At 61.6% G+C, this 57671-nt stretch carries 27 protein-coding genes (1 of these 27 running past the window's edge); 13 read left to right on the forward strand and 14 right to left on the reverse strand.

Annotation, left to right across the window (positions count from 1 at the left end; translation table 11 throughout):
* Positions 1–10: 10 nt before the first annotated feature.
* The 4 genes from J3U87_RS04855 to J3U87_RS04870 all read right to left on the reverse strand — a co-directional run bounded on the left by J3U87_RS04855 (position 11) and on the right by J3U87_RS04870 (position 3790).
* Positions 11–1666: a M1 family metallopeptidase gene (locus J3U87_RS04855; protein ID WP_237381905.1), complete on the reverse strand. Its 1656-nt coding sequence runs from the start codon at positions 1664–1666 to the stop codon at positions 11–13.
* Between the two features lie 17 nt (positions 1667–1683).
* Positions 1684–2022 (reverse strand): STAS domain-containing protein, encoded by a 339-nt coding sequence (locus J3U87_RS04860; protein ID WP_237381906.1) that lies wholly within the window; start codon positions 2020–2022, stop codon positions 1684–1686.
* Complete coding sequence (locus J3U87_RS04865; RefSeq protein ID WP_237381907.1) at positions 2019–2474, reverse strand: ATP-binding protein; 456 nt, start codon at positions 2472–2474, stop codon at positions 2019–2021. Before J3U87_RS04865 ends, J3U87_RS04860 begins: the two co-directional genes overlap by 4 nt.
* Positions 2475–2800: 326 nt before the next feature.
* Complete coding sequence (locus tag J3U87_RS04870; protein WP_237381908.1) at positions 2801–3790, reverse strand: beta-ketoacyl-ACP synthase III; 990 nt, start codon at positions 3788–3790, stop codon at positions 2801–2803.
* A gap of 413 nt (positions 3791–4203) precedes the next feature.
* Here J3U87_RS04870 and J3U87_RS04875 point away from each other — a divergent pair, with 413 nt between their 5' ends.
* A complete protein-coding gene (locus J3U87_RS04875) occupies positions 4204–17385 on the forward strand; it encodes an Ig-like domain-containing protein (RefSeq protein WP_237381909.1) in 13182 nt (4393 codons plus the stop codon).
* An 816-nt stretch (positions 17386–18201) separates the two neighbouring features.
* Here J3U87_RS04875 and J3U87_RS04880 read toward each other — a convergent pair.
* From J3U87_RS04880 to J3U87_RS04910, 7 genes are all read right to left on the reverse strand, one after another.
* Positions 18202–21411, reverse strand: coding sequence for a tubulin-like doman-containing protein (locus tag J3U87_RS04880; protein ID WP_237381910.1), 3210 nt, complete (start codon positions 21409–21411; stop codon positions 18202–18204).
* Between the two features lie 119 nt (positions 21412–21530).
* A complete protein-coding gene (locus J3U87_RS04885; RefSeq protein ID WP_237381911.1) occupies positions 21531–22403 on the reverse strand; it encodes a metallophosphoesterase family protein in 873 nt (290 codons plus the stop codon).
* Positions 22396–25989, reverse strand: a complete 3594-nt coding sequence (locus J3U87_RS04890) for a coiled-coil domain-containing protein (protein WP_237381912.1) — start codon at positions 25987–25989, stop codon at positions 22396–22398. The genes J3U87_RS04885 and J3U87_RS04890 overlap by 8 nt, the downstream gene beginning before the upstream one ends.
* A gap of 12 nt (positions 25990–26001) precedes the next feature.
* Positions 26002–26922: a bZIP transcription factor gene (locus J3U87_RS04895; RefSeq protein ID WP_237381913.1), complete on the reverse strand. Its 921-nt coding sequence runs from the start codon at positions 26920–26922 to the stop codon at positions 26002–26004.
* A 4-nt stretch (positions 26923–26926) separates the two neighbouring features.
* Complete coding sequence (locus J3U87_RS04900; RefSeq protein WP_237381914.1) at positions 26927–31327, reverse strand: serine/threonine-protein kinase; 4401 nt, start codon at positions 31325–31327, stop codon at positions 26927–26929.
* Positions 31328–31329: 2 nt separating this feature from the next.
* Positions 31330–34629, reverse strand: coding sequence for a tubulin-like doman-containing protein (locus tag J3U87_RS04905; protein ID WP_237381915.1), 3300 nt, complete (start codon positions 34627–34629; stop codon positions 31330–31332).
* A 92-nt stretch (positions 34630–34721) separates the two neighbouring features.
* Positions 34722–36815 carry a vWA domain-containing protein gene (locus J3U87_RS04910; RefSeq protein ID WP_237381916.1) on the reverse strand — a complete coding sequence of 698 codons (2094 nt, stop codon included), beginning with the start codon at positions 36813–36815 and terminating at the stop codon, positions 34722–34724.
* 500 nt (positions 36816–37315) lie between these two features.
* Here J3U87_RS04910 and J3U87_RS04915 point away from each other — a divergent pair, with 500 nt between their 5' ends.
* From J3U87_RS04915 to J3U87_RS04935, 5 genes are all read left to right on the forward strand, one after another.
* Positions 37316–37951 carry an RNA polymerase sigma factor gene (locus J3U87_RS04915; RefSeq protein WP_237381917.1) on the forward strand — a complete coding sequence of 212 codons (636 nt, stop codon included), beginning with the start codon at positions 37316–37318 and terminating at the stop codon, positions 37949–37951.
* A 17-nt stretch (positions 37952–37968) separates the two neighbouring features.
* Positions 37969–38727, forward strand: a complete 759-nt coding sequence (locus tag J3U87_RS04920; protein WP_237381918.1) for a zf-HC2 domain-containing protein — start codon at positions 37969–37971, stop codon at positions 38725–38727.
* Between the two features lie 115 nt (positions 38728–38842).
* Positions 38843–41941 (forward strand): CHAT domain-containing protein, encoded by a 3099-nt coding sequence (locus J3U87_RS04925; RefSeq protein WP_237381919.1) that lies wholly within the window; start codon positions 38843–38845, stop codon positions 41939–41941.
* 706 nt (positions 41942–42647) lie between these two features.
* Positions 42648–42803, forward strand: a complete 156-nt coding sequence (locus J3U87_RS04930) for a hypothetical protein (RefSeq protein ID WP_237381920.1) — start codon at positions 42648–42650, stop codon at positions 42801–42803.
* A 126-nt stretch (positions 42804–42929) separates the two neighbouring features.
* Positions 42930–43934, forward strand: coding sequence for a hypothetical protein (locus tag J3U87_RS04935; protein ID WP_237381921.1), 1005 nt, complete (start codon positions 42930–42932; stop codon positions 43932–43934).
* A gap of 173 nt (positions 43935–44107) precedes the next feature.
* Here the strand turns inward: J3U87_RS04935 and J3U87_RS04940 are convergent, their stop codons facing one another.
* Positions 44108–45517, reverse strand: a complete 1410-nt coding sequence (locus tag J3U87_RS04940; protein WP_237381922.1) for a C25 family cysteine peptidase — start codon at positions 45515–45517, stop codon at positions 44108–44110.
* Between the two features lie 199 nt (positions 45518–45716).
* Between J3U87_RS04940 and J3U87_RS04945 the strand changes: the two genes are divergently transcribed.
* The 3 genes from J3U87_RS04945 (at position 45717) to J3U87_RS04955 (ending at position 51004) form a co-directional block, all read left to right on the forward strand.
* The gene (locus tag J3U87_RS04945; RefSeq protein WP_237381923.1) at positions 45717–47006 is read left to right on the forward strand and encodes a CHAT domain-containing protein; all 1290 of its coding nucleotides are present in this window, start codon (positions 45717–45719) and stop codon (positions 47004–47006) included.
* Positions 47007–47038: 32 nt separating this feature from the next.
* Positions 47039–48319 carry a hypothetical protein gene (locus J3U87_RS04950; RefSeq protein ID WP_237381924.1) on the forward strand — a complete coding sequence of 427 codons (1281 nt, stop codon included), beginning with the start codon at positions 47039–47041 and terminating at the stop codon, positions 48317–48319.
* A 258-nt stretch (positions 48320–48577) separates the two neighbouring features.
* Positions 48578–51004 carry a hypothetical protein gene (locus J3U87_RS04955; RefSeq protein WP_237381925.1) on the forward strand — a complete coding sequence of 809 codons (2427 nt, stop codon included), beginning with the start codon at positions 48578–48580 and terminating at the stop codon, positions 51002–51004.
* 16 nt (positions 51005–51020) lie between these two features.
* Here the strand turns inward: J3U87_RS04955 and J3U87_RS04960 are convergent, their stop codons facing one another.
* Together J3U87_RS04960 and J3U87_RS04965 are read right to left on the reverse strand one after the other, a co-directional pair.
* Complete coding sequence (locus J3U87_RS04960) at positions 51021–51809, reverse strand: nucleotidyltransferase domain-containing protein (protein ID WP_237381926.1); 789 nt, start codon at positions 51807–51809, stop codon at positions 51021–51023.
* A gap of 11 nt (positions 51810–51820) precedes the next feature.
* A complete protein-coding gene (locus J3U87_RS04965; protein ID WP_237381927.1) occupies positions 51821–54031 on the reverse strand; it encodes a lanthionine synthetase LanC family protein in 2211 nt (736 codons plus the stop codon).
* Between the two features lie 293 nt (positions 54032–54324).
* Here J3U87_RS04965 and J3U87_RS04970 point away from each other — a divergent pair, with 293 nt between their 5' ends.
* The 4 genes from J3U87_RS04970 to J3U87_RS04985 all read left to right on the forward strand — a co-directional run.
* Positions 54325–55818 carry a radical SAM/SPASM domain-containing protein gene (locus tag J3U87_RS04970; RefSeq protein WP_237381928.1) on the forward strand — a complete coding sequence of 498 codons (1494 nt, stop codon included), beginning with the start codon at positions 54325–54327 and terminating at the stop codon, positions 55816–55818.
* 344 nt (positions 55819–56162) lie between these two features.
* Entirely contained in the window at positions 56163–56405 is a 243-nt protein-coding gene (locus J3U87_RS04975) for a hypothetical protein (RefSeq protein ID WP_237381929.1), read from the forward strand.
* A 438-nt stretch (positions 56406–56843) separates the two neighbouring features.
* Entirely contained in the window at positions 56844–57083 is a 240-nt protein-coding gene (locus J3U87_RS04980) for a hypothetical protein (RefSeq protein WP_237381930.1), read from the forward strand.
* A gap of 106 nt (positions 57084–57189) precedes the next feature.
* Positions 57190–57671, forward strand: partial view of a prenyltransferase/squalene oxidase repeat-containing protein gene (locus tag J3U87_RS04985; RefSeq protein ID WP_237381931.1) — the 5' end (the start) only. It continues 1603 nt past the right edge of the window; the window shows 482 of its 2085 coding nt (coding positions 1–482); its start codon is at positions 57190–57192; the stop codon falls past the right edge of the window.

Raw genomic sequence — 57671 nt, forward strand, 5'->3', positions numbered from 1 at the left:
TGGGGATCGGCTACCGCTGCCGGTGATCCACCGTTTTTTTCAGGACCCATTGGCGTGGATCTACCGAGGCGTGTTTGCGATCGGTCAGGGACAGGCCTTCACCGCCGGGAACCACCTGCGCCCATTGGGTGCCTCGATCCGGCGTTTCCCAGGAGATCTCCACCGGCATGGGAAAGTCCGGCCGCGACCAGCGCAACTCCAGTTGGTTCCCGGTTTCCTGGATCTCCAAGCGGGGCAGTTCGCTGGTGCGCAAATAGGCGTCGAAATACCAGCCCAGGTCGCGGCCCGCGACTTCCTGCACCAGGATTTCGAAATCGCAGGTCGTGGCGCCGCTTTGGCGATCGCTTCCGTGTTCCGTGGCGAACCGGTAGAGCACGTGGTCCAGGTTCGGCTTGCCGATCAGGAAGCGCAGGCCGTGGAGCATCAGTGCGCCCTTGCCGTAGAGGTCGGACTGGTAGGCCTCGGCGGCGATGGTGGGATGGTTGGGGATCAAGGGTTTCACATTGGTGAGACGCCCACGCAGGTCGGTGAAAAAGCGCTGCGCCGCGGCCATGCCCTGGCTCTCCTCGAGAAAGACTCCCGTGGCATAGGTGCAGATTCCCTCGTGAAGCCACAACTCGTTCCAGTTCAGGGCCGTGACGTGGTTGCCCCACCATTCGTGACCCAGTTCGTGGAGCAACAGCCAATCGTAGCCTTCGACCATGTGGAAGCGATTGCCGTAGGCGTTGATGGTCTGGTGCTCCATGCCCAGGTACGGGGTGTGGGCGACACCCACTTTGGCGTGATCGAAGGGGAAAGGACCGAAGTGCTGGCTGTAGAAATCCAGGTAGCGGTGCAGTTCGCCCATGAGATCGGCGCGCTGGCGGTCGTAACTGCGGTCGTCGGCGATGCGTGCATGGTCCGGGGGATGGCGCAGGGTGTAGACCGAGACGGGAATGTCCCGTACGCCCGGGTAACTGGCGTGGTCCTGCCGGTAATCGGCCACGTTGATGGAGACGTTGTAGGCGCCGATGGGACCCTGGTGGACCCATTGAAAGGTGCGGCGCTCGGCGTCGGGCTCCGTGACTTGGCGCAGCAGGCCGTTGGCGGCGCAAAACAGCGGTTTGGGGATGGTGACGTTCAGGACCAGGTGATCGATTTTGTCGGACGGATAATCGTGGGCGGGGAACCAGATGTTTGCGCCCGCCACCTGGCAGGAAAGGGAAATCCAAGGTTGCTGCTCGCCATCGGTGGACCATACGAAGCCGTCGTCCCAGGGGGGGCGCTTGGCGACTTGGGGTTGCCCGCCGTAGCGCACCTCGAACCGTGCGGGCAGTGCGTGACCTGGAGCGGCGAGAATGCGCAGATGGCCGTTCTCGTGGTGGAAGACCAGATCACGGCCCTCGGCCCGTACCGTTTCGACGTGCATTTCCGCCGCCAGATCCAGTTCCAGAAACCTGGCCTCGGGATCCAGGGGCACCACTTCCAGCGTCGCCACCGCGGCGATGGCCTTGCGGTCGGGAAACAACTCGACGTCCAGCTCCATGCGCCGTACGTCCAGGTGACGGAAACCCGTGTCGTGCGCATGGCCCCGCTTCGGGACATCCGCGGCCCATCCCGTCGCGACCAACACGCACAGGAGGACCAACGCGAGGGTTGGCGACAGGTAGCCTCGTTTCAGGCACATGGCAGGGCAGGAATCCTTCAGTTGAAGGACGCTACGGCCAATTCCTCGTCATTGAAGTACTCGAAAATGCTGAGGATTTGGGCAATGAACAGCAAGTTCTTGATCTTCTTGCTGATGTTGAGCAGTTTGAACTGCCCCTCGTGTTCCTGAATGTGCTGGAGGCAGGCCATGAGTTCGCCGACCCCGGAACTGTCCATGTAGGTCACGCGCGCCATATTGAGCAGAATGCGTTTCTGGCCGATTTCCACGAGCTTGTGGATCGCTTCGCGCAGTTGGACATCACCTTCGCCAATGGTGATCTGGCCTTCCAGATCGAGAATGGTGATGTCGTCGACGCTGCGATGGTAGATCTTCATGCTTCTTCATCCGTTTCTTTTTGGCGCTTGACCAGGGTGACCTTGGTGCCGTTTTCGGTATTGTACTCGACGCGATCCATGAAGCTGCGCATGTAGAAAATGCCGCGGCCACTGGTTTTCAGCAGGTTTTCCTTACGGGTTGGGTCGGGGACTTCCTGGACGTTGAAGCCTTCGCCCTCATCCTGGACGACGATGCGGAACTCACCTTGATCGACCTGGAGACCGAACAAAACCTTCTTGTTTGGATCGAACTTGTTGCCGTGTTTGATGGCGTTGTTGAGCGCTTCTTGGGTAGCCAGCCAAATCCAGTATTGGCTGTCCTCGTCAAACCCCAACTGGTCACAGACCTTGTTGGTGATGGGTTGGATCATGTCGAGGATGGAAAGGCTGCTGTTGAAGCGGATTTCGACCAGCGTGATCTCACGAGGCAAATGGGGCGATGTATCGGGCATAACGGATTCACTCGACGGTGGGGTGAAATCGGAGCTAGCTTCCACGAAAATCGTGATGGATGTCCCACAGTATAACAACATCCTGAATGAGCGTGCTAGCCCGCAATTTTCAATTCTGGCGAGCTTGGCCGATCGCGAAGCTGTGCCTGCCGAGATTTCGGCCGAAGTTCGAGGATCGGAGAGCAAGGTCCGTGTTTTCAGCAGGTTTTATTTGGCCCTCGGAAAGATGCGAGGTCTGGCGTAAACCGCGCGAGACGGCGCCATAAACGCAAAAAGCCCCCGTGCGGTGACGGGGGCTCGAAGGGGGACCGATTGGTGGAACGGTTTCAGAAGGACCATTCCAGCAGCGCGCTGCCCCAGGTGTAGCCGGCACCGAAGGTGGCCAGCAGGAGCAGGTCGCCTTTTTTGAGTCGACCCTGTTCGACCGCTTCGACCATGCAGCTCGGCAGGGTGGCGGAGGTCGTGTTGGCACGACGGTCGATATTGAGCATGACGGTTTCTTCCGGCAGGTTCAGGCGGTTGGCCGCGCTCTCGATGATGCGGATATTGGCCTGGTGTGGGATGAACAGGGCCAGGTCCTCTTTCGTGTATCCGTGTTTTTCCATGAGGGAGACGCTGACCGCGGCCATTTCGCGGACGGCCGACTTGAAGACTTCGCGGCCGTTCTGGTGCACGTAGTGTTCTTTGTTGGCGACGGTCTCGGCCGTGGCGGGTTTGACGCTGCCGCCCGCCGGCATGTACAGGTTCTGGCCGCCGGCGCCGTCGATGTGAAGTTCGCAATCGATCCAGCCGCCCGAGTCCACTTCCTCGAGCAGGGCCACGCCGGCGCCGTCGCCGAAGAGCACGGCAGTGGTGCGATCTTCCATATTGATGATGCGGCTCATGACGTCGACGCCCACGACGAGGCATCGTTTGGAGCGACCGGCGGCGACCAGCGCCTGGCCGGTAGAGAGCGCGTAGAGAAAACTGCTACATGCGGCGGAAAGGTCGAAGCCCCAGGCATTGGTGGCGCCGAGTTTGTGTTGCAGTAGACAGGCGGTGGCCGGGAATAGCATGTCGGGAGTGACGGTTGCCACGATGATGCAGTCGATATCGGTAGGGGCGAGGCCGCGTTTTTCGAGAACTTCCTGGGCGGCGGGTAGCGCCAGATCCGAGGCGCCCACGCCGGGAGCCGCGTGGTGGCGTTGCGTGATGCCGGTGCGGGTCCGAATCCATTCGTCGGAGGTGTCCATAATTTTGGCCAAATCGTCGTTCGTCACGATGTTTTCGGGGAAGTAACTGGCCACGGCGGTAATGCCGACCCGTTTTGCCGTCATGATGTGCTCCTGGGTTGATACTGCATGTGCAAGCGCTGGGGAGAACCCCGGTTTTCAGATGGGGTTGGCGGTGCCATTCGGGTGTTCGAGCCCTTGCCGATTAGTGGCCCATCTTACATGAGCGTGGCTGAAGGGTCGAGTTTTTCTTTGGTGGCCGGGAACGCCGCCCCGTTGGGCCTTCTGGGCCGCCAGGACCCTGGATCACGCCCTCGCAACGAGTCGGAACTCTTTGAGGTAGACCGGTACCTGAGAGGGACGTGTCTCGTGGCGCATGTTCCCGTAAAATCATGTTTTCCCCCTTCTTTCATGGCAGCTTTTTCAATCCCCGTCCGGGCTTTTTGATGCTTTCTGCAAGACTTCCCTTCGCGCAGCTCTATTTCGTTCCGATAAGATGCTTCTGTGAGGTCTGCTCCATGTTTGCCAAGCGATTGATTCCGGGTCTCCTGCTGCTCCTCGGCCCCGCCTGGGCCGCCTTCGCGCAGGAAACCATCACCATCGCGCTCGACGACACTCCCCGCTTCCGCGCCGCGGCCACCGCCACCCTTTCCGGCACTGTCACCCCCGTCGAGGCCAGCCTTTCGCTCGACGGTGCCGTCCTCGCCCTCGACGGCAATGGCCGCTTCAGCTACGACGTCACCCTCACCGAAGGCCTCAACACCTTTTTCCTCATCGCCGCCGTGGACGGTCTGCCCGAAGCCCGCCTCAAACGCGACCTTTTCCGCGACACCGTCGCACCGGTTCTCGCCATCTCCGACCCGCTGCCCGACCTGCCTACCAACCGGACCAGCCTCCACATCATCGGCGAGGCCGACGACGCCCTGTCGAAACCGGTCAGCCTCACCCGCGACGGCCAGCCCGTCACCGTTCTCGGCGGCCGTTTCTACGACCGCGACGTCCCCCTCCAGCCCGGCGCCAACACCTTCCACTACACCCTCACCGACGCCGCCGGCAACACCGCCAAGCAGTCGCTGACCGTGCACCACAAGACCGAGCCGCCCACGATCGACCTCACCGCGCCCGGTTCCGTCGATGCCCGCGGCAGTTTCGACATCGCCGTGTCCTTCGAGCCCGCTAGCGAGATCGTCTCGGTTCGGGTCTACCTGAACGCCGACCTGGTTCGCGAAGCCAGCGACGGTAGCACCCTGCAGCAAACCTTTCAGGACGACGGCAGCCGCGCCGGCCACCAGCTCCGCATCGAGGTCCGCGACGCCTACGGCAACCAGGCCCAGCTCGAGCGCGACCTGCCCGTGGCCCACCCCAACTTCGTGCACGGCCTGGTCCTCGACAGCGAGACCAGCCGCCCGCTGGCCGGCGTCACCGTCCAGCTCGCCAGCCCCGCGGCCGCAACCACCGCCGTCACCGACCCCGCCGGCCACTACGTCGCCTACCTGGCCGGTTCGCCCATCACCGCCCGCGTCATCGACCCCACCTACGTCCCCATCACCCGGACCCTGGACGTCCCGCCCGCCGGCGGCGCCCGGCTCTTCGACCTGCGCCTCACCCGCCGCGGCCCGCCCCACTCCACTGCCCAGGTCTTCGACGATCCCTTCCTGCGGCTCCAGTTCGTCTCCGGCTTCAGCGGCACCGCCCGCGTCACCCCGCTCCGCACCCAGGCCCTGCCCGCCCTGCTCCCGCTTGGCTACGCTCCGTTGCGCGCCTTCGAACTGGCCGACGCCACCGGGAGCGGCCCGCTCCAGGCCCAGCTCCGCCGGCCGCCGCGCGAGCTTCCGCCGGCTACCGAAGTCCTGCTCCTGCGCCAGGACGGCGACGGCTGGCGCGTCTCCGAGCGGCTGACCGCCGGCGGGACCCGCATCGACGCCACCTGGCCCACCGCCGGGAACGGGGTCTACGCCGCCGTACTTCGTGATACTCGCTTCGTTACCGAAACCCCTGCCGTCGGCAGTTTCCTGATCCGCCAAAACCACGCGTGGATTGCGCGCGCAGATACCGCTGACGCGGTCGCGTTTCCTCGAATGGTTTCACTCCTGGACACGCCACGCACTCTACTCCGTTTCCTCGCCCACGGTCATCATCCTTCTGGCGCCTTCGCCCGCCTCCGCGCCCGCGAGCACCACACCTATTTTGACGGCCAGCACCTGTTCCCCGACTACCTGCTCGACGTGACCTGCTACTACTACGGCGAAAACCTCGACGGCCGCGCCAAGCTGGTGGGCCGCCTGCCCATCGAGGCCCGCGGTGAGATCACCCGCGGGCACACCCGCGCCGCCTCGATTAAGTTCTACCTGGAAGGTGGGTCACCGCCACTCGGTGGCTTTCGTTACGACGCGGTGCACGACCTCGGTCCACTCCAGCTCGATTTCGGACCTCAGCCCGTCTATCCCCGCGCCGTCCGCACCCGGCTCGCCGATATCTCTGACGTCCCAACACCCGCCGGGGCCGAGCGTCTCACCTCGTTCACGCTCACCGTCGGCCGCGAGCTGGACGCCTCGCCGAGCATTCGCTTCCAGCACGGCGCCCGTGAAGCGCTGGTTCTGCTGCGCCGCCAGGACGCGGCGACCTGGGTCTACGCCGGCCGGCTGCGCTTCGTCGATGGTGCTTGGCAGGCCGCGCCTGAAGACGTCGACGTCACCACTACCGGCGCCTATGCTTTGGTTGCCCTGCCGTTTTCGATCACGGAACTGCGCGGTCAGGTCACCTTTGCCGCGAGCCCTGTTGCCGAGGTCACCCTCCAGACCGAAGTCCACCCCTGGCGGGCGACCAGCGTCGCCGACGGTGGGTTCCGCTTCGCCGTCGTCCGCTGGAACCATCCCCAGAATGTGGACGCCTACGACCCCGCCACCACCCGCAGCGCCCAGCTCCACCTGGCCGACACCTCGGCCGACGACCTGCGCGACGGCCTCGACCTCGCGCTCCAGGCGCCCGACTTCCGCCTTGTCGAGCACCAGCCCGCCGCCAATCAAGTCCACGTCAGCCGCCACGAGATCCCCAGCCTGACTTTCTCCCACGCCCTCGGCGGCAGCGTCGACGACTGGACCCAGGCGATCACGCTCCAGAGCGGCGGCACCACCGTCCCGCTCCGCATCCAGCGCGAGGCCGACTACCGCACCCTGACCCTCAACCCCCAGGCCCCGCTCTCCGACGACACCGAATACACCGTCACGGTTGGCACCGGTCTGCTCAGCCAACACGGCCACCCGCTGGTTTCGGCTGCGTCGTTCAGCTACCGGACCGCCGACCGCAGTGCCGTCGGCACCCTCGACCTCAAGAAGTTCTACCTCACCGCCAGCGGGGACGACCTCGTCGTCCACGCGCCGGCCGACGCCTACCCGGCTCGCAGCCAGATCCGCCTGATCAACCGCCACACCGCCGCCACGGTGACCGACACCATGCTGGGCGGCGACTACCAGCGGGGCATCGCGGGCGACATCGGCGACCGGATCCAGGTGGCCGTCACCCGGCCCGACGGCCAAACCGCCTCGATCGAGCTGGACAGCATCCGCACGGGTCCCGGTCAGGTCATCCTGGGCGGCCAACCCTTCGTGCTCGACCTCGGCGACGGCACCACCCTCCACGTCGAGCGGGTGCTGGACGGCGTCGGCCGCGAGGTCCGCTTCGCCCTGGCGGACGAGGCCGAGGTCCGCGCCGAACTGGCCAAGGTCCCGCGTCACGGCGACGACCCCTTCGGCACCTTCTACGGCGGGCTGCGCATCACGCCGCTCGACGGCGGCCCCGTGCCTCGCCTTGCCGGCCGATTCCAGCTCGACCTCGACCCCGCCACCATCGGGACCACCATGCTCGCGTTCGTGGCGCTGCAGCCCGAAGTCCCGTTCCCGGCCAACCCGCTCGAGCCGGAGACCCTGACGCCCCACACCTTCGCCACGCTGGCCGATGCCGTCGCCGTCCGCGACGGCCAGCTCGGCAGCGCCACCAAGCGGACCCGCACCAAGCGGTTCGGCGGCCGCATCGCCGCCTCGCTGGGCCAGGCCTATGCCCGCCTCTACGGCCTGTTCCACACCGACAGCACCAGCTTCATCTTCGGCCAGAGCCTGCGCCAGGATGTCCGCGACATCGTGGCGGACGACTACGGCAACCTGATGTGGGTCGAGCCGCCGCCGTCCTGGTTCAACCCGGACCGCTACACCCGCGCGGGAACCCCCTACTACCCGTGCCAAAACATCTACTTCTACCAACGCTTCGGCGACGGCGAGAACGCCTTCTTCAAGCCGCTCGGCCTCACCGGCCCGCTGGCCGACGGCGACTTCCTCGCCGAGCCCGACCCCGGCCAGCCCACCATCCTGGCCATGGACCCGGTCACCCACCGGCTCACCTTGCTCGAACTGCGCCCTTCCAGTGCCTCATACTTGCTGGCCGGTTCCCGCGCCTACCGAGCCACGGCCTGGCTGCGCTGGCCCAAGCAAGGCGGCGCCGGCAGCGACGCCGAGCTGGAACTCGATTGGCGGGTCGTGACCCTGGACGGCGACGAGCCCGTGGTCCACGCCGGCCTGACCGAGACCTTTCGGCAGACCGGCAAGCTGCTGCTCGATCCCGGCCAAACCGAAGGCAAAACCCCCCAGATCCAGGTGACCATCAAGGCCGATCAGCCCCTGAAACACGCCGTGGCCAAGATCCCCGAGGTCGACTGGAACGAGACGGTCACCCGCGACACCCGCCACGACGCGATCACCGTCCTGCTGCCCGCCACCGCCTACGGCACCGAGCGCAAGCTCGACGTCGCCCTGACCGTGGTGGACGGTTTCGACCAGAGCCAGGACGTCTACAAACGGGTCTGGCTGGTTCGACCCGACCAGGCGGCGGGCATCCCCAACGTCGCGCCGGCGGTGCTCGCCAGCACGCCCCAGGACAAGGGCACCGACGTCCTGATCGCCGACCCGCTCTACCTCGAATTCAGCGAGCCGGTCCGCAACGTGGGCCCGGCCACCGTGACCCTGACCCCCGACGGCGGCGACCCGGTCACGCTGGCCTTCTCCGACGCCAACGGCCTGCCGGTCGAAGCCGCGACCGAGGTCCGCCTGCTCACCGTCCAGCCGACCGAAGCGCTCAAGCTCGACACGCGCTACACGTTCGACGTGCGCGGCGTCCGCGACCAGGAGAACCGGACCCTGCTGCAGCCGGCGGACACCACGGCCTCGGGCACCGAGCCAGCCAAGGATCACTACCGCATCCAGTTCCGGATCCAGACCAGCAGGCCCCAGACGGTGGTGCCGGAGGCGGGCGACCTGCGCGCCTATGCCGGGCTACGCAACCTGCTGGTAGGCCTGGACGGGATCACGAACCCGGACGGCATCGCCTCCGGCTTCAAGTTGCGCGTCTACGACACCGACACCCGCCACGCCGAGCCGCGCCTGCTCACCGAGTACCGCGAGGCGATTCGGGCCCCGGGCATGCTGGCCCCCAACCTGGTCCTGATCACCAAGGAAGCGCTGGCCGCGGCGCCCGGCGCCGAGGTCTTCGCCATCGAGCGCGACAACCGCGAGCGGCTGCGGGCCCTGCCCGCCGGAACCCTACTGGTCGTGCAGTACTACTCGTTCGCCCAGCACAGTTACGTCCTGATGTTCCTGCACTACGACGGGGCCACCTTCGAGGAAAAGGGCCACTTCCGCGTGCCGACCACGGGGACCCAGGGCGGGTTCGCCGCGATCGGGCCCTACCTGATCCTTGGTGACTTCGACCTGACCGAGGCCGGCCCGGTCGGTACGGCCACGGTCCACGACGTGCGCCAGTACCTGGAACGGCTCGCCAACGTCGACCCCGCCACGCTTCAGGACAGCCTGGGCGGCGGCCGCCACTTCCATGCCTGGCAGCAAACCAAGCCGGTGGGCCACTACGCCAACCCGCGCGGGGTGGTCCGCCTCGCGCCTTTCCTCCACCAGACCGAGGACGGGCTGGTCCCGGCCTTCGCCGCGGCCGCCTTCGGCTACCCGGGCCTGAACGCGATCGTGCCCCAGGCATCCGACCTGCTGCCACCCGACCATCCGCCCTACGACCGCCGCGCCCTGGCCAAAACCGTCTGGCCCCACCGCGCCGGCACCCAGATCGGGCCAGGCGAGCCGGGCCGCTTCGGCGTCTCCCGCCTGCGCTGCGCCGTGGTCGAGGCCTTCCCGACCCAATCCGCCCTGGGCGAGACGCTGACCCGCGACATCGCGATCTTCGGCGAGCGCGGCCTCGACCAGGACGGTTCCCTCTATATATATGAAGTCCCCGAGAAGACCGACCTCGAGCAGGCAACTCCGCCGCGCTTCACCCTGCACCTGCCTGGCGGGTTCCTGGGCCTGGCCGCCGACCGCGCCCACGGCCTGGTGGCGGTGCGGACCCGAATCGGCAACGAAGAGGTGGGCGTCGGCGTGCTGGACCTGCGCGCGCTCTACGCCCGCGGTTGGGCGCAAGGTGTCAGCCAATGGACCCTCGACCAGGCGTTCGCGGAGGAGATGTTCCTGACCTGGATCGACGGTGACGCGGACCAAGCCCCGGTGGGGCGCCAGTTGTTCATGCACGACGGCGCGCTCTACTGGAGCCTGTCGGACGAGCGCCTGCGCCGCCTGCCGCTGGCGAACAACCCCTACCGGACCTTCGGCTGGCTGACCTACGACCTGGCCCGCTGGCAGGCCGGCACGGCGCGGCACGACACGAGCGGCCGGATCCGCGACCCGCAGGGCATGCTGACCCACCAGCCCTACGGTGTGCTCTACGCCACCGACCTGGACGTCGAGGGCGAAGTGCCGGCTGGCGGAACGGGCGAGGCCCAGACCGAGTTGGCCTTCACGGTAGAGATGGGGACCTTCGAGGTCGAGGTCTTCGCCCAGGAGAGCCTGAAGCTGGTCTACCGCCTCGAAGGCGAGTCCGGCGCGGCCGAGGTGGTCCACGAGGTCAAGGACGCGAAGGCCCGCACGCTGGTGGGCTTCGACACCCGGAAGCTGAACGTCGAAATCCAGAACCAGGCCAAGGCCCTGCGCGAGCACGGGTTCCTGAAGGGCGAGGTGGCCTTGACCCTCACCCGCCAGGGCACCACCGTGATGCAGCGGACCCTGCCGTTTCTGGTGGCCTGGCACAGCGTGCCGACCCGCTACGTGGACGACCTCCGCTTCCACGGCGGCCTCGACCTGCTGACCGGCTCGCCCGAACTGCACCAGACCGACCTCGCCGTGAGCACCCGCGATGCCCGGCTCGACCTGAGCTGGCGCCGCAGTTTCCACCGCGACTACGCCTTCGGCAGCGGGCCGTACGGGGTCGGCATGCTGGACGGCGCGCGGCTCTACCAGGCCATGCCGGTCTGGTGGCGGCCGCAGGACGTGGCCGCGGTCGACGGCGCCGCCCCGGAGCCGGGTGAAGGCGGTACGGCCACCAAATCCGAAGGCTCCATCGCCCGCGACTTCACGGGGGCAAAGGTCCACCAGCGGCTGATCTTCGAGCAACCGGGCCAGTTCCAGATCCAGGCCGGCCTCGCCGAGGACGGGGACCAGGTCGGCGTGCGCAACGACGCCCTCAGCCAGGTGCGTCGTTTCCCGGACCGCGGCCCTTGGCACCTGATCCACCGCGGCAACGTCGTCTACAAGCTCCGCAGCAAACTGCGTTGGCCCGAGTACCGCGACCTGCTGGGCCAAATCAACGAGAAGACCCGCGCGAGCGACGAAACCGACCGCCTGCGGTTCCCGCTGATGCGTTTCCCGGGCTCGATGCAGGCACCGGGCGCGCTCTACGGCGAGGTCCGGTTGACCGAACGGGTCGACTACCCCTGGAAGAACCGGATGGCGGCGGAGGACGCGGCCCGCTTCCCCACCGAGCTGTGGGACGCACCCAACGACCGCGGCGGCCGGCGCACCGTCGACCGGACCTGGAAGAGGAACCCGGTCGGGACCGTGATCGAGACCCAGACGATGCAGACCCGCAGCATCCGGGGCACCTACGCCTACACGGACGACGGCTACCTGGCCCGGGTGGAACTGAACCAAACCAGCGGTGGGGGGACACCGCGCGGCTACACTTTGACCTGGAGCGAGCCGGTGGCCGAAGTGGGCCAGCTCAAACTGCGGCGGTTGGTCAAGGTCGAGGCGCTGCACGCAGGCGACGACGACGTGGTCTTCGAATCCCGGTACCCGGAGAACAGCCTGGCCGCATCGCACCTGGGCGACGGCTACTGCCTCCAGAGCCTCGACGTCACCCGCGACGGGACGAGCGGCCGCGTCGTGTCGGTGGCCCTGCCCGGCTGCGGTGAGGTGCCGGAGCTGAGGCGGACCTTCGCCACGGTGGGCGGGACGCGGCTGTCCTCGGGTTACACCTTCGCAGGGGTCGACGCGACCCACACCTTCTCGCGAACCTGGGAACGGCGCAAGCTGGACGGGTTCCGCTTCGATCCCGATCAGGGCGGCACGGCCGTGGCGATGGGTGGCTCGATCCTGCCCATCCACCAGTGGCTGCTGACGGGCGACGGCTTCGGCGACCAGACCTTCGACTACGACGGCTTGGGCCGCCTGACCGCCCACCTGATCCACGGCGCCAGCCAGCGCTGGACCTACCAGGCCGCGCCCTGGTGGATCGAGACGCCCGCCACCACGACCGACCCCGTGGGCGGCACCCTGCGCTACGACGTGACGCAGGCGTTCCTGCGGGTCTCCGACGCCAACGCCTCGGGCGAGGGCGGCACCAGCGCGACCCACACCACCTTCTTCAGCACCAGCGGCGTGCCCATCCTCACCGAGGACCTCGTGGGCCGAATCCAGGGCGGGACCGCTTCGGTCCACTACCGCCCCAGCGACAAGGACCTGGACGCGGACGCCTTCAGCGTGCGGACCCTGAACCTGCCCGGCACCGGCAAGGCCATGACCGAGCGCCGGCTCAACCCGTTCGGCGACGTGACCGAGGAAACCCACCTCGACGTCACGAACCGGTTCACCTACGACGGCTTGGGCCGGCTCGACACCGCGACCGACGTCACACTGGGCCGCACGCTGAATCTCGACTACGAGGTCGTTGCGGGGCAGGGGCCGCGGGTGGCGGTCGTCGACCAAAGCACCGAGGTCACCACCGAGACCGACTACGACATCTGGGGCCGGGTCACGGCCCAGCGGCGAACCGCGCCGGACCCCCGCAACCAGGCCTATACCTATGACGCGTTGGGCCGGTTGGCGCGCACTACCGACACCCAAACCGACCAGACCGAGACCTACACCTACTTCGGGACCACGTCGCTGCCGACGCGGATCGTCACCGGCCAGGGGGGCACCAGCCTCACGACCGCCTACAACGTCGTGCAGGGCGGGGAAGGTCCGGTCGTCCAGGGGATGACGGTCCAAGCCGAGGGGGAATCCTACGCGGAGCACCTGGTGACCGATGCGCTCGGCCGCGTCGTGGAAACCCAGATGGCCGATGTCGGCAGGGTGCGCACCGCCTACGACGTCTTCGGGCGGGCCACCCGCGTCGAGAAACTCCCCGAGGACCCGGCCAAGGCCGACGAGGGCGAAGACGGCGCCGAGCCCGCCCTCGTGATCACCTACGAAAAGGGCAAGATCACCGTGGCGGACGGGTTCAAGGACGTCACGACCGTGACGCGCTGGTCCGACCCGGCGGGGCAGACGGTAACCACCACGGTGTCCGGCAGCGGCGTCGACAAGGCGCGCGAAACCGAGACTGCCACCACGGTTGCCGGCAGCCCGCGACGGCTGCGCGTGGTGACCGAGGAGAAGAGCGAGGGCCACACGGTGACCACCACGGCCGAGGTCAACGGACGCGGCGCCGTGGTCAAGGCCGGCTCGGGCCCGATCGAGGTGACCGCCGACGCGTTCAACAGCGCGGGCATGCCGACCCAGATGACGGTCGCCTCGACGCTGGGCGGCGGCCAGGCGAAACGGGCCCAGGCGGCCACCTCCGTGGCCTTTACATACGACCGCTACAACCGCGTCACGGGCGGGACCAACGCCCACGGGCTGGACTGGTCGGTCGACGGCTACGACGGGCGCTGGCGGCCCACGGGCACGACCGACACCCGCGGCCTCGGCACCCAGCGCAGCTACGACGACTGGCAGGACACCCTGCGCGCGGTGACCACCACCGAGCCCAACCGTTCCGGCAACGAGACCCTGACCCTGTTCAGCCGCGAACGGGAGGGCCAGGCGGGCATGTCGCTGCTGACCGAACGCGCCACCTCCTGGCTGGGCGCGACCACCGAGGTCACGCGGCACATCGCCAACGCGTCGGCCGGGGTCGACGTCACCCGCAACGGCAAGACCATGCGGGTCCGGCGCGACGCCGAGACCGGCGAGGTCCGAACGGTCGACGACTTCGAGAGCAACCGCACCCAAGTCGATCCCGAGCGTTTCGGCCGCCGGGTCCGGGCGACGCTACCCGACGGCGCCGAGCGTGAGCTAGAGCTGAATGGCTTCGGCCAGCCGCGGGCGTTTCGCGACAACGGCGTGACTACGCGCGAGTGGGTGCGCGACGCGCTGGGCCGGGTCGACGAGGTCCGCACGCCCGACCGGGTCTACGACTTCGCCTACAGCGCGGAGAGCCAGGGGCTGGCGTCGATCACGGGCGGCCGCCACGACCTGAACTTCAGCAACTGGAGCCCGTTGGGTCAGGCGCAGACCATCGAGATCGGCGACGTGGCGCGGATCGAGGTCCAATACCATCCGGGCGGCCGGCCGAGCTGCGCGACCCTGACCCGCAAGGGCGGACTGCCGACCCAGATGAACTACAACGCCCACGGCGACCTGGTGGGGCTCAAGCGGGGCAACCAGCCGCTGACCGAGTACAGCTACAACCGCTGGGGCGCGGTGGCGAGCATGACGGTGGGCAACGGCCAACCGCTGCAGGTCTTTGGCAGCGGCGACAGCGCGACCGTCAACCTGCCGGGCGGGGTCACGGCCGACATCGACCCCGAGGGCCGGCTGTCACAGGTGACCTACCCGGGCCTGGCCACCAAGGAATACGGCTACGACGGCCTGGGCCGAACGACTCGGGTAACGATCGGCGGGGTCCTGCTGCGGCGTTACCAATACGGCCAGGGTCGGTTGGAACAGATCACAGCGGGCGAGCCGGGCAGCGAGGAAGTCTACGTCTATGGGTACGACGCCGACGGCCGCCTGACGAGCCTGACGCGCGATGGCGTCGCCTGGGGAAGCTGGACCTACCCCGACCTGGCGGACCTGCGCCAACAGGAGGGACTGGCCGATCCCAACCGGATGCAGCGCTACACCGACCCCAATGGCGTGACCCAGTCGTACGGCTACGAGGACGGCCAGGTCACCCTGATCGACATCGCCCAAGGGCCGAGCTTCCAGATGGTCTACGACGCGGGCGGCAACCAGACCCAGATCCGCGCGATGGGCATGGAGGCGACCTTCACCGAGTGGGTCAACGGCATGCCGACCCGGATCGCCTGGGGCGACGGCACCACCTTCGATTTGAGCCAGGACGAAAAGGGCCAGCTCGACACGATCACGGGTGATGGCGGAGTCTTCCTACTCGACCTCAACTGGGAGGATGTCCCCCGCGAGGGCCTGTGCAGTGAAGCGGGCGAGGCGGGCCCACCGGACAAGAAGATCAGCAAGGTGACGCGCAAGGCGCCGGGCCTCGAAGAGACCTGGGAGCCCGCGTACACCGAGGCGCAGCAGCTCCAGTCGATCCAGATCACGCACACGGGCGGCCAGGGAACGGCCACCGTGACCGAGAGCTACGGCGAGGTGCGGAACCAGCTTCTGGGCGGCCTGACCCGGGTGTTGAACGGCACGGTGGTGCGCGACGATGTCTTCACCCACGACGCCACGGCCGACCACCGCCGGGTGGGCAGCGTGGCGGGCATGGGCGGGGTCGATGTCTATGCCTACGATCCGGTCCTGGGCAACCTGATGCGGATCGACACCCGCGACGGCCGTGTGCGGGAGTTCGCGTGGGACGGCTTTCGGCGCCTGACCGAGATCCGCGAGGACGGCCAAGTTTTGGGTGCGTACGCCTACGACCACCAGAACCGCCGGATCCGGGCGGCGACGCCGGCGAGCGACGTGCCGTTGGTGTTCGCATGGCACGGCTCGCGGGTGATCGCGATCGGCCAGCAGCGTGGCACGGCGGAGACGCCGCGCATCGCGTGGACGCACGCCATCGGCCAGGGCCCGCTGGGCCCGGCCTTCCTGAAAGATCTCACGGGTGGTGGCCACGACTACTACATCGCGACCGACCACCTGGGCACGCCCTACGCGTACAAGCACGTGGCCAGCGGGACGGTGTACCTCGGCCCGTTGACGCCTTGGGGCGAGCGGGTCCAAAGCCCATCGCTGGGAGCACAGGCGGGTGTGGTACCGGACAGCGTCTTCGCCAGCGCCCCACTGGGCCTGGGCGGCCACCTGGTCGACTGGGAAACCGGCCTGACGCAGATGCACCACCGCTACTACGACGCAAAGCTGGGCCATTTCCTCAACCCCGACTTTCGCGAGCCGAACCTCTACGACCCCACCACGGTCAAGGAGCCCTACGCCTACGCCGCTGGAAATCCGATCCTGTTCTGGGACCCGGATGGTCGACGCGTCGTATTCCTAGGTCAAGACTCCAATGGATTCGGTTGGATGGGAATCTTGTACACCCTGAACGGTTCGCCCCAAATCGCCTTGATCTCTAGATTGGAATGGGAAATGGCCATGAAAGGACAGGGTCAACCCATCGGCAATATGAAATTTGTCGGTACTGACACCGATGCGTTTTGGGTGCGAACCGAGTTCCTGCAATACCAAATCCTTGAGCAAATGCATGGGTACGGGGGAGGCGTCGAGATCTTACCCGATCCGATGAAACATTTTAAGCGCGATGCTATGCTATTTACCGGTGCTGCAGCCGTGGCTCCGTTTGCAATCGGTGCAATGATTGTTGGGTTGCCCGCTGAAGCAACTATTGGGATTGCCGCCGCTCACCTAGGTTCCTTTTCCATGGCTGCCGGTACAACACTACCTGTTGCCTTTTTTACCGATCTAGGAAAAGGCACAAGCTACACCCCAGACGTGATCGATGCCTTGAAGATGACTGCGGGGGTTCAAACTGGCCATACACTTGGTCATTCGATGGGCGCTGGATTCGCTGGGGAAGGTTCCGCAGCATGGCGAGGATTTCGGCTTGGCTCGAATCGTAACTTGAAAATTACTAACCTAACGGACGAATCGATCATGATCGACAACAATATCGTTTCAGCCTTACAAAAATACGAGGCGACAGGACAAACACTTCAAACTGGCGAGCAGGCTGCTTTAAGGCATCTTGATGATATGGCCCTGAGTGGAAGGTGGGATCTTCGCGTTTCAGAAACCGCATTCAGAGAAGGTGGGTATATAAATCAAGGATTCCCGATTTCAGTCTCTAGGAACTCTAGAGAGTACCAGGATTTATTAAAGGTCTTAGAGAATGTGAACTTAGGTCAGAAGAAAGGCTTTAATGACCGTCTGATCGTTGCCGATGCATTTTTTGCTAAAGGCACCTCGAAGGTCTTTATGTCTGCTGATAAAAAAATCATAAACAAACTCTACTTGCTTACTGGAAACAATCCCGCCAAACTTGGTCGTTCAATCACTTCTGCCTTCCCTAAGGGATTCAATGTCACCATAAACAATCGCACAATTACCGTGATTCCGTCGGTTTTTTAATGAGGTACGAAAATGGGGATGTTCGATTATTTTGCCGGCCCACTTAGGTGTTCTAGCTGTGGAGTAGTAACAAGAGATGAAACTACCAACATGCAAATAAAAATTCGAAAATCACCCAATCTCCAAATATTTCGGATCAGAGATCAATTAGAACACCTGAACCCATTTGAGGATAGTGGATACTACAAAATACAAAATCCAAGCGGATCAACAATTAATCTCCTAGAGACTTGGGACTGCCCTCATTGTCATACTTCTTTTCAGTGGGCTAAAATCACTATCGTTAATTGGGTAGTTCATGAAATATGCGAATCTAATCTCACTCCGGAAACGTTGAGAGGCATCCACTACATTAGTGATGAGGTCGATTATCTTCTTGAAGAAATGCCATTTTTGAAAGCGATGATACAATCATAAGAATGAGCATGAGTTTTTTTGAAATCTCCTGCAGGCGTGCTCATTGACAACTATAGATCGGAAAATTGTCAGAATCAGCTTGGTAAATGGGTGGCTCCAGCGAAGTGAAGTCTGCTCGTTGGGAAGACCGAGTAGCCGGAGTTCTCAGCACCATCAACCACCAAGATCCTTGAGACCCTGATATGACGAGTCCGAAAGAATATTTCTACATGTGTTCGCGGAAAAATTGTTTGCGACAGGATTGGCCTTCCTGCGTGCCAGGATAGGTTTCGCGCCCGCTGGGCCAGAATTTTCCGCTTCAGGTCCCGGGGGCCAGGACCTCGGCGGGATCGGGAACGCCAACTCAGGGTAGGCCAGGGGTACCGGCGCGAGTGCGACGGTGGTCGAGGCCCGCCCGGCTCAGGACGGTTCCGGGGTATGGGGCGTGGCCTCTTGCTCGAAGAGGGCGATCGATCGCACATAGGCGAGGAGATCCCACAGGTTCGCGTCTTTATCCGCCAACTCCGCCTGGGCCTTCAGCGATCGAACCAAGGCTTCGAACGGTAGGCTTTCCTTCGAGGCGGCCTCGTTCGTGGCTTCTTCCAAGTCATCGAGGGGAAGCGGCAGGTTCTCCAGGTCGCGGCCGCGTACGAATTGGTCGAATGCGCCGAACAGGGGCGTTCTCGGAGGGGTCTGAACGTCGCACTTTCGCCAGAGCGGATAGACCTGGCTCCATTGGTCTTCGGGGCCGGCATGCGCATCGGCGGCGACCGCGGGCGCGATCACCAGAGAAATGTCCCTTGGCGCGCCGACCCACCCGTGCTCGATGAATCCGTACAGCAGGGCTCTGGCGAAAAGGGCCACGCGGCTTTCGGCCTCCAGGTACCCGGTGAAGGCCGGCCCCAGCGGCCTGAGTGCATCGACGGATTCGATGAGTCGCTGCTCCAAGACGAGGGCGCGACGCTCGGGTCGGAACACGTGTAGGCCAAGGCGCACATGGGCCGGAAGGTTGTAATAATCCTTCTGTAACCGCTGGTAGGGCTTCAGGGACGGCAAAGGCAGCGCGTCGATCGAGGTAATCGCCGAAAACACGTGTGGATCGCGAAAGGTACACCGACAAAGGTGCTGCTTCTTGGCGAACTCGGGCTCCAACGCTTCCTGAAGTCCGGTGCAGAAGTCGCTCTCGTTCAGGTTGAGATGCATGTGGAAACCGTGGCGAGGGGCCAGGTTGCGATCGAAACGCACCATGGGGTAGGCCTTCCGGAACAACTCTCGAGCCAGGTGTTGCGGTGACGGCTGGCGCGCGGCGAGGTATGGGGTGATGTCCGTGTGGCACATGTCCCGCGTCAGGATATCCGCCAACCGCGTGAGCGCCTCCACGTGTTCCTCGACCCGCTCGGGGCTGGGGCTCAGCGTGTGGTGCCGGTCCGTCACCCACGTCAGTTTGACCAGGGGCTGTCTATCTTCCGCGGAAAGATGCCACACCAAGCGGTGGAGGTTTCCGTAGCAACCTCGATCGCCCAAGTACGCCTGGTAAAGGCGCTCCTCGAGTGCGTCCGAGTAAAGGTACTCGCGGACCGCGATGTCCAGGTCCGCCGCGCGTTGCTTTTTCAAGGCCTCTTCCCGTTCGGCGAGCACGGTGATCAAGGGCGTGCGTCGCGCGTCCTCGGTCTTTTCGGGGGGACCGACGATCGGCTCCACATAACGCGCCAGTTGCACGCGGATGGCCTGCACGATGCGTTGAAATTCTTCGATCAAGTCGGCGCCGAGATCTCGAAATTTGATTTGCTGCAGGTCGGGCTGGCTTTGCAGGCAAAGGTCCCGCAGCCTGTCCAGCGATGACGCCAAGGCTTCCAAGAGAAGGACCGTATCGCGGAATCTGGGAGCCGCAGTGCCCGATTCCACCGCGCCTCGGGTGTTGTTGAGCCAGTGCATTACGTTGCGCGAGAGTGACCATTGAAAGTTGAGCCTGTGGCTTTGTAAAAAATCTTGGGGCCGCTTGTGGGCGCGATCGGCTTCGAGGATCGCAAACAGCAGAAGAGGGTCGGTTCTGTTGACGGCCTGCATGATTTCTTGAATGGATCCGTTGGGTCCTTCCGCGGCGAGAAAGGTGTCCAACTGGTCGCGGATTTCCTGCATGTCCGATGCGCTCGGTTTCACGAATCCCCAACCCCCACCGGGTTTGGACTCCACCTGAAAATAAAAGGCGAGGAATTGGCGTGCGAAGCGAAATCGGAAGAGGGTCCAGTATTGGTAGATGGGTAGCCGAACGGTGAAACTGCCCATGGCGGAGATCACTCCGTGACCGCCGGCCTCTCTTTGGATTTGGTGCGACATGCGTTGCTGTTGCCAATGATGATCGAAGGCGCCGCCCGGTTGCGTGTAGAGGAAGCTGTGGAGCACATCGGCCATGGTCGGGTAAAGTGCCCGCTCCGGAGGTAGTTGGTGCACGGGAAAGCGCTCGCGATCACTGTCGAACAGCGTGACATGGTCCCAGATCGTGGTTTCCCAGGGTCCGTTCAAGGGTGAGTTAGGATCCGAAGCATAGCGTTCGCGATGGTCGATGCCCTCGTTCAGGAGGAATCGGTCGAGTTCGCGCAAGGTGGCGAAGCTGTTGGCTCGGGTCAGGCTCAGGTTGTCGGACTGAGACTGGAATCCGGTCGCGGTTGCCAGAAGGGCGTGATTGGTCAAACCCGGCATGCCCAGGTCGCGGGCCACGCGCTTGGTCAAGTGGCCCAGATCGGCGAGCATGGCGCTGCCGGTACCGCCGCAGTCGGAAGCCACGCAAAAAACCTTCGGCGCCTTTCCGCGTTCGGCCTGGTGCACGGCCGTCAGGGCCTGGGTGAGAGAATGCCAGATGCGACTCTCTTCGGTTCCTTTTTCCAGGTCCAGAAAGAGCGCGAGCCGACCCAACGGGCGTCGTTGGCCGGTACCCTTGGAGATGAGCAGTTCCTGATCGGCGAGGGTCGTGAACAATTCGCGCGGCCACCAACGCGCGATGCCCTCGTGCAAAAACCCGCCCTTGCCGCGCAGCGCGTCGAGATACGCGGTCCCCAACTCCGATTCTCGATGAAGGATCACACATTCGTCCGAGGTCAAGGCCACGCCGCCGACGCGGACCTCCATGGCCCGATCTCCCCGAATTTCCTGGTCGCAGGTATCCAGCAGCAAGAAGCGCAGGGTGTTCGGTACCTTGCCGAAGTTGGTCTCGATGATCGCTTTCTTGAGAAAGGTGAGGACCCAGCGCCCGGTTCCGCCCAATCCGACGACCAGCGTGGGCGCGGTGGGACGAATGAACGATTCCGGCTCGAAATGCGGCAGGAGATCGGGCGGTGGCGTGAGTGGTGGAGGCTCGCCGGGTTCGGGTACGCGCGCCGGTGCCCGTGACGCCACATACATGCGATAGGCGCTCCACTGCCAGGGCAGCAGACTGGCCAGCCAGGCCGCTGCCAGCGTCGTCCAGAGCCAAAGCGGTACCGATGCCGTGACTTCCGGAAGACTCCCCGTCACCACACCCGGAATGGCGAGCATGGCCGCGACGGCCGGCGGGAGCCCGAAAAACAGGGCAAGGGCCCTGGTTCTTTTTTGGCGATGTACCAATTTTTGATCCAGGAGTAGTCGTCCTCTCATTAGGGGCCCTCCAAAGCAGATGTTTCGCGGTGGGGAAAAGGGGATGCTCCGTGGCGAGGAGCCGAGCGGGCCGAACGCGTCGAGGGCCGAGGCGGTTCCTCGTCCCGACGGGGATCGGACTAACGCCCGGTTTCGAGGCGATGGGCGTATTTTGGCGGGAGTTGGAAGCGCGCCATGCGGGCCTGGGTCTTCTCGATGGCATAGGGCACGTCGTGGAAATGCAGGGTGGCGCGATTTCCCAAAACGAAAGGTCTCGCGGGGTTTCGGGTCGACTCGGTTTCCAGGGTGGCATAGGCGGCATTGGGGTTACCGTTGCGCGGTTGACCGACGCTGCCTGGATTGATCACGTGGAATGGTGCTTCCAGAGAGATCGGGTTGCGTGCCAAGTCGAATTTTTCCACTTGGGGATCCCCTGAAACATCGGTCAGGGCGTAGCAGAGCGGAATGTGGGTGTGTCCCGCGATCATCAGGCGTGGCAGGTCCCGACCGAATCGCGATTTCAGTGCCTGCAGCTCCAACAAGGCGTCGTCCGGATAACGGGTATAGGTGCGGGTGAGACGGTCGCTGCGAAAACCACCGTGTACGAGCACGCAATCTCCGTCGCGCAGGTATTCGGGCTGATCGCCGAAGATCGGCGCGTTCGTGGCGAGGAGCTGCATCTGCTCCACCGTGACCGCCAGGCTTTGTAGCATGGCCTCGTCATCGGCGATGAAAAAGCCCAGGGCGTCGCGATGGGTTCGAATGCGCTCCGGAATGGTCCCGGCCAGCCCATGCACCAGAAGGGCGGCCTGGTCGTGATTGCCCAAGATCCAATGGTCGGGATCGACGATTTCTTCGAGCAGGTTCAGGCACCGATGGGATTCCGGCCCGTAGTTCACGGCATCGCCCAGAAACCAAAAGGTATCGACATCCTGGGCTTCGGCGTGGTCCACCACGGCCTCGAGCGCTTGATAATTGCCGTGGACATCGCTGATCAGTCCGATTTTAGGCATGTTCGATCACCCGCTTGTAGTACAGGAGGTGTTTGTTGAAGGGGTCGAGCTCGAGGCCCTGGAGGACCAAGGCGCCCGCCTCGCTCAGATGCCGCCTGTCGATGGCGTCTCCGGCCCGTGCGAGAAGATCTTCCAGCCGTTCGTAGTGCATCAGACAGGCGTCGCTCTCGGATTGCCACTTTTTCCGATGGGCCTCCAACAGGGTGCGGCCGTGGTGGATGTCGTCCACGAGGGCTCGTGCCGGTTCGGAGGTTGCCGGTTCCGGAGGCTCGGCAAGGTTGAGCAGTCGCCGTTCGGCTTCATCGGCAAGGTCCTTGAGGCCTTTTGCGAGCGCCAGGTGGTCGCGCTTCTGTTCCTGCTCCTTGCGCAAGTGCGCCTCTCGGCCCAGCAGGTCGTCCAGGTCCGGAGCGGACTGCCGGTGCCAGGCACGCAGCATTTCCAGGTTGGCCAACCGTTGTTCGGCCCAGGCGCCCAGCTCGGCCAATTTGAGGGTGCGATTGGCAAACCGATCTCGGAGCCTGCCGACGGTGCGGCGGGCGTGGTAGTCGTCGTTGGGGTCCAGGTTGAACAGTTCCTGAACGAGTCGGGAGACTTCCGCGAAGTCGTGTTCGGCAAAGGCGGTGGCCAGGGCGGCCGCCGAATCGTGCACCTTTTGGCGCTGCTCCCGAACCTGTTGGATCCGGCGTTTCATGGATTGGACGCGGTGATGGTGATACTTGACGTATTGAACGGCCTCCGCGAACAGCCGATCCACGGCCGAATCGTCACCGGTTTCCTTGGCTTCCTCCAGGTATCCCTCGACCATCTTCATTTTGTGTTCGAACATTTTCAGGCCGTTGATGCGCTGATCGATCTTGTGAAGTTGGGCCATCAGCTTCGTTTTTTGGGCTTCCTTGGCCTGACCGAGGGCTTGGCGGATTTGTTCGGCCATGTCCTCCAGTTCGTCCAACCCCGGTTCCTCGCGTTCGAGACGGACGGCCCGCTGGATGAGTTCCTGCACATGGGCGTCGAAGCGAACAAGCAGGGCGCCGAGCCGTTCGCGCGGCTCCTGCAGGTCCGGATCGATGCGCGTGAGTTCGGTATATTTCGCGAGGAGGGTCACCACCGATTCACGACGGATCTCCAAGTCCTCGATATCCGAGGCCAGGCGCCGAACGGCTTCGGCCTGGAAATCCCGATACCGTTGCTGAACCGCCTCGCCGAAGCATTCGTGACCGCGCCCTGCCTGTTGGAGCCGTTCGAGCGCGGCTCGAATCGCGCCTTTGGCGTACATGTCTTCGACCTCGTCCAAATCTCGGCACAACGCCAGGGCGGTTTTGGCGATGGCCTCCAGGGAACCACCCGCGTTCTGGCGCATGCGGGCGATCTCTCTGGCGCGGTGCCGCTTGTCGGTGCGGAAGTACAATTCGAGCAACCTGCGATCCAATTCGAGGTTCGGTTTTTGTGCGCGGAACAGGGGCTCCAGCACGTGCAGTTCGCGTTCGGGATCGGTCTCGACGGCGGCGTGTTCGAACGCGAGTCGAAGGTGGGCGTGGGCCAAACTGTTGGCGATGTGTTCATCGCGATGGTTCAGTTTGCGAGCGGCCTCCCAGTGGGTGATCGCCGCGGTCCAGTCACCGCTCTGGGCGGCCTGCTCGGCCCGGAATACGGCGTGCTCCAATCGAACGCGGTGGACCAGGTTGCGTTCTTCGGTGCCCGAAAGGTCCGTCAATTGTTCCAGGACTTCGGCCGCATCTTCGAAATCCCGGTTCGCCAAAATCGTTTCCAGCCGGGTAACCAGTTGGGCGCGATAACGATCGTGGAGATCGACCTTGAGCCGGACCAGGCGGTCGCGATACGAAGAGGGCTTCAAGGGTTCGCTTTCCAAGCGCGCCAGGGCCTGTCCCAAGAGACCGCGCTCGTCCAGGAGCTGGATCTCCTCGTGCAGGGCTCTCGCTTCCTCCTCCTGGCCTTCCAATTGGGTGAGCCTGCCCAGATAGGATGCCGCTTCCTCGCGGTGTCGCGCGTTCAGGGCACACACGCGCTCGAAGGCCAGGCGCGCGTTCTGGAAACGACCGGCTTCGAAGGCTTCGCAGCCCGCCTGGAACTGGGAAGCGGCCTCCACGTTTTGCGACAGCGCCTCGACATCTCCGTTACCTGGCCATCGCTCGCTCAGGATCGCGATCTGTTCCCGGGCGTTTTCCAGGCGGCCTTCTCGGAACGCGTGGCGGGCCAGTTCCATGTTTTGATGGAATCCCTGTTGCTGGACCAGTTGGATTTCGAGGTCGTGAATGGTCGGGTTTTCGCGCACCTCGCGATCGAGCCGTTCCAACAGGGTCTTGGCATGGTCCAGATCTTTGGAGGCCAGCAATCGTTCCAACCGTGCCGCCGCGTTCCGAACCGCTTCGGCCACATCCTCGCGACGGTAGATTTCGTCCAACAGCTCGTTGCAACGGTGGTGAAGTGCCGTTGCCTGCTCGTTTTCTTCGAGCGTCGACAACTGCTCCAAAACGTGTTGGAGTCCCGTTTTCGCTTGTTCCAGTTGGGCGCGGCGCAGATCGGTCTGGGCCCGAACGACGCTCTGGCGTAGATGATCCAGCAGCCGGCGTTGCTCCAGGCCTCGGGCCCGCTCCAGGTAATAGGTCGCCTGCTCCATGTGAGGATGGCTGACCGATATCTCTTCGAGGATGAAGGCCGCCCGCTGGAATTCGTTGTGCTCGTTCATCAAGCGCAGGGCTTCCTGCATTCGGTCGTTCACCCGTTCACGCTCGTGGATCGCCAGGTCGAGTCGGTCTTTGATGCTTTGCAATTGATCGATTTTTTTATCGGGAAGATAGGGCAGCTCGAGCGCCTTTTGAATGTAGGTCAAGGCGAGATGCGGATTTTCTTTCTCGCATTGACGCGCCTTCTCGATCTTGTCGCCGGCTTTCTGTTCCGCGACATCGGCGGCGCGGCCTTCCAGCTTGCCTCGATAGGCATAGATGTCGTGGGTATTGCCATCGGAATCGGTGATTTCGGTGAGCTGGCGCTCGATCATTTGGTCCACCATGCGCAGCGCATCGGTGAACCGTTTCGCTTCGTCGAGGGTCGCGAGTTGGCCCAGCATCTTCTTGATTTGGGCCCGTTCGGCATTGGCCCGTTCCAGGAGTTCCCCGATCTGGGGCCCGGACTCGGGATCGGTACTCAACTCCTCCAGAAGTTGGCGGGCCTGTTCCACGTTCTCCAAGGACTTGGCGCCGTGATCGAGCAGGGTGACGGCGTGATCGCGCTTTTCGGCCCACGCCTTGTGCCTTCGGTGGGCAACTTCCCTTTCGTAGAGGTCGGCGGCGGCGGCCTGAACCTCGGTATCGCGAGGTGCGAGGAAGCGGGCCTGGTCGATGCAGGAACGCGCCGTCTGAAAATCTCCCGCCGCGATGGTATCGCGAAATCGATCCATGATCTCGCGGAGCGAACGGTTGACCGCTTTTGCCAGGCGCTGTTCGAGATCGCGTTTTTCGGGACTGTCGGGCAGATCCTCCAGCGCGGTTCTCGCCTCGTGAAATTGACCCTTGGCCAACAAATCATCGGCCTGCACCAGCGGTTCTTGTACGTGAGGATGGGGGGCCATGGCACGCTCCTTTTATTGGTTTGGCGATGTTTTAAATAGTAGGGATTGAGATGAGGAAGCATTAAGCGTCGGTTCACAATTTAATTTGAATTTGTCGTTTGTGTATTTCCCAAAAAAGACCCAGCGGTTATTGAATGGATCATGTGTACTATTGGTAATTTTTGAAAATATAAATTTTTTATCTGGGATGATTTCGAGATCCGAGATGCTGAAGTTGAATTTACCCTTAGTGGTGTTCACTATGTATTGATCTTCCAATTTGGGTTCCGAGCGAATTGCGTAACCTGGTTCTCGATAGGTAATCCGATTTACCGCCTGGTATGCCGAGGCTCCCTTTTGAATTGGGTCGTGATAGTTGAACCAGATCCATTGCTCGTTTACCTTGGCGAACCCCGAGAATTCCGTGGCGATTACCGAATCTCGTGCGGCGACGGCGGTCAGAATCTCGGCTGGTGAGGGAGGGGTATTGTCCATGTTGCGACGCTCGGTTTCGAGCTGTTCGTTCTTCTCTTGCAGTCGTGCGTTTTCGTTCCTCAGTCGAGAGATCTCGTGTGTCAGGTTCTCGTTTTCCCGGTGCAACGCCAGTCCTACCGGATCCTGTTGCCCATGCGGGCCTGGTTGCCCTGCAATGTGTTGCGATGCTTGAGAGACTTGGTCGATGAAAAGTTTGACGCTGAAACCCATGAGCGCCACGATCGCGATCGCCAGGGGGATCAGGATGGCCAGGAGCATGGGGTTCTTCGGCAAGTCTGCCGTGCGCGAGCTTCTTTGTGAAAACGCATGGCGAATGTTTTCGCGTTCCACATCGCCGAGTGGCCTTCGACGTTGATTCGCCTGAACCTCTTCGAACAGCGTGGCGAGCGCTTGATGGGTTTGACCCCTTTCCAAGCTCTTTCGGACCTGGGACCAATACTGGTGTTGCATGCTTGTCATGACATCATTTCCTATCGGTGGATGATACTTTCTCTTTGGGGTAGTGGAAGCCGAATTCAACCAGACGCGTAACCGTTGCATGAATGTTGAAAAGGATGTGTAGGCCATGGTCATTGGCTTGATTTAGACAGTGTTCCAAGCTTGAAATTATGGTTCTGGTGAACGCGGTCGGCGTTCTCGATCTCAGCTCCGAGCGACATTCGGATTTCAACGCTTCCGCAAGACAACGCAACTTGTACCCTTTTGGATCGGCGGCACAACTGAGAAAAAGATTTTGTAAATTCAGCTTGTTTTTTTTGATTTTTTCTCTGAGGTGCTCAATAAACAGCTTTTGATGGAGTTCGGGAAAGTCGCCATGTGTTCTTTGAATGGTAAGTAACGAATTTAGAGGATTCGTTTCGCGCCTACAGGCATCCTGGAGCTCCTGATAAGCTCGTTTCGCCTTTTCGAGATAGGATTGGGTGGCGTTTGGTTCGATCCCGCTGTAGGTCATTTCGATTTCGAGGTAGGGGCGGACCTTTCCCGTTTCCAGGTAGTCCTGCATGACGAGGTACTGAATGCGGTTCACTTTGCGCTGCAGGTCTTTGGTCGACCTGTCCGCGAGCTTGGAGAGTTTCGGCAGGCCGGCCATCAGGGATGTCGCGCGTTCCGAAGCCAGGCCGTTCAATTCCTCGATATCGGTTTTCAGTTGCGCCACTTCTTCGCAGGGGACCGAAAGCGGATCCTGGCTCAAAGCCTCGAAGACGTTCTGTTTCCTCATGGTGAGATGGGAAGCCCATTTGTCCAACGTGTTCCGGCGTTCCTCCTGGAGCTCCTGGATACGCCGCTCGACCTTGGCCAGCAGCGAGGGAGGACCCTGGCTTTTGCGAATCCGTTCCCGTTCGCGTTCCAAATCTTCCCGGAGCTGCTGAAGCCTGTGGTATCGCACGGGGGAGTCGGATTCGCTTCGATAGCCGTGGTCATCGACCAACTTGTGAACCGCAATGGCCAGGTCGCATCGATCGCGAAGGCACTGAGCCCTCTGGTCATAACCAAACCGTTCGATGGTGCGCAACACGGTCTCCGGATCCTCGTCGGTCTGCATGAGCGCCTCGACGTAGGACTGCTCCCACTTCAAGTATTCGAAAAACCACTGCAAGACAGGGCGATCGAGTGAACGGGCCTGCAATTCCGAAAGAAGAGAGGCGATGCTCTTGGGCGTCCCATCCCGGTTGCGGACCTGAAGATGATGGCCGGCAAGGTAATCGGCCAACCAATCGATCGACAGCACGGCGGCTAAATCGGATCGGTCATGCTCGAGGTTTTCGAGGTGCGGCGCCAGTGCTTTCAAGAGGAGATAGTATTCGTACTGGGCCTCGCAGTCCGATTGGAACTGACGGGCAGGAGCCTCGTTTTCTTGGATCAGGTTCTCGAATTCCCCAAGCGTCCTGTTGATGGTCTCGGCATGAAGCTGTCGTATCTTCGCCGAAGTTCTGTAGTAGATGGCATTCCATGACGACTTGAACCGGTGTTTTAGAGATGATTCCAGGGTTTCGGTTCGAGGGTCGATCCAAACCGTGTCGCATAGCTGAGAAATCAAATCCTGTCGCTGAGTTCTCTGAAGAATTTCTTTTTTTAACGCGGATTGATTCGGTTTCACCTGGGCACGCGAAGCTTTCTCGATCGCCGTATTGAAGTCGATCACCTGTCGTAACGCCCGCGTTCGTTCCTGGAGGCGGGCTTTGGCCGCGTCACTTTCGATGACCTCACCGATTTCCAGATAGGCCTCGAGCTTTTGTGTCGTCCGTTCCAGGAAATCGTCGGGTCGTTCCTTTTGGAAGTAGTGATCCAGAAACGTCCACTCCAGATTGGCGACCGATGCGTTGTGTGCATCCGAGAGTGGGTTGACCGTCGCTTTCGAAAGGAGGGCGCGGTGGGTCTTGGCGGCTTCGAGCTGGTCCAGCGACAGCATCTCCGGTGGATGGGCCAGGAAGTGTAGGGCTTCCTTCACCTGGAACAATTCCTCCTGCCACGCCGCGCCCTCTTCAAGGGCGGCCCATCCCTTCGCATCGATGTCGGCGAGCGCGTCGGCGCAGGTGTGCTCGCCGATGTCCGGGTGTTGTCGAAACGCCGATCTTGCCTTCCGGATCGCTTCGCGTTCGCGAGCGAGAAGCGCGTCGAGGCGGGCGCGAATGGCCGCGCTGGTTTCGCCCTCGTAGACCCAGTGATCGAAAACCGGCCGTTTCAGGAGTTCCTGCAGCGTTTCCGCTCTTTGCCATAGGGGTCGATGGGACAGTTCGATGTAGGTGCGTTCGATGGCTTGGGCCCAATCTCTGAGCGTGGTCCGAAACGACTCCAGCTTGTTCCCTTCGAGAAAAGGCAGGCGGCTCAGCGCTTCATCGTTCTGTTGAAACGCGTCGCTGGTGGGATGGGCGCGAAGGCACTCGATGCACGCTTCCGCTTCCCGTTCGGCGAGCTGGGCCAAACGTCTTGACAGGGCCGCATTTTTTTCCGCATGTTCGGGCCTATGTTCCGGGTAACACGTCAACTGGTGCCAAGCAGCCTCCAGGTCGGACAGTGGTTGGTTCGCTTCGATCATCATCGCCAATCGGGCGCGAAGATGTTCCGCCGTTCGCGTTTCGAACATACGTTTCACCGGCTCTTGAACCAGGCCGCGTTGCAGGTGTTCGTGGATTTCGTCGTAGCGATCTTCTCTCGATTTCCGTTCCAGGTAACAACCGAGGACGCTCTGCGCCAAACAGGCCTTGGCGTGGGCGTGAAAGTCGTCGTCGCGTAACGTTTTCGCGAAATGCTCGCTCGCCTCCTGCCAATGACCCCGCGACAATGCCTTCGTGCCATTTTCCCAACACCGAACGAGCCGGTTCAGGCGTGCCTGAAGATCGTTTCGTTTTTCCTCCAAGGGTGGAAGGTGATCCAAATTCGGATTCTCCTGGTGCGTTTCCACCGGAAAAGCCGAAAGCGCGTCCAAGGCCTGGGTCAATTGATTTTCGGCAATGTGCGATTGAACCCGCCCCTGAACGTTCAGGAATTCGATTTCCCGTTGCAGGGGGCGAAAGACGGGAAGTGCCTCTGCCGGCAGGTTTTGAATGTGCATCGACGCCGTGTCGAAATCGCCATCCAAAGTGGCGTCGATGATGGATTTGATGAAGTCCTCGAAGGGTGCCGTGAGCTTGGAAGAATGGAGCACGTTGTTTTGGGTGGCGACCGCGTAGAGCCGGACCTCCGTGTTCTCGGGTTCTTCCGCGAGGGCCAACTTGAAGTCCTCCATCGCTTTGCGCGTATGCCCCGTGCGCAGCCGGGACATGGCGCTGGCGAAATGGGTCCGCTGGTTCCGGCTCAGTTCATCGCGCACGTCCTGCAAGGCCTGGATCACTTCGAGCTGTTGCGCACTGGAGAAAAGCTCCGGATGCTGCCGTTTGCTCAGGACATCCAGTGCCAGATGGGCGTCGTGCAGTTGCTTGTGCGCCTTGTCCCGCCGCGCCTGGATCATGAGCCGCTCGGGATCGGTCATCGCGAGGTCCAGCCGTTCCAGGTGACGGTCGATCCGTGATTGGATCTCGCCCGGGTGTGTGTCGCGAGGCGGTTGGTCGGGGTTCCCGACCACCAGGGCCGTGACGATGCCTTGGGTTCCCACCGTCAGGTTACGGAAGGGTGCGGCTTCGAGGTAGGCTTGGTTTTCCAATTGCCGACGCCCGTCGTTCGTGCGGCAAATCGGCAGCGGTACACCCGTGAGCAATTGGTGCAGGTAGTTGCCCATGCGCAGGAAATCTTCCCGATTGCCTTGCTCCAAGTCCTTTTTGTTCAAGACGTTCCAGTCGATGACCGTCAAGTGGCCCTCGTGCCAGAACAGGTTGCCCAACTTCATGTCCGAGTAACTGGCCTGTAGGTCACCGTGCAGCATCTCCAACACGTCGGCCAACTGCCTTCCGATCCGCAGCACTTCGCGTTCGTCGAAAGGCTTTAGCCGGCGCTGGGTCAGGGTGTCGTCGAGCGCCATCCCCGGCGCGAGGGTCATCACGAAAAAGGGGAGGGGAGTGGCGGCTTCTCCGGGTTTCGCGGGATACGCGAGGGTGCCCTCGTCGATCACCCGTGGGATATGGCGGCTCCTGCGCCGGGTCTCCACCTGTTCGAAGTGGCGCAGGGTTTGGATCTCGGTGAGAAAGGTCGATTTGAGGGCGTGATCCAAGTCCGGTTTGCTGCATTTGAGGGCATAGGCGCGGTCCTGGGAATCGACGACGTGGAACACGACCGCCGTCGCTCCGGGCAGACCGAGCGGTTGGGTCACGCGATAGGTGTTTCGGGTGGTCGAGATCGTCGTGCCCGCCTTGATGGCGAACGAGGCGGATGCCCGTTCACTGGGTTGACGATCGGCGAGGGCTTTGGGGGATGCGGTGGTCTGCTGCATGGTCAAACCAGCGCCAAGCGCTCGACTTCATCGGCCAGCATCAAATGGAACAGGTCTTCGAGGTCGGTTTTCAAACCCTGTTCCATCCGTTGCAGGTAGCCGCCGAGTGACTCGTCCAAAAATTGGTGGATACGCTCGATGTTGGCCGCCTCGTCTCCGGATTCCGCTTCCCGAGCCAGCAAAATGCCTTTCAGGTGGTTTTCCTCAATCGGCGTGTTGGGGGCGTGCAAACCGCCGCAACGGCAATCGTTGCGTTTGAAGACGAAGGTGTCGATGGCTTCGAACAGATCCGGCATCCGTTCCTGGGGTTGGGTCAACCATACGTGTTTGGCGCCGAATCGCATGCCCCGAAACTCGGTTTCCGGCATCTTCAGCGCATAGAGCGGCAGGCCCTCGTCGTCCTTGTCGCGCACGATGAGGCCGTAGACCAGGGCACGCAAAAAGTGACGGACCCAGGGACGGTGCTCCAGAATGAAGGTGATGCGTGTGGAGAAGGTCCGCCTGCTCTTGTTGCGTTCCTGCAACCGATCTTCGTAGTGGACCGCGTGGACTTCGGCCGGGAAGTTGTGGAGCAGGGTGCGGTTGGCCGGGTACTCCATGTAGGCTTTTTTCAGTTCTTCATAGAGTGCCAATGACGGCAATTCGATCACGTCCTGGGTGTTGACCAGGGTGGCCTTGTAGGTATTGCCGCAGGAGGTCAACTGGGCGTCGTCCTTTTTGGCACCGCTGTGACGCCGAACGCCCAAGGCAACCTGTTCGAAAAAAGGTGCATCGCCCTCGATCCGGCCGCACTGGATCGAAAGGTAGTTGGCCGGCTCCATGTGCGGCGGTGTGCGGCGCAGGCGAAGCAGGGGGCTGCCGTGAAGGTGGAAGGCGTCGGCCACGTCATCCGGGGTTTGGTCCATGAGGCGCTTGGCCACGGTTTCTTCTTGGGCCAGGGTTTCGAAGGCATCCTTGGTGATGTCGAGGAGGAGGCGTGCGCGGGCCTCGATGGAGTCCAAGTGTCGATGTTTCTCGCCTCGAAACGGTTGCCGGCCGACGTGGAGCATCACCTCGCCTCGATCAACATCGATCGACCAGTGACTCTTGCGGAGCAGTTGGTCCAGGTAGTCATCGGCCCGTCGACGGTACAGCAATTCTTCGTAGGCCTTGTTGGTGATTTCCCGTTGGACCGGCGCCAACTTCGCCGCATGCTCGCGACGGGCGATGACGCGATGACGAGCCGCTTGAATGCGGGCGTAGATCGAGGTCGTCTGGTGGTCTCCGAGCACCAGGGAGGTGCTCCAGTTTTTGAAGGCGGCCAAAAGGTCGTTGGTGACTTCGAGAAGGTCTTCCGTAACCAGGCCGACCATGTCCCAGAGGAGTTCCTGTTTTTCGGCTTCGAGCAGGGCCTCGGCGGCGGCGAGGTAGGCCGTTTGAGAGGTGAAGCCCGAGCGTTCCAGGAAACCGAACTTCTCCTTGTCGCGCGTCATTTGGGCGCGCGAGGCTTGCGCCTCGTGCCGCAAGCGGTCCAGGGCGCCGATCCCGCCGCGGTATTGCCTGACGGCACCGAGAAACAGGCCGTAGCGTTCCAGGCTCCTGGTGAGTTCCCTCAGAAAAGCCAAGCCGTAGCCCAGCTTGCCGCCCCGGGCGATGCGCGGTTCGGCATCGCCGGTGCCGTTGAGGAGTTCGAGGCATTGGTGCGTCAGGCACTGGGAGAACCGCAGCTTCTGGATGCCGCGATAGCGTTCCAAAGCCTGACGAAACTTGCCGCCGCGCGCGAGCCCGTCGTCACCGGTTCGCCCCAGGTACTCGGCCCGGTAGTGGTCCACCTCGCGGATGATGCGGTCGTAGTCGAGATTGGGCTTGCGTTTGAGTTCCTTCGACGTCTTGACCTTCTGGCGAAGGCGATTGTCGATGAGCATGGCGCTCACTTCCAGGCGGACGTCCGAAAAATCGGCGTCGTTCATGTCGGGTTCGATTTTCCGCAGCAAATCCAGCGTCTCGCGACTGGCTTCCTGCTCGACCAACACGGACGAGCGGTCACCACCCTGATCCAGGATGGTGAGGACTTCTCGAAGGTACAGGGTGCCGCGTGCGCCCTCCGCCGTACGTGGGTTGTTCATGAACTCTCGGGCCTCGTCCGCACCGCTCGCGTGATCCCGTTCGCGGTTTTCGTTGTCGGCGAGCCGCTTGGGATTGCCGGACACGTCCATCTCGGGAGAGGTGAGCGTGACCAGGAACTCCAGGGCGAGGGTGCAGGCGTGCTGCTCGATGATGTCGTTGAGCGGTAATTTGAAGGCGTAGGTGCCCAGGGTACTGAAATAGGCGGTGCAGTCGTTTCGATTCAACTTCTGCATGACGTTGGTCGCATGTGTCGCCTGGTCCTTGCCGGCATGGTCGTCGATGAAGGTCAGAATCGCGTCGGCCAGGGAGGGGTAGACGCCGTATTTGGCGTCGACCGTTTCCAGCGGATTTTTTTCCCGGCCGGCATCGACCAGGTAACAGAGGTCGAACAAGCGCTGGCGAACCGGTTCGCGCAGTTCGCTGAACGCCGCATTGAGGTTGTAGTCCATGGGGTATGCACGGTCACCGAACACGGTCAGAAACCGGCTCAGTTCCCGCAGGGTGGCAAATGCGCGGGCCTTCATCCCCAGATCGTTGCCCCCGGCGAAGGTACTTTGAAACGCCGCCGGGAGGACGAAAAAGCCACGCATGGTGAACCGGTCACCCAAGGTATCGCGGGCGATGGTTCGGGTCAGGTGGGCCACGTCGATCGCCATGCCGGACCCGGTTCCCCCGGAGAGCGACGCCACGATCGCGATCTCCATCGAACCGCGTTCGTGCACCTCGGCGCGAATCGATTGAAGCGCCTCCTGGATGGAGGAAAACAAATGGGACGAGGTGGGGCTGGCCTCGAGGCTCTTGAATACGGCCATGCGGCCGAAGGGCCTCATCTGACCGGCGCCTTCCTCCAGGTCGTAGGCCGCGGCCGGCAAGCTGGTCAGATAGGTTTTGGCCTGCAACCACTTGGCGATGTGCGGATGGGCGGATTCGGTCACGATTTCGCGCACGATGTTTTGGATGTTGCCGCCCATGTGCCGGAACTCGCCCGCATCCAGGCGAACCCCTTCCACCACGATGGGCTCTTCCTCGCGAGGCTTGGGCGAGGATTCCGTCATCTGGGGTGCGGTATCGAAGGCCAGCAGTTTGACCTCCTTCGGAAGGGTACCCTGTCCCTCTTCCAGCAGTTCTTTCTTGATATAGGTGAGCACCCATTGACCGGTGCCACCCAGGCCGATGACCAGTGTGGGTCTAGACATACAAACTCCTTGGCGATCGTTCGGTTCTGCGATCTCTTCTTGGAAACCGGCACGGCCCCTCGGGGCGATCTCGGTTCCCGGGCGATGGGGACTCAGCGTGTGCCGGATTCGTAGCGCACGAGAAAGGGTGCACCGTCGAGTGAGGCGGCGGTGCCGTCGGTCAAGACGCGCGATTCCAGAAGGACCTCTTTCTGCGGGCCGCGCGCCGAAACCACGATTCCGCCCAAGGCATCGGCTTGGGATCGAATGGCGAGTTCGTGGATGTTGGTGCGGGCCGGAAGATCCTTCGCCTTCAACACCATGCGATGGCGCCATTTTCGCGAGATGGGAATGGGATACTTCCAAAAGCTGCCGTGTTGTTCGAAGGTCAGGGTGCCCACGAGCGGAAATCGCACGGTGCGGTAGGTGCGCCATACCGCACCCGACAGCCCGGCCAGCAGGAGCAGCACCACACAACCCAATTGGACGAGATGCCATGGGGTGAGCACCACCTCGACCGAAGGTGTCGGTGCCGTGGGCAACGAGACGATGTACCGCTGTTTGATGAGGACGGGGTCCAATTTGGGGTCGAGCCGGTAGGTTCCCGGCGGCCACCACGGCAGTGCCACGCTCCCGCCCAGGCGATGCGGTTCCTCGCGCAGGAGAGGCACCGCCGTGCGGTGACCGTTCGGGTGCACCAGGTCCATGGTGAAAAACGCGTCGTGAGTCAGGCTGTCCAACGGCACGGGTTGACCCGCCTCGTCGCGAAACTCCCAGGTGAAGGGCTGGGTTCTGCGGGTGAACATCCAGAATCCCCACAGGGGAACCGCAGGTGGGTTGGGCAGGATGGGCTGCGCCCGAACCCCGTCACCGGAACCGACCTTGAATTTGGCGTAACGATCCCGGTAGATTTCGATCGGGTGACCCTGGTGGTCGAGAGCCCCTACCAGGATCTCGGCGCGATAGGTGCCTTCCCGTTCCAGGGACACCGGCACCACCGTTTCGAACAAGCCGGGATCCTCGGATGCGGCGGCTTTCATCGAGACGCGATCCTGAACCGCACCGTCGGGATCGACCAGGGCCAATTGAAGGCTCAGCGGGTAATCGGGATGCTCCACGACCGGTTGGCCGAGGTCGTCGATGACTCGGTAGCGAATGCGGGTGCGTTCGGTCCTGCGCAGCCGTTGTTGCGCGTGGGGCGATTCGAGTGCGCCTCGAACAAAAAACTGCTTCACGCGAACCTGGACCTTGTCGCCGAAATGCGTCTTGCGGATTTTCCAGAGACCGGGCGTGGGCCTTTTGATCAGTACCGTCTCGAGGTTGGGGCCGACCCGGGTCACTTCCATCCGCGTTTCGTCCAGCGGGTCGGTTTCGTTTGGTGGATAAAAGAGCACCCCGTGATCGGATTCGGTTTTGAAGACATTGAGCACCACGGAATCCAGATAGGGTGGGATGAACCTGTTCTGGCCTGGCAGCCAGTTGTCCCCACAGATGCTCAGGGCTTCGCAAAGCCGGGAATACACCGATTCGGCATCCGATTGATCCAACTTTTCCGCATGCCCCCCGGTGACCCGAGCCCAAAAGGGACCGTACTCGTCCCAGTAGTCGCTCCCTGCCGCGTTCAGCCCGAACACCCATATCGCGACATCCTCCAATTCCGTTTGGATCAGATCCGCCAACTGCGCCTTGTACTTTTCCCGAATATCTCGATAACCCACGAACGCCGGGCGACCGTCGGTGATGATGATCATTTGGCGCACTCGCTCCGGATCGCCGGGAAGCCGCCGAAAGTGTTGGGTTCCGGTTCGCAGGGCCCGCATCATGCGGGTTTCGCTCGAGTCGCGGTACAGCGATTCGGGCTCCAGTACCTCGCGGAGCCGGGCGATGGAACGGTCGGTCACCGAGGTGAACGGCAAGGATACCCATACCGAGTCACCAAAGCCGACGACGCACAACCGGTGGACCACCCGGCTGGTACGCTGGTCGTTGTAGAGATGATCCAGGATCATGCCGATCATCTGGTTCCGCATGTTGCTCGGGTCGTTGGGCGGCAGTCTTTTTCCGTGGCCGTGAAACCGGGACATGCTGCCGGATTGATCGACGGCCACCAACAGGTCGAGCCCGGGTTCCGCTTTCCCCGATGGGTTCCAAAAAAGGAGGGCGGCGAGGCACCAGGCCATTTTTGTCCAACCGATTCCAGGTTTCATGGTTCCTCCGACGACGCAGTTTTCGCGCGATCCGTGACACTTTCGTGTTCGCGAGAGGAAGACCCCGATCGGTCGAGAGGGTTTAGCGGGACGCGGGAAAGAGGCGACGGATGTTCGGGGTCGTCGGTGGTCGGCTGGTTGGTCCGGGTTCCGGTCACGAAGATTTTTCGTGAGAGAATGGTGATGGGTAATTTGCTTGTAGGTGAAAGTTTGTTGTCGATAAAATAAAGCAAATTTTTAACAGGTTGATGTTGGTTGGTATAAGAGAGAATTAATATATTTTCCAAAAATGCTAAACCTGTGAAGCGACCTCCAGTCTTTACGGGCAAACCTTGCCACCCCGCCACGACAAGACCGGGGCGTGGCGTTCGTCGATCCGTGGAGCGACGCGACGAACCCCCTGTCCACTCCGGAAGAGATCAACGTCAACCCTTGCGTAACCATATCAACTACATGATTTTACGTGTTTCTGCGAGAAGCCGAATGGGAGAAAGATGTCAATGGAGCACTTGCTGACAGGTTTACCCGGCTCCCCTGAGTACCCGACCCTTCGCGACCAACTCACCCTTTTTTACAGTGAAGGTTACCTGCACCGGTTTTTTCGGAAGCGGGGGTGTACCCATCATGAATGTGAAGACTTGACCCATGAGGTCTTTTTGAGAGTTTGCAAATCCTTGAATACGTTGAAAAAAGCCGGTTCCGTCAAGTCCTGGGTCTACACGATCGCCCGCAACGTGTTTGCGGACTATCTCAAGAGCACCAAGGGAAAATGCACGCGTGACGGCGAATCGGTAAAAATCGTTTCACTCGAGGCGGAGGACGGTCCCGGTTCCACCGATTCCCTTCCGGAACGCGTGGCGGCCTCCCGTTCACCGACTCCTGAAGAGGCGTTGTTACAAGGGGAAGAGCAGGCCATGAAACAACACCGCCTGAAGCTGTTGAAAACGGCGATCGAACAACTGCCGACCCAACGTCGTCACGTGATTCTTTTGCGGTATTATCAGCAGTACTCCATTCTAGAAGTTGCGGCCATCAAGAAATTGAGTCCGGGTGCCGTGAAGGCGACCCAAAGTCAAGCCGTTCAGCAACTCAGGGAAAGACTGGGTGACGAATTTCAGTTCGACATCGACATGTGAAGAAACGAGGAGAGATTGTGCCCCCCAAACCTTCCATCAACGAAGCTTTTCGGGAATTGGCTTCGCTCGATCATATGGCACCCGGCGACGATCATCCGGACGAAGAGGTCCTGGTGGATTACGTGGATGGCTTGCTCGACGAATCGGAGAACGAGACGGTCGCCGAACACTTGAGCCGGTGTCCGTCGTGTTCGAAAACGGTGCTGTACCTCGGCAATGCCGCCATCCCATCGTCGCCGGATCCCGCCTCATCGAGTCCCGCGGCCGAGACCGCGACCGTCGCGCCGTCGGTCGCGGAACCGTTGCGTCGAGGGAAGGGAGGGCGTCCGTGGATTCCGGTCATGGCTGCGGCGGTGGTGGCCGGCCTCGCCTTGTTGGCGGGCTACTTCTACGGTGCAAGTGCACGCCCGGCCGCGGCCTATCCGGTAGATCTGTTCGCGATGGAGACCTGGGAGGTGCGCGGGCCGGATTCGGTGAGCGTCGCGACACCGAGCGACAAAACACCCTACCTCGTGTTGAACCTCAACACCAATCCCGAACGGGAATACGACAGCTACCGCGCCAGTCTCTACGTGGAAGCGACGCCCTTGGGCGGAGCCTTGTTGGAGCAGGAACTCTTTTATTTGAAGAAAGACGGCTATTTTTCCATGATCGTGCCCACCCGTCGGTTACCGGAAAACCACTACCGCATCGTAATCACGGGGCATGCCGATCGCGCCGACGCGAACCCCGTCTCCTTGGCCAATTTCACGTTCAAGGTCCAACATGCGCCCTGATCCGTGTCGAAAAAGAACACGGACGTCGCGAGAGCCCAAATCGGGATCGCTGCTACGCGTCTTTGCCGTTCTCGCTTGGCTGTGTGCGATTTTTAGCTGCACGGCGCCGTCCGATGTGAACTCACCCGTATCCGGTGCCGGCAAGGAACCCAAGCCGGATGAAACATGGGTGACCGACCGGTTGGCGTTGGCGGCTACGCTGGAAAAGGACGAAACCAGGGCTTTCCGCATGGAAGTCGAACCCGGTGATGTCATCGCCGTTCGGGTGTTGCAACGAAACCTCGATGTGGCCCTGCACCTGTTCGGGCCGGCAGATCGGGAGCGGTGGGTGGAAGATGGACCCACGGGCGGTCATGGTTTGGAGATCCTGTGGTTTCCGGTACGCGAAGGGGGAACTCATCGGCTGGAACTGGTACGCATCGGATCCGCCGGTGCCGATCCCCGTTTCGAACTGGACATTCGCAAACTGGCGGACCCGACGGAAGCGGAGTGGAGCCGGGCTCAGGCTCAGTCGTTGACGCGCGAAGCCCTTTTGGCGGGGCGACGGGAAGGACGTGCCGCCCTGCCCACCGAACGCTTCCTGGAAGCGCTCGATCTTTGGGAACGCGGCCGATATCCCGCCGGAAAGGCACGCACGCTGGACCGGCTCGGTGATCGTTGGTTCCGCCTGCAACGCCTGGACAAAGCCGTCGCCGTGTGGAAAACATCCGTCGAGATATTGCGGGCCGAGGGCGATTGTGCCCTGGCCCTCACCATCCAAACCAAGCTCGCGCGGGCGTTCGAGGAGATGGGTGACCTGGCTTCGAGTCGAGGCCAGCTCGTCGATGCGGTCCAATTTGCCGACACCTGCCCGTCGCCGCATTGGAAAGCCGGGACCGTCAGGAACCTCGGCGCCTATCATCACCGTCGCAACCAAATCGGGATTGCGATCGACCAATTTCGCAGGTCGTGTGCGATGTTTCGGAACCTCGGTGATCCCGTGGAAGAGGCTCGGTGCCTGGAACATATCGCCGCCGCGTTTCTGCTCGCGGGCAAACCCGAGGATGGATTGAGGGAGTTGGCCGAAGCTCGGGCACTGTGGCGGGGATTGGATGATTCGCAGCCCGCGGCACGGGAGCAGGCGGGGAACTTGATTCAAATCGGCCGGGCGAATCACCAGCTCGACCGGCTCGATCGAGCCCTGGCCGCTTTCGAGGAAGCGCTGGTTTTGGTGAGGGGCGCCCAGGATTTTCCCACGATGATCACCGTGCTCGACGGAAAGGGAAAGATCCACCGCGCCCGAAAAGAGTTCGCAGATGCCCGCGAATGTTACGAGCACGCCATCGACCTGGTCGAACGACACGGATTGCCGTCGTGGCAGGCCCATCTCTCCTTGAACCTGGCGCGCACGCTTTACGAGGAGGTCGCCGAAGGGCCTCCGGCCCCTGGCGAACGGGAGCTGCTGGCCACGGCGCTGACCCTGGTCGACAGCGCCTTGGTCTCCCATCGCCGGCACGACAGTGTCGAGGGCCTCGTTTGGGACTATTACCTGCGCGGCAGGATTTTGGATCGGCAGGGCCGGCATCCCGAAGCACTGGAAGCCCTCGAGCAGGCGATCCGCGAACTCGCGCACGCCATGCCCAGCCGCGGCATCTTGGCGAAAAGTTTCCGGCATACGCGCGACCTCGTTTTTCGGGAATACCAACAGTTGGCGATGGCCCAGGCACGAAGAACGAGTGACCCGTCGCTGGTGGATCGCGTCTTCGCGGTGCACGAGTACCAAACGGCTTTCGGCCTCGAGGCTTCTCTGGCGCTTCACGACATCGAGGGTGCTTCGGCGCATCGATCCGCCTACCGTGCGCTGCAAGCGCGGATCAATGAAAACGAATATCAACGGGTTCAACTGTTGCTCCAGGGGCGCAATCCCGAATCCGTCGCCGAGCTCGAACGCCTCGTCCAAGCGGATCTCCTGCAGTTGCATCAATTGCGACCGACTCCGGTCAAGCTCCCGGACGATGCGCCTTTTCGCCGAGTTCCCGTTCCGGAGATCCAACGGGAGCTGTTGGCAACCAACGATATCGCGATGGTGTTCATGCTCAACGAACCCCGGAGTGTCTTGTGGTGCATCGATCGCGAAGGGGTTCGCATGTTCGAGGACCTTCCGGGACGCGCGCGGCTCACCCAATTGGCCCGTCAATATGCCCACGTCGTCGGGGCCGGCCCGATGGAGAGCCGAAAGCGGCGTCAGGTGCAAAAGGCCATTCAATTGCGCGACGCCCTTTTTGGCGAAGCCGTTCAGGTCATGAAGGGAAAGCATCGGTTGTTACTGGTCCTCGACGACGCCCTGCATCAGGTGTCGTTCGCCACCTTGGCTTCTCCCATCGACGATGTCCCTGTCGGGAACTTGGGTTATCGCCCTTTGATCGCCGATTTCGAGATCACGCGACTGCCGTCCCTGGGGGCGGCGCTCACCATGGTTCGCCAGAATCGCCGCCGATCTCCGGCGCCCCGAATCGTGGCCCTCTTCGGCGACCCGGTATACAACCCGGACGATCCGCGTTTGGTTCGGAAGCCGGTATCGGTCGGACCGCCGCCAATCCTGAATGAAGATCCCACCGGGTGCGGGATTCGCGAGTACGCCCGCCTTTCGCGGGCTGCGCAAAATGCCGAGATCATCACGGGCCTGGTGGCGGATCCCGACCTGAAACATCGCGAGCTCGGATTGGACGCCACCCCGCTCCGATTCTGGCTTTCGGAGCCCCATCGATACCGGATTCTGCACTTCTCCGCCCACGGCCTCCTTCATCCCGGCGAAGAGGAGTTGTCCGCCATCGTGCTTTCGCTTTGGAACGCGGAGGGCATGCCGAGCGACGGCTACCTACGGGCTCACGATCTCTACGAGAGCTACCTGCCTGCGGAATTGGCGGTCATCGGTGGTTGTCGCACGGCCGATGGCCAATGGGTCAGCGGCGAAGGAGTGGTCGGCCTCTCGCAGCATTTCATGTCGGCGGGTTGTTCCCGCGTAATCGCGGGCATGTGGCCGATGAGCGAAAACGCCGCCGCCGATATCGTTTCCTCTTTTTACCGCATCCTTTTCGACCGGAGGATATCCAGCACCGGCGCCTTGCGTGCGGCACAGCTCGACGCGATCGAGCGGGCCGAGTTGGCGGATCCCTTTCATTGGGGCGTGTTCATTCACCACGGCCTGGGCGCGCCCTTTTCCCTCGATCCCTAAATGTGCGAACACCCAGGAGAAGGATGCGACCGTGCCCGTCCCAACAATTCGAAGTGATCCATACGAGGAGTTCCCGCATGCTTTGAGGGTTGCCATTGCAGTAGGTTGGGCTGCCAGCCCGACACTTCGAAGCAACGTATGTAGCAGAAGAGAGTTACGCCAAAGAGCGAAGCGGATACTCTCCCGCCCCGTGCGTCATCGAAGCCGTAAAACCAACACTCTGCCCATCGCGAGAGGGAAGGTAAGGGGTCGGTAAGGCAGGGCCGGCAAAGCAAGGCCGGCAAAGCAGGGCAGGTAAGGCAGGGCCTGCTCAACCAATCGAAGCAACCGGGAAAAAATCGAAATCCATCATTGGGAGATCTAGAGACCCGAATTTTCTGCTCCGCTCTTTTACCACTCGAGATGGCGAAGCGTGAACTGCTTCGAAGTGTCGGCCCAGCGCCCTGGGTGAGCCCGGCACCTACCGCAACGACGCCTTTCTCGCAAATGTGGGAACTTCCGACCAATTGGTTCCTGTCATGAAATCCATCGATCTGAGCGGCGACTATGTGATTCGAATGGTTGATGTTGGCGTCTCACCCCACTGATGAGGAGTCTTGAGGCATTCGGTGCGTTCTTGGATGGCGACACGGCTAAACCCGGGCCCGGTTTCCAAGTCTTCCTTCATGAGGCCCGCGCGGTCTCGAAATGACTACGGTGGAGGAACATGATGGAAGAAAAAGCCAATCACGATCAGCAGCCCATGAATACGCAGGCCCCCGTTCAGGAACGCACGACCAAGACCCAACCGCAGAAACCTGCCGCGGGAGGCTGCCCCGGCAACGAACCCAAACCAGGCGATTTCAGCAAGACCTTGACCTGATGCACTGGGGTTCCAGGGAGTCGGGTCGAACCATGGGACTCCGATCCCCTGCTTGCCGCGACCCGCTCTCTCGAACCTCGAGAATGTTCTCCTGAACCCGGGGAACATGGAACCACAGGAGGAGCAATGATGGCCGACATGGCGTCCTTGGCGCGGGTGCTTCCCCCCTTGCCACTTTTGCAGCGGATTTTTTCCAAGGGAACGCTGCACCACGCCCTCGACCTGTTTCGGAAAGGCGACGAAGAAGGGACCTGGACCTATGTGATGTCGTATTTCGGCATGAGCACTTCCGACATCGCCTTCCCGGACGTGTTCGTTCAAAAGGTCGCGGATCGCGCAGCCGGGCTCGATCCGAGAGAGTCTTTCGCGACGATGCTGCTCTTCGGCTATTTTCTGGGGAAAAAGGACCTTCCCCATGTGGGCCTTGAACTCATGGATCGTCACCTTGGCCTGCTTCGTCCCGTGGACCGCCCCGACGACCTGCTTGCCGCGATACACCGCCATCCGGCGGCCCTCGCGCCGGAATGGTACGACGCCTGTTTGGGCGGCTATATCCATTTATTGGTTCTCGCGCAAAGGTCCCATTTCGCCGGAGCCCTGCTCGAAGGACATCTCGAACTCGGACGTGCGGACTATGCCCGACCTCATTTTCTGGTGCAAAAGATCCAGCGGTTCGGGAGGCGGTTCGGCTACCGAACCGCCTTGGACCGCATTTCCAATTTGGTTTCGCTGAGGAGGGAGACCCACTGGCGCCTGGCCGGGATCGCCCTGTACGAGGCCGCCCTGGGACTTCATCGCTCACCCTCGCGCGAGGTCATCGAATACCGCAATTTGGAGGCCCAGGTTTGTGATATTCCGGGCCTGAACCGGCCGCTGGAACGGCTGTTGTTTCTTTGGCCCTTCATTTATTGCCTGATCTCCAGAAAGAGTGCGAAAACCGCGCTCACCGTCTGGGAGGTGGCGGCCGGCATGGTCGGCGTGAATTTGAGCTATGCCTGTTTGCCTGTATCCCTCGTGGAGGACTTTCGCGAAACCGGATCCCAGGCCGCCTTGATTTCGTGTTGGCAGGGGTTGCTGCACCTTCACGACCGCGCCGAGGATGCCGACCTGCTCGCCCGATTGGCGAGTTGATCGTTGCGAACCACGGGCGGCCCCCTTGGCTGGCGGGATTCCGTCCTCCAATCGAACCGAACGTGTGGCGCCGCTGTGGGCCCGGAAGCATCGAGACGATGTCGACGATGGCTTCCGGGCCTCGGTTCACCAACAGGACGCCGTGGTTTGCGCCATCGAGATCCGCTTTGTCCTCAGAATGGCCTCAAACGGACTGCTGGATCTCCGAAAACGAGGTAGTTGCGCGCATCGATCCGAGCGGCCCAGAGAAACGCCAGGCTGGCCGACTTTGGCGGCCGGCCACGCTCGACCGCATCGATTTCCGCTTGGAGTTCCGTGGTCAGCTCCGCGAATCGACGATCGAAACACTCCATTGCGTAGCCGACGGGGTAGCCTTCCAAAAGGTGTTGAAAGGTGGAGCGGAAGGTGGCGATTTGGGCGGGCGCGTCCGGCCAGGAGAAGGAGGCGACCTTGGCGCGTTCCACATGGCCGACCACCGCCAGGGCACCGCCGTTGGGGTGCGACAGGAGGCGCTGCGGCAATGCGGAGATGAAGGGACGCGGGGCCAGCGGTGGACTGTTCAGATCGTAGTCGTTCTCACGGGGTGTTCCCAAACCGTAGCAGTTGAAGAGGAACCACATCATGCCGTTCGGGTGGCAGGTTCGATCCAAGTCCTCCGCCAGGAAAAGGTGTTCGCGGGACAGGGGGTCCGCGACGTGCCGATAATCGCCGCACACCAACCCGCCTTGCATCGCGGCTTGATTCTCGTGACCGCTGGCGAACACCAGGCCATGGGAAACCGAAAACAAAAGGTCCGGTCTGCCGCCAGGTTTTCGAAACAGCTCCAGGAGTGTTCGGCGCGAGGCTTGGCGACCGCTGGCCTGCGTCACGTGGCAATCCAAATCATTGGCGCGGGAGAGCCAGTCGTACAGCGGACCGGTCATCTCCTTTTGCGCTCGAATGGTGGGTTTGTCCTGTTGGTGGTGAACCCCGAAAAAGTGGCACCTTGAACGCGGATGGGCAGATGCCGATTCGGCCGTCTCCGCTGCGACCACCGAGTTGGCGTAGGCTTCGTAGTCGTTCAGGGTGGAGAAGTGAACCCTTCCCACCCCGTAGGACACATCCAATTGATACTGAAACGATAGGGAGATTCGCGTCACATCGGCGACGATCAGCAGGTAATAGGGCATGAGCTTCGGATCTGCCGGCCCGGGTCCCACGCCGTGGCGCGCCAGGAATTCCCGCTTCGTCTCTCCCGGCAGGACACCGTCCTCGCCGTGAAACTCGCGATACCGTTCCCCGGCCTGGGCTTTGCGATGCGCCAGTAGGGGCGACAAGGCCTCGCGGAGTGCGGGGTCGGCATCGGAGGCGAAAATCACCCCCCAACCCGCCTGATCCAACCGTTTGGGGTCCACGCCTGCGATCGGACCCAGAAAGTCCCGTTGTTTCCACCATCGCCAGAGGCGAATCAACCCGCGGACCCAAGTGGGTTCCGGTTTCCTGAGAGCCACGTCCGCCAGGGCTGCCGGAGCCACGGGGGGAAAGGCATAACCACCTTTCACGCCGTCGATTCCACCAAATTGCCAAAGTTCATCCTGTTCCATGTCACAACTCCCGAGGCCCCGATTTGAGGTGCGCGACCCTTGCTCGCGGGTCCGGTAGGGGCCTCGAGAGGAAAGACTGGGATGATTGGCGGTGGATCAGTGGTTTTTTTGGGAAATGCCGATCCACGCGATTCCTAGGGTCCGTCACTAAACCTCGAGGTCGCGCGCAGGTCTTGCCTGGATGGTGAAGGAGGAATCCATGGCGGCTGAAACGGTGGATCTCGCGTTTTTGGTCCAGGAGCGTGAACGCGCGGAGTTATTCGTGCAGGGCAGTGCCATGTACTCGGGCAGCACCCAACTCGAGCGCATGGCATCGCAAGCGGGCCTGGCGATCGCCGATCCCAAGGCCTATGGACAGCGCCTGTTCGACGCATCCTTTGGCGATGGAAACCTTCGCGAAGGGTATCGCCTGGCCAAAACGCTCGCCGAGGAACGCGGTCACGCGCTGCGTTTCCAGTTGATGATCCATGATTCGGCGCCCCTGCATGCCCATCACCTCCATTGGGAGTTGGGTCGCGCCGGGGAAGATCACTATTGCTGGGGCGCCTCGCCGAACCTTTGGTTTTCCCGCTGCCCATGGCTGTCCAAGCAACCCACCGAATTTCGCGTCGAACAACCGCGTTTGGGTGTGGCCGTGGCCGCGCCCACGGATGTCGCGCGATATGGCTTGGCCCACCTCGACCGTAGGATCGTTCTGGATACCTTCAAAAAGCGTCTGAAGCGGTTGGCACCTCGTCTTGCCCTCAGCGTGCTCGACGGACGTGTCACCTCGGACCGCTTGAGCGAGTTTTGCCGCGATCGAGGCCTTCATATGTTGCTGCTGGTCGCCCATGGTGTCCAGAGGGCCAGCCTCGCTACGGCCGAAATGGTGCTGGAACAGCGGTCGGGCGAAGCCTTGTTTGTCGATCAATCTCGGTTTGGCGATCTCCTCGACGGTTGCCGGTCGTTGCGTCAGGTGACCTTGTTGACCTGCTCCGGAGCGCAGATCACGGGGACAGATCCGTTTTCGGGCATCGGCCCTGCCTTGGTCGGCCGCGGCATTCCCACGGTCATCGCGATGAACAGCCCGATATCTTTGAATCACGCGCTGCCCTTCGCCCAGGATTTCTACCAAAACCTGGCTTCGAACGGATGTGTCGACAGGGCGATGGCCGCGGCCCGGCACAAGGCTTATTTGCAAGAGCCGGAACTTCCCTTTTGGCACGCGCCGCTGTTGTACATGCGACCGCGCGACGGGTACATCTGGCGCCACGCGGACGATGACGGGCGTCGAAAGCCCGATCCGATGAAGCGGCATTCCCAGGAGGAACGACCCTGGCACGGGGGAGGCGTTCCCGGCGTCCTGAATGCGTTGAAAGGCAATCGGGTAGAGGGCGCCGTGATCATCGAGAACCAAACGGAGACAGGGGATAAGGGACATATCGTCAATGACGTCGATCAAAACCACGTTGGGTCGATAAAGATCGCGAACAGGATTCACAGAGACTAACTGGAGTTTGCAGTTTCCGAGCAAGGAGGGAAATGATGCCCAATCTCACGCAGACGCACATGGTCGTCAAAGACACGCAGCACCTGAAGCCGGTGCCCGATCACGACCTCGTGGTCTATAAAATCGACGGCGGTGCCCGCATCTACCAGGCCACCCAGCCGGCGGGCGAGGCCTTCAAACTGAAAATCTGGGAATCGACCCGTTCCTTCAAGGGGTATGCCGTCAACAAGGACCCGAACCTGCGTTTCGAAGAGGAAACCAGGGTCAACATGACCGACGGCATTCATTGGTTCACCTTGCTGCTCGTCGTCGAGTACCGCGTGATCAATTCGCGGCAACTGGTGGAGAAATTGGCCAGCGATCCTTTGGAGCGTCTGCGCAAGGAAGTATTGAGTGTGGTGGCGGGCGGGGCGGCCCACTTGGCCTGGGACGATATCAAGACGGAGAGTCGCCGCTTCCACGATCTCGTGCGCGATTCCCAAACCGTGGATTCAGGGCACATGTATACCAAATTCGACATGCTTCAGAATTACAGCGCGGAATTGGGGTTTCGGCTCAATGCGATTCATCTCGGTCGCCGCATTCCTCCGGATTTCCTGTTGAATGAAAAGAAGCGGTTCGAAAGCAAGACCGAAGAAGCGATCAAGGAACTGGAAACGGAGGTCGCCATCAACGACCTCGAACGCCAGGATCGCATCGATTTGAAGAAACACGAATTGGAAATGCGGGGCTTGAAGCGCGATGAAGAGGAGAACCGAGAAAAGCACCGCATCTCGATCGACGGCCAGGAGGATCGTTCCGCGATCAACGCCTGGCGCAGGGGGGAAAAGCTCAAAGATGAATTTGCGGAGGATGCACGCATTGGCGTGGATAGGGCCGTCGAAAGCATCGACAATTTCCGCGATTTGGAGAATGCCGCCGGCACCATGACCCGGATCGGGAATTCCTTCGTCGCGCCTTCGTCGCCGGGACCCGCGTTGGCGTCCGGTGGCGAAAGTGAATTGCGCGCGTTGACCGCCGCGGCCGAGGATGCGATCCAGCCGGGATCGGTGGGCATTGCGGGGAAATTGCTCTTGCAGGGGTTCTCCAACATCCAGAGCTTGAGCGGCGACCGGCGCGCCTTCCTTGCCGCCTTTTTGCACACGGTGGCCGAGACCATGCTGCAAGAAGATGCCGACGAAGCGGCACTCCAGACCTACGCGCGCCAGCTCGGCCGTCACGTGGGGACGGCGCGCACGGTTCTGGAACGCGACCAAATCGAATTCTTCCAAAAGATCGTAGACCGCGAAGCCATGCGCGAATATTTCGCCTGAGGTTGAAAGATGACTGGATCGACGCGAGATCAAGACCATTTCGAACCGAGTGGGCCTTCTCATCATGTGGCGGAAGCGAGCGATTTGGGCTCCGGGGCCGATGGAACCATTGCCGATGACGCGCGCCCGGATTTTTCGCCCGGCGCTGATTCGGGCGCTTCGGCGTCCGACCTCGCCGGCTCCGGTGTGCAAGAGGAACCCCGAACCGATCCGATTGACACTCCTGAAACCGGAGAGGAAGATCCCAGGGTCGATGACGTGTATGGTTCATCAAGTGATTCGAACGCTACGGAGGACTCTGCGAACCGAGGCAAGAAAGAACCGGAGCCCGAAACGGATCGGGACCCTCGGGCTTCGCGGGGCGACGACCCCCGCACCGAACCCACCGCCGGGGAAACGACAGCCACCGGTTCGGTCCATACCTCCCTGCAAGACAACAAGGTTCTGGGAGATGTCTACGTCCAGACCATCGTCGATTCGGGTAGGGAGCAGCTCAAGGAACTGACCCCGAGGTCTTTCGACGAATGTTTGGATGTGGCCGCATTGAATCGTCGGGCGAACCGAATCGTTGCCGATCCGGAACAGTTGGATCGCCTGGTCCAAAGCGCCCTGCGACATCGCATGCTGATTTTATGCGGGGAGCGTGAGTCGGGTAAGGGCGCCACCTTGTTGGCGGTGGCGCAGCGCTTGTGTGCCCTCGAGCCCGACATGCAGGGCTCCATGGCGCTTTCCCGGCCGGGCTGTTATCTGCGGATTCTGCCGCGACGGATCGTGGAATCACCGCGATCCTATCGTGGCAAGGTCCTGATATTTCGCGATGCGCTGGGGTTCGGCAATCAGAGCCTTCGGCAATTTTTCGAACACTGCAGCCGCGACACGCTGGTCCAACTGGCCCGACGCCTGGAAGCCACCGAGACCTATCTTCTCTTTTCGCTCAACAACCACAGCTCGCCGGCCAGCAGGGACCGCCTACAGGATCTCGATGTGCTTCACGATCTTCCGCTCTTGAGCGCGTCCCTTTTGCTGAAGGGTTTCGAGCAGGAAATCCGGAGAAAGAACCAATCCCTGACCATCCCCTTCGCCGAAACCGAGCTGGACGCCAAACTGGCCGACAAGGCGCGCATCGCCACGGCGCTCGGAAGCATGAACCGGATCGTCGTCTTCTCCGAATGGGTGCCGGCCATCGTACGCGGGGCGCTCTCTCTGGAAGAGGCGCTGCACCGTACGACCGACTTGAAGAGGTGGTTCGCCGACGAGGTGGCTGCCGATCCCGATAGTTTCTGTTTCGGTCTGAGCCTCGTGCTCTGCCACGCGGCGCCGTCCGCCATCGTTGTCGGATTGAACGAGTTCCACGCCTTTCGGCTCCAGTTGTCGAAGTTTCTCGAGAAGCGGTTGAAGACCGAAGCGCAGGAGCGCACACCGCGCATGTACCTCGGCGACACGGAACTGTTGGGGCGGGTGCGGGCCGAAGTGAAAGTCGCCAGCGGCGAACCGGACCTCATTCGATTTTGCCGCGACGACTACCCCGATCGGTTGTGGGAAGTGTTTCAAAACCACGCTCAGGGGTTGGCGGCCGAGCTGGTTCCCTGGCTGATCCAACAAACGCGTCATCCGGAAAGCATGACCGCCGTCATTGCGGCCAGGGCCCTGGGCCGTATCGGCCGGCTCGATCCGTGGCGCATCACCTGGCCCTTGCTCGAACGATGGGCTCGGGATGAGGCGACCCAGGAGTTGGTCGGATACCTCCTCCAGGGTGTCATGGCCAGCCGCGACAGCGACTATCGGCATCGGGCCCTGGCCAAGCTTCGCGTCATGTTCCATACCAAGGACATGGTGGTGATTCAATCCGTGACGCTCGCGCTCCTGCGCCTGGGTGAAATCGATCTTCATTTGGCCGTGACCGAGCTGGATGGCATCCTCCGGCGCCGATTCAACCGCAAGATCAAAGATCTGGGCGGACTTCGCCAGTTTTGGCGGAAAATCGAGCATCAGGTCCTACCGGCCTTGACCCAGGGTCGTCAGAGTCGCCTCGATCCGAAGTCGCGGAACCGGGTGCTTTTTGAAATAGCCGAACGCGTCTTGGGCGATCAAATGGGGTTCGAAGTGCTGAAAGCCGTCCAGTACGCCTTGGTGGGTCTTTGCCTGACACTCGATCCCGCGGAAGTGCTGGGTCGCTTGAGCGAGGCCATGTCGCCCTCGATCTCGACGCCCGTTATCGCCATTCTCTTTCTTCGCGATCGAGGGATGGCCGATACCCTGGCCCGATTCAGCCAGGACGTGCCCTGGGAGAAGGACAAGCCGGCCAGACAACGGGCCAAGACCAATTGGATTTTGGTTTCGATCGCGCTCGACGACCGCGCCAACGAAACGATGCGCTTGTTTTTGGTGCGCGTCCTGAAAGGGTTGTCGGCCTTCCCACCCTTGATGCGGGAGATTCTCCAGGCCAAATTCAACCTGTTGCTCAAGAAGTGGATCCGCCAGGCGAAGGGCATCCCGCGCTGTGAGCGAGCCCTGGTGACGATGGTCGCCAAGTTGGCCGACAGTCCGATCGAAGAAATTCGCGATCACTTGTTCCAACTGCTCAATCGGGATCCCGGCTTCGTGGAACCCAATTCCGATCTCGCCTCGTTCGCGGACAAGGTGTTGACCCAAAATCTAGACCTGTCCCGAATCGATGGGCACTGAGCCGCACGGCTGCCCGCTACCGGCTCGCGCCGATGGGTTTGCCCGCTTCGTGAGCCGCGAGGATCGCTCTCATTTGGTCGAAACGCGGCAGGGTCTCCGGACCTGGCGGCAATGTCTCCGCGACCAGCCGGTGAAACTCGGGGTCCGCCTCTCGAAGCAGGTTCATGGCGTTGAAGCATCCCCATTTGGTGTAGATGTCCAGCTCCAGTTGAATGAATCGGTAGTCGATCAGCAATTGCAGGATCGTCATCATGCGCGGCCGATCCTCGGCCAACGCGGAGACGATGCGGCCGTCCTCCCCGACGAGGCCCTCCAGCTCTCGATCCAATCCGGCGCGCAGGATGCCGCCCGACTGCCGCCGCTTCCCGATCAGCTCCCAATTCTCGCGGACCATCTCGCCGATGTAGCCGTGTGGATCGTGAACGGGGCACAGGTTGGCGATGTAGCCCGTGAAGGTGCTGAAGAAACGCAGGACGTAGTGATCCAAGCGCTGCCTGAACTGGGGGGTCAGGCCCAGAACGTTGATCTTGATGCCGTCCTTCACGAAGACGAACTGGTAGTTCCCGGCCAAGCCGGGATCCACCAGGAGGAAATCGATGTCGCTCTCCGGTCGGTGGCTCTTCTTGGCCACCGAACCGGTGATCCCGATCGAACCCTCGGGGAATCGGGCCCGCAACAGTTCGGCCAGTTCCTTGGCGAGGGCGAGGTGGCGATCGTCCGTTTCATCCTCGAATACCACCCGATCGGGAATGCCGCGGGTCTGCTCCTGAAAGCTTCGGTGTCGTTGTTGCATTGCCGAGGTCACGGTGATTCCCCCTAAAAATGTGACACGAAATAGTCTTCGTTCTTGAAGAACCCGTAACCGACCCACGCGGCGATCTCTCGTGCCCGTTCACATTTAGTCTCGAAATCGCCTGCCGCCTGAAAGGCGTCGATCAGGGGTTCGAAAAAGTGAAATGCGTGGAGCTTACGTAGGTTTTCGGTCAACTGCAAGACCAGTCGTTCCAACTGAAAATGGCTCAGGGTTCGGTCGTCGAGTTCCAGGTCGCGGTGGATGCGCCCGGCATTTTTTCGCACCAACGCCTCGTAATGGCCGTAGGTCTGGTAACTGTTCCTTTCGGAAGTGACCACGGCGAAACTTTCCACGTAATCCGCCAGATCCCGATGTCGGTTCAGCGCCAGGAGCCGCCGGCGATACATCGCCACGGCCAGGTTGCGAAAGGCGTCGAAGGAACGCGTCGACCCGCACCCGGCGAACAGCTCCGACGACCACCGGGCGGGCCGCTCGAATGCCAGGAGAAACAGCGCCTGTTCCCGGGACAAAGGTGCCCTGCAAATTCGGTTTCCATACGGGAACAGCAACTGGTAGTTGACCCTGGCCGGGGGCTGGGCGTCCGAGTCGGCCCAATCGTCCCAGTCGAATTGACGTTCGACCACCTTGACCCCGGGCGCGAGGTAGAGTTCCGCGCCTTCCCAGTCGATATCCTCGGGATCCAACAGCGGTGTCATGCGGGCATAGGAGGCGGTGAAATCGGTCATGGCGGCCCACAGCGACCAGCGCGAGCGTTCGAGAAGGAAGGCGTCTTCCAGCAAGGTTCGACGTTGGCGATCCGGTTCGGCGTGAACCCGTCGACAGAGTTGGGCATGGGCTTGGGAGGGGTTCTCGGGCGGGTTCGGCTCCTCATCGATGCCCAATCTGCGGAACGCCGTGCGCGTGGCCTCGAAAAAGCCGTCCCGATCCACGGCGAAGGCATCGGTCGCCCGCGGTGTTTGGGGAGGTTTGGGAGCCGTCCCAGGCATCAGGATCGACGGCACGTCGGAATCGCCCAGACGCAGCAAGCAGTAGCCCACACCGGCCAGACCGTACATCAACTCGGTGGTTGCGTGGGGAGAATCCGAGGGGCGACTCATGCTCGCGGCTACATGTCGGTCGACCGCGCGATGGACGCGACCGACCCAGGTGGGCTCGTCCAGAAGTTCCGCCGCCGCCAACACCACTTCGAGGATGCCGCCCCACTCCCTGGCCAAGGTCAGGGAAGGGTGTTCCGCGTCTTCCAGATGTGCCAGGTCTCGCAGGATGATCGGGCGTACGGGTTCCAACAGGTCCGTTCGGTTCAGGATCGCCGCGGCCCGCATGCGAACCAGGCAAATGCCGCTGGCTCCGAACAGCCAGGAATCGTTGAAGTTACCGCCGTATGGCTGCTGGCGTCTCAGATCCTGGTAATCGATCGGTTGGCCGTGGATTCGGGCCTGTACCAGGAGATCGAGCAGCAGGGGATCGCGCAAATCGACCCAGTTCCCCATGGCTTCGTCGTAGAACTGCGCCTCGTAGCGCAATCCCTCCTCGGCGGCACGTCGAAAGCGCGCGAACCCGGTTTCGGCATAAAGATCCAACAGCGCCATGACCACGCCACTCGATCCGTCCAACCCCACTGGATGGCGCACGCAACAGGGATGGGTATCCCACGACCAGCCCAATGGCTCGCGACAGGCGAGGTCCAGAAGTCGGTCGCCCAGGCGGACCGCCAATTCCAGGTCGCGGTGTGGTGCACTCAGAAAAAAGGGGATCGCGGAGGTGAAGCCCGTCGCGTAACCGGGCTGCTCCAGGTTTCGAACGGGAATCCGCGCCGGATCCAGCGCGGTTTCCGCACGTGCGACCAGAGATGGATCGTCCAACAGAAGCGAGAGCCGGTGCGCGACCCAAAAAATGCCGGTGCGGCCGTTGTAAAAGCCGATCTGGGCCGCCGGCAGGTCATCGGCCAGGTCGATCGCGCGTTCGATCAGTTGCCGTGCCACCCTTCCGTAGGCATCGTCACCGGTTCGGCCGAAGGTTTCGCCGAACACCAGGGCGCAGCCTGCCAATCCTCGTTCGAGGGTGGGATCGATGCTTTGGAAAAAGACGGGATTCGATGAGGGGAAGGTGAAGGAATTGGGGGCAACATCGATGTCGCCCAAGATGAGTTTGCATATTTCGACGAGGCGAGCAAGTGAGCTATCGGTGAAGTTTTTTCGTGGTTTCTTGTTCATCAATGTTCCCCTATAAGATCATGTTAACTTGTTTTGAGCATCGAGTGATAGCTTGTGATTTTTCATGTTGAATGGTAAAAACAGATGGCCTATAATTTTCAAATCCGCCCTGTATGTGTCTGCAGCTATTGATCTAGATGTTTTTCAGTGTCTATTTTTTGATGTTCGTGTGTGTTTTTAGATATTTGCTCGCCCAGCTAGCCAACCCCACACCGTCAACCATTTGTGTTGAATAAATGTCGCTGTACGCTTTTTAATAAATATGGCGATTGACTTTATTAGGAGAATAATTGGTGCGAACCTCCAATTACACTATCTATGTCGATTTACCCGATGATCCCGAAAATGTGTTGCTCGTTCATGGCTATACCGGTGCCTATGACCGCGTTTCCAAAAAAGTGGCGAACTTCGTGCGGTCCATCGAAAGCCGAAAACCCTTCAAGCCCCTCTATGGTTCCTGGTCGCCCGAACCGGTGGTGGACGAAGCGCAGCATCTCGATGACGAGCATGTAAAAGTCTTGATGAAAAGAGGTTATCTCACTTCGAAGTCCGAAGAGGAGGAAGCGCACTTTTTCGAGAAGATTACCGACAACCTCCACCACTTCAAATCGCGCAAGATGCCCGACTACGTCATCATGCCCACCTACAGTTGCAACCTGCGCTGTCATTATTGCTTTCAGGATCACATGCGCACGGATCCCAAGTTGAAGCCCCTGCTCCGCGTGATGAGCAAGGCGATGGTCGACCGCATTTTGGGCGCGTTGCCCGAATTCGAACAGATGCACGGCTTGGAGCCCGACAGCGGCCTGTCCCGCAATTTCATCTTGTTCGGTGGCGAGCCGCTGCTGGCGGAAAGTCGCGATTCGGTGGCGTACCTGATGGCGCGGGGGGCGGAAATCGGACCCTTGCGGGTCCGCGCCATTTCCAACTGCACCGACCTGCATCACTACCGGGACCTGCTGGGGCCGGGGAAGATCGACACCATTCAGGTCACCCTGGACGGCCCTTCCTTCGAGCACGACAAGCGCCGTATTTACGCGGATGGATCGGGTTCCTGGGAACGCATCGCCGAAAACATCGGCATGGCCCTGGCGTTGAAGGTCAACATCAGTGCCCGCATGAACGTCGATCGCGACAACATCTACAAACTGCCCCAACTCGCCAAGGAGTTCGTCAAGTACGGTTGGGTGGAGAGCCCGCATTTCTCTTCCTATGTGGCGCCGATTCATCCTTCCAACGACAAGACCGACAAAAAGGCTTGTCTGAATTCCTACAAGGTGGATCTGGCGATCAAGGAACTGCGCACCCAATTCGAGGAGATGAAGTACATCGGCAGTCCCAGCGACGGGCTGCACCATCAGGTCATGAGCATGCTGGCGGGGAAACACAGCGGGCCCAATCTCAAAACCAGCTTTTGCGGCGCCCATACCAGTATGTATGTGCTCGATGCCTTCGGCGACATCTACACCTGTTGGGAACGGACCGGTGACAAGAAACACCGGGTCGGGTACATCAACGCGGACCACAGCCTGACGTTCGAGGACGAGCGTTTGAAGATGTGGCGGGATCGGACGGTGGTCACCAACCCCACCTGTAAAAAGTGTCGCTTCGCCTTCTATTGCGGTGGCGGGTGCGCGGTCCTGGCCCAGAACGCCACCGGCAACTACTACACGAACTATTGCGACGGTTTTCAAAATCGGTTTCGGGCGACGGTCGCCGAAGCCTTCGTGGACTTCAAGGGTGCGCGCGACCCGGCCAAGGTCGATGCACCCATGTGCGAAGTCTGACCACCGCGCGAAAACTCCAGAAATCGTCGAAACGTGCTGTTGATCGAGCACCTTTCGAGCCTATCCGTCGACTCCCGTGACCTGTTTCCACGTTGGGGAGCCTGCCATCAATCCTGTCACGGGCCGTTTCGCGGCCCGTGTACGGACCCCTATCCATTCCGTCCTTCTCCGCGAGTCGGCGCGCACGCGATGTTTCCGCGCCCGTGGCGGCCCGTCGCTCGTCCGGGTTTCTCGGTCCGGGCGTCGCGTGGGCCTCGCATTTGGGTCCGGTCGGGTGTGCGGCGATCGGCTGGCTGGCGGAGTGGGCGCCTCATACATCAAAGTCACCATTCAAGGATTTTTCTATGGAAAAGAAAGATAAGGAATTGGAAATCGAGAGCCTCAATCTGGATGAATTGGACGTGGAGGAGCTGGAACGCCGTTTGGAAATGTCTTCGGCCCTCGGCTCCATCTCGACCGCGGCCCTGTGGTGCGGAACCGATTGCGGCGTCAATTGCGGGGTGGACGACTGCTCCTGCTTCGGCAATGCGGTGATCTGTACCGTGGATGTCTGCGATACCGATTACGTCGATCCCTCGTCGAGCTGATTCGCGACGATCGAACGACCCGCTTGCGTCTTCCCTTTTTCCACACATCGAAACCCTTCGGGAAGTGTCCTTCCCGAGCGAATCCGCCAGTGGATCGGTTCGGAACGCGCGTGCCTGAACGGACGGCCTTCGGTTCGGGCGCCTCGTTCGAAGAGACGAGATGGTTCCGCGATGAGCTGGATGGCGATTCGATGGGCGCGAAAACCACGCATGCCGCAATCCTTTCGAACCGACCGAATCCCCGGTGATTTCGATCAGGTTCACCACGCCGCCAGATGGGCGAACGGGTGTGACCCCTGCCAGGGGGCCCGAACCGGGGAAGGAGGACGGGTACGGGATACGGGGGCCGCGCGTCCCCGTTTCGAGCGCCGCGCGCACGGTTCCACCAGGATCCACACTCCGCCAGCACCTCTTCAACTTCATTCACTAGGACGTCACATGGAGAAAAAAAAGGAATTGGAAATCGAGAATCTCAACATGGACGATCTGGACGTCGAGGAACTCGAGCGTCGTCTGGAAATGTCTTCGGCCCTTGGCACCGTGACCACCGCAGCCCTTTGGTGCGGTGCGGATTGCGGCAACCTCTGCGGCGTGGACGACTGCAGTTGCCTCGGCAACGCCGTGGTCTGCACCGTGGATATCTGCGATTCGGACTACGTCGATCCGTCGAGTAGCTGATCCATCACTCGGACACGGGAGCGAGTTCCGTTCTCGTGTCTTTTCCGCGATCCGGTACCGCTCCCGTCGGGAGCCTGCCGGGGGAGCGCATGCAAAGGACCTCGCCGTGGATGAAAAGAACCCCGACTCGAACAGCCCGCTTGCGAAGCTATCCCGTGACATCGACCTGTTGAACGCCGCATTGGCCCCGGCCAGGGCGCGCTGGTCCCAACGGTTCGATTTCGACGAGATCGCCTACGATTCCTATTACAGTTGCCATCCGCTCGTCTTTCGGGAGGCCTTTCCCGAGGCGAACGAGGAACGGGTCCACCTCCTGACCCTCGCCTGCCACCATTTGGCCCGGGCCGCCTGCTATGCGGACGACGTGATGGACGAAGCCCAGGGACCCCACTCGCCGACCCGATTCCTGATGAACCTGCACGCCCATCACTTCGAGTGCTACCAACATTTTTTCAAGCTCTTCGAGGTGGGTCATCGCTTTTGGGAGAAATTTCACACCTGCTACGCCGCCTACACGGAAGCGTGCCTGACCGAAGCCGATTTCGTACTCGGCAAGCGCTCCTGGTCGGATTTCGACGAGGTCACCGG

The organism is Sulfidibacter corallicola (assembly GCF_017498545.1).
GTDB lineage: Bacteria > Acidobacteriota > Holophagae > Acanthopleuribacterales > Acanthopleuribacteraceae > Sulfidibacter > Sulfidibacter corallicola.

Excerpts from the sequence above, each read along its gene's own strand:
- J3U87_RS04915 (WP_237381917.1), top strand. The coding sequence starts at position 37,316 with ATGGAGCACTTGCTGACAGGTTTACCCGGCTCCCCTGAGTACCCGACC.
- J3U87_RS04875 (WP_237381909.1), top strand. The coding sequence starts at position 4,204 with ATGTTTGCCAAGCGATTGATTCCGGGTCTCCTGCTGCTCCTCGGCCCC.
- J3U87_RS04975 (WP_237381929.1), top strand. The coding sequence starts at position 56,163 with ATGGAAAAGAAAGATAAGGAATTGGAAATCGAGAGCCTCAATCTGGAT.
- J3U87_RS04945 (WP_237381923.1), top strand. The coding sequence starts at position 45,717 with ATGGCGGCTGAAACGGTGGATCTCGCGTTTTTGGTCCAGGAGCGTGAA.
- J3U87_RS04910 (WP_237381916.1), bottom strand. The coding sequence starts at position 36,815 with ATGAAACCTGGAATCGGTTGGACAAAAATGGCCTGGTGCCTCGCCGCC.
- J3U87_RS04905 (WP_237381915.1), bottom strand. The coding sequence starts at position 34,629 with ATGTCTAGACCCACACTGGTCATCGGCCTGGGTGGCACCGGTCAATGG.
- J3U87_RS04895 (WP_237381913.1), bottom strand. The coding sequence starts at position 26,922 with ATGACAAGCATGCAACACCAGTATTGGTCCCAGGTCCGAAAGAGCTTG.
- J3U87_RS04870 (WP_237381908.1), bottom strand. The coding sequence starts at position 3,790 with ATGACGGCAAAACGGGTCGGCATTACCGCCGTGGCCAGTTACTTCCCC.
- J3U87_RS04865 (WP_237381907.1), bottom strand. The coding sequence starts at position 2,474 with ATGCCCGATACATCGCCCCATTTGCCTCGTGAGATCACGCTGGTCGAA.
- J3U87_RS04860 (WP_237381906.1), bottom strand. The coding sequence starts at position 2,022 with ATGAAGATCTACCATCGCAGCGTCGACGACATCACCATTCTCGATCTG.
- J3U87_RS04855 (WP_237381905.1), bottom strand. The coding sequence starts at position 1,666 with ATGTGCCTGAAACGAGGCTACCTGTCGCCAACCCTCGCGTTGGTCCTC.
- J3U87_RS04885 (WP_237381911.1), bottom strand. The coding sequence starts at position 22,403 with ATGCCTAAAATCGGACTGATCAGCGATGTCCACGGCAATTATCAAGCG.
- J3U87_RS04930 (WP_237381920.1), top strand. The coding sequence starts at position 42,648 with ATGATGGAAGAAAAAGCCAATCACGATCAGCAGCCCATGAATACGCAG.
- J3U87_RS04950 (WP_237381924.1), top strand. The coding sequence starts at position 47,039 with ATGATGCCCAATCTCACGCAGACGCACATGGTCGTCAAAGACACGCAG.
- J3U87_RS04940 (WP_237381922.1), bottom strand. The coding sequence starts at position 45,517 with ATGGAACAGGATGAACTTTGGCAATTTGGTGGAATCGACGGCGTGAAA.
- J3U87_RS04900 (WP_237381914.1), bottom strand. The coding sequence starts at position 31,327 with ATGCAGCAGACCACCGCATCCCCCAAAGCCCTCGCCGATCGTCAACCC.
- J3U87_RS04965 (WP_237381927.1), bottom strand. The coding sequence starts at position 54,031 with ATGAACAAGAAACCACGAAAAAACTTCACCGATAGCTCACTTGCTCGC.
- J3U87_RS04980 (WP_237381930.1), top strand. The coding sequence starts at position 56,844 with ATGGAGAAAAAAAAGGAATTGGAAATCGAGAATCTCAACATGGACGAT.
- J3U87_RS04880 (WP_237381910.1), bottom strand. The coding sequence starts at position 21,411 with ATGAGAGGACGACTACTCCTGGATCAAAAATTGGTACATCGCCAAAAA.
- J3U87_RS04890 (WP_237381912.1), bottom strand. The coding sequence starts at position 25,989 with ATGGCCCCCCATCCTCACGTACAAGAACCGCTGGTGCAGGCCGATGAT.
- J3U87_RS04935 (WP_237381921.1), top strand. The coding sequence starts at position 42,930 with ATGATGGCCGACATGGCGTCCTTGGCGCGGGTGCTTCCCCCCTTGCCA.